Here is a 43,040-nt window from a genome sequence, read left to right as displayed (position 1 = left end):
GGTAAGCGTAGCCTGAATCTGAGCCCCTTGGGGCGATTACGTAAAAACCACCAGCTAAGCTGGTGGATATTTATTTTCATAATCGTCTTGAATGTTTATTTAATGAGGATTATCGGCCATCGTATCCCAAACGATATGAGGATCTTCATTAATGGCAGGAGTATCCTGATAAAGATTACTTACATCAAAATGATAATTGCTCATATCCAATGGTTGGCTGGCACCATCATATGCATTTACTACAGCATGAACTTCATTCTTGGCAAACAGATATACATCACTTTTGCCATACTCGCTAGAAAGGCTGGCGGTATATTGATTATCATATACGCCATTATCACTAGATATGGAAGAAATGGTCCATGGTTTCAAATCTTCTAATTCATTTGATACAAAGCTGGTAATTTGTGAAGTCGGCATATTGGTGATGACATAGTTTGGCGCAATATCTAACAGCTTATTAATATAAGTAATAGCGCTTGGTGAAATCAGTTTATTGATGATGGCTTTGATGATACGCTGCTGGGCGCGTTCACGGCCGGCATTGTCATAGCCTTCTGTCTTACGGTGCCGGGAATAAGCCAGTGCCTGTTTACCATTTAAATGCTGTTTACCTTTCTTCAGACAGATCAAATCTTCTTTCTTGAAACTGCGATTTTCATCCTGCTCACAGAAATTAATTTCGACATCCACATCAATGCCGCCAATCGTATCTACAATCTCAATCAGTGAATTGAAACTGACACGGGCATAATAATCAATCGGGATATTGAAAAACTGTTCAATGGTTTCCACACTTGCATCCACCCCATATAAACCGGTATGTGTCAGTTTATCATTTGCATTTTGTAATGCTGTATTCGGAATAAAACCATCTCTAGGCAACGAGACCATATCAATGTGATTGGCCTTGGGGTTGACGATTAAGATCAGATTCGTATCTGTACGTGTCTGTTGATCTGGAGAACCCATATTATCCAGACCGCTCAGATATATCGTAAAAGGCTGTTCTGTAATATCTTTTTCTTCCTTTTGACTGCTTTCCTTTGGTTTTTCAATCGTGTCAAGAATGGTGACTTGTTTTTCAAAATCTTTCATATTAGATTTTGACATACCATAATATACATCACTCATGACAATCGCCTGTACTTCATTTAGGCTAAGATCTGATAATAAGGTTGTATAATCCAGCTCTTCCTTTACCTGCATATTGGCGATAGAAGATCGTAACTGTTTTTGTGCATAGGCAGCATTTTTCTTATCTACTCCATTTTGAAAACCGATGGTTTTATTTGCCAAGTCTTTGATAGAGGAAATATTGCTGTTTTTAGCGGTTAAAATATGTAATTTGGTAATAGAACTTTGGGCATTTTGATTCATGCGATTGATGGTCATGCGTGATTTATTTAAGAAATACCCGCTGCCTCCGATGATGACACATAATACAATGATGAAGGCACGTTTAACCAGGATAAACCATTTTGGCATCTTGCGTAAACTGACAAGGAATAATCCGATAAAAATAAGGAAAATTACGACTGCACCCATGAATACCCAGGTATGTGGAAGAATACCAAAGCTAAAGGCAATGGTAAAAGAAATAATACTGATGATTAAGAAGATCAATAAAAAGAAAAGATCAATTGTTCTTGTATAATAACGCTTCGGTTTCTGCGCTTTTTTTGTCTGCTTCATGTAAACACCCCATTAAATAAAGTTATCTGTTTTATTATAATATAGTCGCAAAGAAAATACTATTTTGTTTTTCTGAATATTTTGTAATATTCCCATTCCTTCCATATGGCTGCCCCTGCTGCGATCATCATTTTTTATCTTAGAAAACAAGTGCCACCTTCATCATACAAGCAGCCAGAAAGAAACCTTGTCGAAGTATGACGACTATGCAAAGTACATTGCATCTAAGCGAGTTAAAGGTTTGTAAAGATTTGCGAAGAAATTCATTTTATATTAAGGAAATCATGAGGAAAGTATAGTATAATAAGCGGGAGGTGATTTTGTGTCGTTTTTAGAACATTTAAACAAACAGCAGGTAGAGGCGGTTCATACAGTAGATCAGCATCTGCGTATCATTGCAGGAGCTGGCAGTGGAAAGACGCGTGTCGTGACGACCAGAATCGCGTATCTGATAGAAGAGATGCAGGTGTATCCTAATAAAATATTAGCGATCACTTTTACGAATAAGGCAGCTAAAGAAATGAAGGAACGTGTAGAAGGAATGCTTGGCGAGGTGGCTAAGGCTGTCCAGATCTCAACGATTCATTCCTTTTGTGTACGTCTGTTAAGAGAGGATATCTTAGAAGTAGGCTATCCACGCAATTTTACGATTTTGGATAGTGATGATCAAAAAAGCATTTTACGGGATGCTTATAAACAAATGCAGATTGATGTGAAAAGCTACAGCTATAATTCTATGTTGGGCTATATCAGTGCCAATAAAACTAATTTTGTAGATCCTGTGATGGCAAAAGCGAATGCCGGACCATGGGCAGGGGAGCAGATCAAGGCTGATGTGTATGCTTATTATGAAAAACGTCTGAAAGAGATGTATGGGTTAGACTTTGATGATTTGTTAGTTTTTGCTTACCGTATCTTAAAGGATAAAGAAGAAGTACGGGCAAAATGGCAGCGTCGTTTTACGTATATCCATGTTGATGAGTTTCAGGATGTGGATAATTTACAGTATGCTATCATACGTCTGTTAGTAGGTGATCACAGCTATTTATGTGTGGTCGGTGATCCGGATCAAACCATTTATACTTGGCGTGGTGCGCAAGTGGATATCATCATGAATTTTGAACGTGATTTCCCTAACAGTAAGACAGTCATTTTGAATCAGAATTATCGTTCTACACAGCCGATATTGAACGGGGCGAATGCCTTGATCCGCAATAACCGCAATCGTATTGAGAAAGACTTATTTACGGAAGTGGAAGGGGATAATCCCATCATTCACTTTACGGCAATGGATGATGCCAATGAACCGGTTTGGGTTGCCAGCCGTATCATGGCTTTATCCCACAGCGGTGTTTGCTATCGGGATATAGCGGTATTGTATCGTTCTAACTATTTATCACGCGGACTGGAAAAAGCGTTGTTGGATTTTCGCATCCCTTATCGTATTTATGGGGGCATTCGTTTCTATGATCGTGCAGAAATCAAGGATGCGTTAAGCTATTTGCGTTTATTGGCACCAAAACAAGAGGATGATGAAAAGGAATTGTATAAAAACCTTTCCATCAAACGAATCATCAATATGCCCAAACGCGGTATTGGCGCAAAAACGATGGAGCTGATTGAGCAGCAGGCGGAACACGATAATACCAATATGTATGAAATAATCAAACAGTATGAAATCGGCAAAGGCAAGGCAAAGGCTAATATTCAGGCATTTGTGGCGTTGATTGAAGAATGCCGTCAGCTGGTGGATGAAATCAGCATTGATCAACTGTTGGAAAAGGTATTGGAAGATAGTGGCTATCTGGATATGCTGCGGGAAGATAAAGAAATTGAGCGATTGGAAAATATCAAGGAATTGATTAGCGATATCGCCGACTATGTGGAAAATAACCCGCAGGGATCCTTACAAGAATATTTACAGGAGATTTCTTTATATACCGATAAAGAGGCAGATAGCAGTGGTGATTTTGTACAGTTAATGACGATTCATGCGGCAAAGGGATTGGAATTTGATAATGTCTTTGTATACAGTTTGTGTGAAGGAATATTTCCAAATGACAAAAGTGTTATCGAGGGAGGTCAAGCAGCTTTAGAAGAAGAGCGCCGATTGGCCTATGTGGCCTTTACCCGCGCAAGAAAACAGCTGTTTTTATCAGACTCTTATGGGTATAGCTATGTCTTAGATAAGCTAAAGACAACCTCACGGTTTGTTAAGGAACTGCCGGAAGAATACTTAGAAGAAGTTGGCGCTAAGCCACGAAATCATTTTGCGAGTGATGTTGATACATTTACCGGAAATGCCTTTTTATCCTCTCAAGCACCGCAGTTTCATGAGGAACATCAGGATGATATGATCCAAACGTTCCCTAATGATGAAGAAACGTCGATGGGTGGGGCAAAGGCGAGTCAAAATGATAGAAAAAGTGAAATGAAACATAAGAAAAAGGGCAGAATACGTAAAGGAGATTTGGTGAATCACAGTGTCTTTGGTGATGGTGTGGTCATTAAACTGGAAGGTGAACTTGCGGCAATTGCCTTTGATAAGCGATTTGGCATTCGTAAGATCAATGTGAATCATCCATCTCTAAGCAAGAAATAGGAGGCTGACATATGGACGTGCAACAGCGTATATTAGCATTACGAAAACAATTAGATACTTATGCGTATGAATATTATGTATTGGATCAGCCCAGTGTGCCAGATGCGGAATACGATCAGGCATATCAGGAGCTGTTAAAGCTAGAGGATACTTACCCGCAATATCGAGATCCCAATTCAATTACCCAAAGAGTTGGCGGTGTGGTTTTAGATGCGTTTACCAAGGTAACACACAAACAGCAGATGTTGTCCTTAAGCAATGCTTTTAATTTGGAAGACTTGCAGGCTTTTGACGAACGTGTGCGCAGTATCGTGCCAAAGGTGAGCTATGTGGTAGAATTGAAAATGGATGGACTTGCCATTTCTTTACATTATCACGATGGCCGCTTTGTACAGGCGGTGACTCGCGGCGATGGCTTTGTGGGTGAAGATGTAACCAATAATGTTCGTACGATTGCTTCCATTCCAATGCACATTGAACGCATGGGCGATGTAGAGGTGCGTGGAGAAGTCTTCATGCCAAAGAAAAGCTTTGCGGAACTCAATGCGCAACGTGAAAAGAATGGCGAAGATGTTTTTGCGAATCCCCGCAATGCGGCAGCTGGCAGTATTCGTCAATTAGATAGTAAAATTGCGGCTAGTCGAAAACTGGATGCGTTCTTATATTATTATGAGGATGCTTTAGGCGCTGGGATACAGACACATGAAGAAGCGTTAGAAACAATGGAACAGCTGCATATCAAGGTGAATCCATTACGTCGAGTATGTAACAGCATGGATGAGGTATGGAGCTTTATTCAGGAAATGAGTGAGCAGCGTAATGATCTTCCATATGAAATTGATGGTATGGTCATCAAAGTGAATGAATTGACAGCCTGGGAACAATTAGGTACGACCGTGAAAGCCCCAAGGTATGCCGTTGCCTATAAATTTCCGGCTGAAGAAGTTGTTACTAAGCTGTTAGATATCGTCTTAACCGTTGGCAGGACCGGACGGATTACCCCCAATGCGGTGTTGGCACCGGTGCGTGTCGCCGGTACTAGTGTATCAGCAGCACAGCTGCACAATGAGGATATGATTAAGGAAAAAGATATCCGTATTCAGGATGATGTCGTTGTGCGCAAGGCCGGAGATATTATCCCAGAAGTTGTACGGCCATTGCTTGATCGGCGCAACGGAACACAGGCGCGTTATGTGTTTCCTAAGGAATGTCCGGTATGTGGCAGTGCGTTAGTGAGATTGAGTGATGAAGCAGCGCATTATTGTATCAATCAGGATTGCCCAGCCCGCGTTGTGGAAAGTATTATCCATTTTGCCAGTCGTGATGCCATGGATATTGATACCTTAGGCGATAAAAAAGTCGAATTCTTCCATAAGGAAGGGTTGTTAAATACGATCGAGGATATTTATCATTTAAAAGATCATAAAGAAACAATTTTACAGATGGAAGGCTTTAAGGAACGTTCTTATCAAAAACTTATTGATGCTATTGAAGCAAGCAAACAGAATCCTTTAGAGGATTTGGTCTATGGCTTAGGCATTCGTCAGGTTGGCAAAAAAGCAGCCAAAGTCTTGGCAAAACATTTCCTTACGATGGAGAAATTAATGGCCGCAAGTGAAGAAGAGCTGGTTGCTATCAAAGATATTGGCGATATTACAGCGCAAAGTATCGTGGCCTTCTTCCGAGAACCTAAGAATGTGGAATTGATTGATCATCTGCGTGGCTTTGGTTTACGTATGGATAGTGAGGAAGAAATCATTCAGGAAAGTATGTTCACTGGTAAGACCGTTGTCTTAACTGGAAGTTTGCAACAGATGACACGCAATGAAGCTAAGGAGCTTTTAGAATCCTTAGGTGCTAATGTGAGTGGCTCTGTATCAAAAAAGACAGATCTGGTCATTTATGGCGAAGCTGCCGGCAGTAAACTGACAAAGGCGCAAAGCTTAGGTGTTGCGACGATGGATGAAGCAACCTTTTTACAGGAGGTGAAGACATCATGAAACATAAAACAACAGGATTACTTGCCTTAGCGGCTATCCTAGTAGTAAGCGGCTGTAACAGTAGTTCCAATAAACCAAAAAAAGATACAACCAGTGAAGAGACCACAGTCATTCATGAAGGTGACTATGCGGCTTTACTGCCCTTTGAGGCAAGCAGTTCACGCATTAAACATGCCTATACGACCAATTTGAATGAAGCGATGATCATTGGGGTAGGAATGATGAACCTTTCCAAAGAACATTTTTCACCGGATGATTATGCTTATAAGGAAAGTCAGTTTTTGAGCTATGATGCCTTAGATGCGACAGGACTTGATCGTGTCGGTTTATTAGGCAGAACGAGTGAAAAGAATCCGAATGGTATGAATCCGGCAATCGGCACCGAAATTGATACCAATAACGGAAAGAAAAAAATTGGCAGTCAGGATGTCTTACTTATTGATATCTATGAGCTAGACTGGTATGATGGTAAGGATTTAGAAGGGTTATCTTTAGGTATTGTCCTCAATGATGAAATTGGTGACAGTGTCAATCCAGACATCGTAAGTGATGCGAAATTACGGGCGTATGGGGAAGAGGTCGGCCGTAAGGTTGTCAGCTACTTGCGTAAGACCCATCCGGAAATCGGCCAAAAGACACCAATCTATGTAACCTTGTTTAAGGAAAGCGGTGTGAATACGACCTTACCGGGAACCTTTATAGAAGAAGCCTATTTTGAATCCAAGACGATTGGTGAATACAGTAGGCTGAATGAAGCTTGGGCCTTATTCCCAAGCAGTGCCGCAACAAAGCTAGACAGTACCAATGCGACTTACTTTGATCGCCTGGTAAAAGAAATCAAAAATTTCTTCCCGGAAGATACTGCCGTGATTGGTACCGGACATTTCAAGGATAAGGAATTAGCATCCTTAACGATTGATATTTCCATGCATGCGAAGACATGGCCGGAAGCCAATGCGATGATGCAGAAGGTAAATTCATCGCTGTCAATTTTCTCTAGCACTAGCTTTGCGATTAAGGTGCGTTTAAAAAGCGATGATGTCTTAATTGGCGCAATGCAAAGAGAAAAAGGCAGCAGTAAGGTAACCGTTATACAATTAATGGAGTAGGAGGAACATATGGAAGCGTATAGTGCAGAATATTTTAAGAAACTGGCGCATGATATCATGTTTGATGTCAGCGATGATGAAGTCGTCGAGCTGCAGGCAGAGTTTAAAGAACTGCTGTCACAGATTGATGTACTAAATGAAATTGATACCGAAGGTGTGGAAGAGATGATCTATCCATTCGAAGCAGAAACAAAATTCCTGCGTGAAGATGTGGTTGCAAATGTAATCTCTCAGGAAGATGCTTTAAGCAATGCGAAAAGCGTAAAAGCAGGACATGTACATGTACCAAAGGTGGTGAAGTAAGATGGATTTTGAAAGAGCGAGAATCGAAGATGTAGAAACACGTGTAAAAAGCGCTGTTGAAAGAGCAAAAGAAAAACAAGAAGAGCTCAATGCTGTTGTAAGCTTTGTCGATGTGGATAGCCAGTTAACTGATTTAGCGAACAAAGATCCACATGCCCCTTTGTATGGCATGCCAATCGTATTAAAAGACAATGTGAATATGAAGGGTGTTAGAACAACTGCCAGCTCTCGTATACTGGATAACTATATTCCTGTATATGATGCACATATCAGTGAAAAACTGAAAGAAGCCGGTGCGATTGTCATCGCCAAATCTTCTATGGATGAGCTAGGCATGGGTGGAACGAATAAGAATGCCTATACCGGCAAGGTTAATAATCCTTGGGATACAATGCGTATTTCCGGAGGCAGTTCCGGAGGTAGTGCAGTATTGGTTGCTAGTGGAGTAGTCCCTTTTGCCATCGGTACCGATACCGGGGACAGTGTACGTAAACCAGCTGCTTATAATGGTATTATCGGTATGAAACCAACCTATGGCAGAATTTCTCGTTATGGTATCATTCCTTATGCGAGCAGTTTGGATCATGTGGGATATTTTACTACGGCTATTGAAGATGCTGCTGTGGCATTGGAAGTATTAGCAGGAAGAGATGATCGTGATATGACCAGCTCTTATGAACCGGTACCAAACTATGCAAGCGATATCAACAGTGATATCAAAGGCAAGAAGATTGCGATATTGGATAATGTACAAGAAGCCATTACCAATGCTGAAATCAAAGAAAACTTTGATGCGCTGATGAAAAAATTACAGGCGAGAGGAGCCATCGTTGAGCATGTACGCTTTGATGATAAGCTGATGCGTGCGATGCTGCCGGTCTATTACATCATTGCCAATGCCGAAGCTACAGCAAACCATTCCAATTTAGATGGTATCCGCTTTGGTATGCGTGAAGATGGGGCAAGTGTGGAAGAAGTCATGATCAATTCCCGTACCAAAGGCTTATGTCCTTATGTACGTAAACGTTTTGTCATCGGCAGCTACTCTTTGTTTGAAGAAAACCAGGAAAAAATCTTCCGTAAGGCACAAAAAGTACGCCGTTTGATCGTTGAAGAACTGAAAAAAGCATTAGCTGGTTATGATATCGTGATTGCCAGTGCATCCGGCATGATTGCGCCAAAAAGTGAAGACAGCCAAGATGAACACCTAAGCAAGGATGTCTTGGTTGCCGAAAACTATATGGTTATGGGGAATTTCTCCGGCTATCCAAGCATGAGCATGCCAACCGGCTTTGTGGAAGGGATGCCAATCGGTATCAATATGACCGCAAAGCCATTTGCTGAACAAACCTTATTTAATATCGGAAAAGCTATTGAAGAAGAAACCGGCTTAAAAGGAAATGATGTGGAGGTGGACGCATGAAATACGAAACAGTCATTGGAATTGAAATCCACTGTGAATTAAAAACGAAGACAAAAATGTTCTCCTCAGCACCTGTCGCTTTTGGAGAAGTTGCCAATACCTGTGTCAATGAAGTGGACTTAGGTCATCCCGGAACATTGCCATGTGTCAATAAGGAAGCCGTAAAGCTCGCAATTAAAGCAGCTACAGCCTTAAAATGTGAAATTGATCCACTCGTAAAATTTGACCGTAAGAATTACTATTATTCTGATTTGCCAAAAGGCTTTCAGATTACTCAGCAGTTTCATCCTATCGGAAAAGGTGGCTGCATTCATATCGAAACCAAGGATGGCGTAGAGAAAGATATTCGCATTAACCGCATCCACATGGAAGAAGATACCGCAAAACAATTTCACTCAGACGCCGGTACATTGATTGACTTTAACCGTGCCGGTACACCTTTGATTGAGATTGTCAGTGAACCGGATATCCGCAATGGAGCAGAAGCTGCCGCTTATGTGGAAAAGCTGAGAACATTATTGTTGTATTTAGGTGTTTCGGATGTAAAGATGGAAGAAGGCAGCATGCGTTGTGATGTCAATGTATCCATTCGTGAAGCAGGCAGTGATACCTTTGGCACAAAGACGGAGGTTAAGAACCTAAACTCTATTTCCAATGTGCAAAAAGCCATTGATGCGGAAGTAGAACGTCAGATTGCACTTGTCAGCAAGGGTGAAAAAGTTGTACAGGCTACACGTCGTTATGATGAAACGCAAAAGACGACGATTCTAATGCGTAAAAAAGAAGGCGATGTGGATTATAAATTCTTCCCTGAACCAAATATTCCACCAATTCGTTTAGATGCTGCATGGATCAAGGATATTCAGGAACATATGGAAGAATTACCAGATGAACGTAAAGCACGTTATATGAAAGAAAATGGTTTAAAGGAATACGATGCCAGTGTTCTGGTTGCCAATCGTGACTTAGGTGATTTCTTTGATGCCGTATGTGAACATACGAAAAACTTTAAGAAAGCAGCAAACTGGGTCATCGTAGAATTGCCGGCAGCTTTGAATAAGGACAATATCAAGTTTGCCAACAATCCATGTGAGCCAAAGCATTTAGCTGCTATGATTAATATGGTAGAAGCCGGAGAAATCAGTGGCAAACAGGCAAAAGTCGTATTTGAAGAAATCATGAAAGGCAAGGATCCTAAGACAGTCGTGGAAGAAAAAGGCATGAAGCAGATGAGCGATACCGGTGAACTGTTGGCAATGGTTACCAGTGTATTAGATGCCAATCCTCAATCCATTGAAGACTTTAAAAACGGAAAAGACAGAGCCGTTGGTTTCTTAGTCGGACAGGTCATGAAGGCTAGCAAAGGACAGGCAAATCCGGCTTTAACGAACAAACTTATTCAGGAAGAATTAAAGAAAAGATAGCTTTTTCCAATGAAATTTAGTACAATGAATATTGTCAGGAGTGATAATATGGCGAAAAAAGGCAAAAAACAGACGACTGATAAACAGACGACTGGAAAAGCAAAACATACGAAAAGCAGAATTCTTTATTGGATTGCCGCTGTGGTAATTCTGATACCGGTGTTGCTTTTAGGTTATATTTATTTAAGTGCCAAAGAGAGTGCCGGCACGCCAACGGTTGGAAGTCGTTTTGACAATTCCCTTGATCCGGCAATCACAGAAGAACAATTAACAAAGGTAAAGGATGCTTTAAAATTTGATGGTGCAGAAAATGTGGAAGTCAATTTAAAGAGTGCTACCTTGCGCATTACTATTGATTTAGATGATAAAGCAGGCAGTAGTAAGGTGAAAAGTGTCTTAAATGATGCCTATGATAAGGTTGTTAAAATATTACCGGTCAAGACATATTTCACTAATCAAAAAGATGTGAGAATGTATGACCTGGATATTCATGTGTACAATTTCATCCCGGAAGGTGATGACACAAGCGGATGGGTGTATAAGGAAAAGGTGAAAAACGCCTCTGCGAAGAAAGCAGTAACCGATACCTTAAGCAGTGCCCGTAATAAGAAACAGGCAAATAAACTGTTAGAAGAACAGAAAAAGGATAAATAACAGAAAAGGGCGTAATGCCCTTTTTTAAGGAGTATGGGTATGAAGAAGAACGAACATGTATTTGGTGTATGCAGCGGCTATACAAGTGATGGGCATGGGGTTGTGAAAATTGATGGCTTTCCACTGTTTGTCAAAGGTATGATGAATAAAGAAAGTGGCGAGCTTGTTGTTACGTTGGTAAAAAAGAGCTATGGATTTGCGCGTTTGTTGAAGCTGGATAAGGTGAATGAAGAGCGTGTAAGTCCAGCTTGTCCAATCGCAAAACAATGTGGCGGTTGTCAGCTGCAGCATATGTCTTATAAAGAACAACTGGCATTTAAGAAACAGAAGGTGCAGGATGTTATTGAGCGCATTGCGAAATTGAATGTGCAGGTGGAAGATGTCTTAGGTATGGCACAGCCGGATCATTATCGCAATAAGGGACAGATACCGGTAGGTGTTGTAAAAGGACAGATCGTAACAGGGTTTTATCGTATTAATTCCAATACGATCATTGATACGGATAGCTGTGGCATTCAAAGTGAAAAGATCAATGCGGTGTTACAGACGATGCGAAGTTTGTTTAAAAAGTATGGAAATGCCGGTGTATTCCGTCATTTGTTGATTAAACATGCCTTTGCGACAGGAGAAGTCATGGTTGTATGGATTGTGCGACAGAAGAAGTTTGCACATAGGGAAGAAATGGTGCAGGAGTTAGTAAAGAGAATGCCTGAGATTAAAAGTGTTGTGTTGAATCTGAATACACGTGAGGACAATGTGATTTTAGGGAAACAGGAAGAGGTACTGTATGGGGAGTCGTTTATTACGGATGAAATTAATGGATTGAAGTTTCATATTTCCGCGAAATCGTTTTATCAGGTGAATCCTGTGCAGACAAAGGTGCTGTATGGAAAAGCGTTGGAGTTTTGTAATTTAAAGGGGAATGAAACAGTCATTGATTTATATTGTGGTGTGGGGACTATTAGTATGTTTTTGGCGCAGAAAGCTGGAAAGGTCATCGGTATTGAAATCGTTGAGCAGGCGGTGCGTGATGCCAGAGAGAATGCGGCCTTGAATGGCTTGGATAATGTGGAATTTGTGTGCAGTGATGCAGCGGCGTATGCGAAGGAGATGAGCGAGCAAGGAGGAAGAGCGGATGTTGTGGTAGTGGATCCACCGAGAAAAGGGTGTGATCAGGTTACCTTGGATAGTATCGTGCAGATGGCGCCGGAGCGGTTGGTGTATGTGTCGTGTGATCCGGCAACGTTGGCAAGAGATTTACGGATTTTGGAGGGGAAAGGGTATCGTGTTGAGGTGGTGCAGCCGGTGGATATGTTTCCGGGGACGCATCATGTGGAGACGGTAGTTCTTTTGTCCCACAAAAAAGCCGACAGTTATATCCACATTGATGTGGAGTTTGGAGAGGGCGAGGGCAAGATTCCGGTAGATAGTATTGCTAAAAGAGCCGAAGCGTACAAGCCCAAAGAAAAAGTGACCTACAAAATGATTAAGGAGTACATAGAAGCGAAATACGGCTTCAAAGTACATACCGCATATATTGCGGAGGTAAAAAGGGATTTAGGCTTGCCGATGTATGATGCTCCTAATGCAGTAGAAGAACTGAAACAGCCGAAGAAACATCCGACACCAGAAAAGGTAGAAGCAATCAAAGATGCACTTCGTTATTTTGCAGTGATATAAAACTTTACTTACAATCGAATATTTCTTACATAGCCGTTTATTCATTTATTTGAGTAAGCGGCTTTTTTCATCCCTATTTTTCGAAATAGGGATATTTTTTGTAGAAGGAGGAGGTTTATTTGAACACACAAATCATCGCCATCGCCAACCAGAAAGGCGGTGTGGGCAAGACAACGACCTGCGCGAACTTAGGTGTGGGACTGGCACAGGCCGGAAAGAAAGTGCTGCTGATCGACGGAGACCCACAAGGAAGTCTGACAATCAGCTTGGGCAATCCCCAGCCGGACAAGCTGCCCTTTACGCTGTCGGACGCTATGGGGCGTATCTTGATGGACGAGCCACTTCGTCCCGGCGAGGGTATCCTGCACCACCCAGAGGGTGTAGATCTGATGCCTGCGGACATCCAGCTATCTGGTATGGAAGTATCCCTGGTAAATGCCATGAGCCGTGAGACTATCTTGCGGCAATATCTGGATACGCTGAAGGGACAATACTCCCATATCCTCATCGACTGCCAGCCCTCCCTAGGGATGCTCACAGTCAATGCGCTGGCCGCTGCAAACAGGATCATAATTCCCGTTCAGGCGGAGTATCTGCCCGCCAAAGGGCTGGAACAGTTGCTCTCCACGGTAAACAAGGTAAAGCGGCAGATCAACCCCAAGCTCCAGATAGACGGTATCCTGCTGACGATGGTGGACAGCCGAACCAACTTTGCCAAAGAGATCTCCGCGCTCCTGCGGGAGACCTATGGCAGCAAGATCAAAGTATTCGGCACAGAGATCCCCCATTCTGTCCGGGCAAAGGAAATCAGCGCCGAGGGAAAAAGCATTTTTGCCCATGATCCCGGCGGCAAGGTGGCAGAGGGCTACAAAAATCTGACGAAGGAGGTGTTGAAACTTGAAAAGCAGCGCGAAAAAAATAGAGCTGGCCTCGGTAGATGATCTGTTTTCCACCGAAGAAGGCCGCCAGGATGCAAAGCTGGAAAAGATTCAGGAAATTCCGTTGTCTGAACTGCATCCGTTCAAGAACCACCCATTCAAAGTCAAGGATGACGAAGCCATGATGGAGACCGCTGACAGTATTAAACAGTACGGCGTTCTGGTTCCAGCCATTGCCCGACCAGACCCGGAGGGCGGTTATGAGCTGGTAGCCGGACACAGGCGGCACAGAGCCAGTGAACTGGCAGACAAGGAGACTATGCCGGTCATTGTTCGGGATTTGGATGATGATGCCGCCACGATCATTATGGTTGACAGCAACTTGCAGCGAGAAAGCCTACTCCCAAGCGAAAGGGCATTTGCTTATAAAATGAAGCTGGATGCCATGAAAAGACAGGCTGGCAGACCGGGTAAAGAAAATTGTTCCCAAGTTGGGAACGATTTTGGGAAGAAGTCCAGCGAGGTTTTGGCAGAGCAAGTAGGTCAGAGTAAAAACCAGATTTTTCGCTATATCCGTCTGACAGAGCTGATTCCTGAATTGATGGATATGGTAGATGAAAAGAAGATTGCCCTGAACCCTGCCTATGAGCTGTCCTTTCTCAAAAAGGACGAACAGGTAGACCTGCTGGATGCCATGGACAGTGAGCAGGCTACCCCTTCCCTTTCCCAAGCCCAGCGGCTCAAGAAATACAGTCAGGAGGGGCATCTGACCCTCGATATGATGCGTGTCATCATGGGTGAGGAAAAGAAAAGTGATCTGGACCGAGTGACATTTACCTCTGACACTTTGCGGAAGTATTTCCCCAAAAGCTATACGCCCCAGCGGATGCAGGAAACCATCATCAAGCTGCTGGAGGCATGGCAGAAAAAGCGTCAGAGAGACCAGGAACGATGAAAGGAGCCGCCTATGAGGGATATTTCAGCCCGTGAGCTGAAAGGACACAACATTCTCGCCGTAGAGAGGTTTTGGGATAACACCCGCTGGATGATTGAGTTTTCCGTCCTGCGTCCCAGCACTCCTTACGGCAGCCCCGGAGATGAAATGCGGCTGTTTTTGACTGAGGACGGGTATCAGGCCGCCCTGCAAAGCCAGCAGCGCCGGGAGATCAAGATCAAGCGTTACGCTCGTGTGATTGAGGGACATATCCTCGATTTCAAACCGGGAAAACGCCGCCGCTCATAAACCCATACAACGAAAGGAAAGGAATGACTATGTGTACGGTAAAGGAAATTCAAGAAGCAATCCGGGAAGATTGCAAATCTCAGCATGACATGGATTCAACGGATATTGACCGCGTGATGCAAACACTTCCTTTCGCCCAGGAGGAGCCATTTACAGAGGCGCGTCCCCAAAAGCCGCTGTTTTGGTTCTATGCAAGAAAATTTGAAAAGCGTTGAACACCGCAATTCTTTGAAATGAGGATTGCGGTTTTTTTGTACCCAAAATTCGGAAGGAGTGAGGTCGATGGCCGTTTTTCGCATTGAACGGACCCGTGATTATACCGTGATGAGCAATCATCATTTACGAAATGCAAACCTGTCGTTAAAAGCTAAGGGGCTGCTTTCCATGATGTTGTCTTTGCCAGAGGACTGGAATTACACCACCCGTGGCCTTGCAAAGATCTGTAAGGAGGGCGTGGATGCCATCGGTGCTGCCCTGCGTGAACTGGAAGGAGCCGGATATATCGTGCGCCATCAGAGACGCGATAAAAGTGGGCGGATTACAGATACCGAGTATGTTATTTATGAACAGCCCCAGCCAGATATGTCCCATCCGGATACGGCTTCACCAGATACGGAAAACCCGGATATGGTAAAACCGGATACGGAAAAGCCCGCAGAATTAAATATAGAGAAATCAAATACAGAAAAAACAATTACTTATGGATCAAGTACCGATTCCATTCCCTTCCGGGAAACAGCGGCGGCAAGACCGCCGGAACGGAAAGGAAGGGATGCGATGTCTGTCACAGAGATAGAAAATTATCGGGAATTGATTCAGGAGAATATCGGGTATGAATACCTGTGTCAGCAGTATGAAACTTATCGGGAGGATTTGGATGAGATTGTGGAGCTAATCGTGGAAACGGTCTGTGCAAAGCGAAAGACCACCCGTATTGCAGGAAGTGATTTTCCGCATGAAATCGTTCGTTCCAGATTCTTGAAGCTGGATAACTCGCACATTGAGTTTGTCATGGACTGTTTACAGAAGAACACCACGGAAATTCGTAACATGAAGCAGTATCTTCTGACCGTTCTGTTCAATGCACCGACCACGATAAGCAATCATTACACCTCACAAGTAAATCACGATCTGTATGGCGGCTGGTAAATGGTCGCTTTTTTATTGCCCGGAACTGCCGGGAGAAAGGAGCAAGCATGATGTCTGAGGGAAAGACCATAGGGCAGCTGATGGAAGAAATGCGGGCAAAGGCAGGAGCGCAGAATTATCATGGTCATGGATATATGGACCTCCAGCGTTTTGCGGAGGACACCCGGCACATGATTATTTTTGATGTGCTGACGAACGATTCTCCTGTTGGCTGGAAAGGCGAACGAACCCGCCTGTTCCTGTCGGATACCGGTTATGAAAAAGCACTGGATAGTCAGGAAAAGGGGCAGATTAAGATTTTGAGCCGCCGCCAAACATACCGCCCGGAGATGTGATTTCCACCCGATCATCAAACATATCAATATGGATTTCGCTGCCAAGTACAATATAATCACGATGGATAAGCGCATTAACAAGAGCCTCTGTCACAGCTCGTTCAGCATAATCTGGCTTGTCTACACGATACTGTGCCTCTTTGACAAAACGGACTTTGGAATTATTGCGAATAAATTCACTGCCGCTTTTCAGTAGATAAATCAGATTCCCTTCGTATTCTTTATCGTCCAGTGCATCATCAAAGATAGAGCCTTTTTCCAAGCCATTCCACCGGGTACAGAACATACGGGAGTTATAAACTGTGTGCTGATCGGTCATGAGCTTTCCGGCATTGGTCAAGACCCCATTTTTGTCAGCCAAACCGAAGGAAACATAATCGGATGGCTCAAAGCGGAGGCCGGTTCGTTCCAGATAGGTTGCCTCCAGGAGTGTGAAGCTGTAATCCTTTTTCACAGCTTCTGTTGTTAAGGTGTCAAAGGACTGATTGGTTCCCTTTAAGATCAGTTCATTTACAATGTAATCCGGGGCAATTACGCTTTCATTTCCAACACGGATATATGCTTCCATCACTCCGTCTGCCTTGTAATAATATGGGGTGCTGCGGCCGGGAGAAACCTCCAGAGCTAATAGATTTTTACCATCTTCCTGTAATGGTTTTAAGATAAACTGAGGTAATGGTGTGATACGTTCTTTGATTAAGCGGCTGATCGCTTCAGCATCCTTTTGAACATCGGACAAGCCGATAGGCTCCCGGTCATCGGAGACTCCGAAAAACAGAGTGCCGCCGATTCCATTGGAAAAGGCACTGACACTTTTTAACCAGCTTTTTGGCTTTTTTGTTTCGAGAGCAACTTTGAAATCACATTCGGTTGCTTCAGCAATGAGCTGTTCTATCATAGAAATCCCTCCTTTGAGGTTGTAGAATATTCTTTTTTATTATACCCAGCGGAGAAAGTTATTGCAACGATAGAAGCAAAGAGTTCAGCGAAAACAAAAATATTTATGAGAGGAGGACCTTCTATTATGGCAACTACAAGAATCATGCCGCTTCATGTCGGCAAAGGCCGCACAGAGAGTCGGGCAATCAGTGACATCATCGACTATGTGGCCAATCCAAAGAAAACAGATAACGGCAGGCTCATTACCGGCTATGCGTGTGACAGCCGGACTGCGGATGCGGAGTTCCTTCTGGCAAAGCGGCAGTACATTGCCGCTACCGGACGGGTGCGCGGGGCGGACGATGTGATCGCTTACCATGTGCGCCAGTCATTCAAACCCGGTGAAATCACGCCGGAAGAAGCAAACCGGCTGGGCGTAGAATTTGCAAAGCGTTTTACTAAAGGCAATCATGCCTTTGTGGTCTGCACTCACATAGACAAGTCGCACATTCATAATCACATTATCTGGTCATCGGTCAGCTTAGAATATGACCGGAAGTTCCGAAACTTTTGGGGCAGCACCAAGGCGGTTCGTCGGCTAAGTGACACCATCTGTATTGAGAATGGACTGTCCATTGTAGAGAATCCGAAACTTCACGGAAAGAGCTATAACAAATGGCTGGGCGATCAGGCAAAGCCATCTCACCGAGAGCTGCTTCGTGTGGCGATTGACAACGCATTATCACAAAGTCCTGCTGACTTTGAAGAACTGCTGAAGCTGTTGCGAGAATATGGTTGTGAAGTCTCAAAGCGCGGAAAATCGTATCGACTGAAGCTCTCTGGTTGGGAGAAAGCCGCCCGCATGGACAGTCTGGGCGAAGGATATGGATTGGAAGATTTGCGGGCAGTTCTCTCCGGGAAGAAAGCACATACCCCGCGAAAGAAAACAGTCGCACAGGCAGAGCCGCCAAAGATCAATCTGCTGGTGGACATTCAGGCAAAATTGCAGGCTGGAAAAGGTGCTGGCTATGCTCGATGGGCCAAGGTTTTCAATCTGAAGCAAATGGCGCAGACCATGAATTACCTGTCAGAGCATAACCTGCTGGAGTATGCGGTTTTGGAAGAAAAGGCTGCGGCTGCCACGGCACATCACAATGATCTTTCGGCGCAGATCAAAGCGGCTGAAAAGCGCATGGCAGAGATCGCTGTTCTGCGTACTCACATCGTAAATTATGCCAAGACCCGTGAGGTCTATGTGGCATACCGCAAGGCGGGTTACTCTAAGAAATTCCGGGAGGAACATGAGGAAGAAATTCTGCTCCACCAGGCTGCTAAGAATGCCTTTGATGAGATGGGAGTCAAGAAACTTCCCAAGGTCAAAGAGTTGCAGACGGAGTACGCGAAATTGCTGGAAGAAAAGAAAAAGACCTATGCCGAGTACCGGCGTTCCCGTGAGGAAATGCGGGAGCTTTTAACGGCAAAGGCAAATGTAGATCGAGTGCTGAAAATGGAGGTAGAACAGGATGTTGAAAAAGAAAAAGACCACGGCCAGCGGTAAGCTGGTCCTGGTCAAAAGCGTTCGCAGAACGCGCAGCCACAGAATGAAATTCTGTGTTCAAAGGGGCTTGGGGGCGCTGCCCTCAACAAGCAAGCGGAGAGGAAAATCACGGAGGGATTTTCTTCTCTGCGGGCCTGTGTGTATTAACACAGGCATTGCTTGCCAGTTTTGTTCCCGCGTATGCTCCGCCCTAAATCTGCGTCTTGGGGGTTGACAATAAAAGAATTGGTGCTATAATGATAACTAAGTTAGCACGCGGGCGTACCAAGGAGGTGAAATATATGGCAGTTGGTACTTATGAGATTACCCACGAAAAGATTTTGGAAAGTGGCAGAGAGCAATTTCTGAAAAATGGGTATGAACGGACGAACCTGAGAGAGCTGTGCAAGGGAGCCGGTATTACCACAGGAGCATACTACCGGCACTTTGAAGATAAAGCGGCATTGTTCTCCGCATTGGTGGAACCTGCGGTTAATGGACTTCGGGAGCGATATGATGCTGCAGGAGAGCGATGCTTTGATTATATATCCGTTGACAACATGACTGATTTGTGGAATGTTTCGGTTGAAACAATGGTCGAGTTTATTGAATTTATTTTCAGCCACTTTGATTCGTTCAAACTTCTCCTGCATTGTGCGGACGGAACAAAATATGTTGACTTTACTGACTGGATGGTAGAAAAAGAAGTTCAGGACACGTTGAAAATGTACGATGTTCTTGAAGAAAAGGGAATTAAATATAAACGGCTTGGACTGAAAGAGCTGCATATGCTGAATCATGCTTATTACTCCTGTATCTTTGAAACAGTCCTGCATGACTACACGAAAGAAGAAGCAATTCAGACAACGCATACACTGGCAGAGTTTATTACAGCCGGTTGGCGGAAAGTGCATGGTCTTTGAATAAAAGGCCACACTTTTTTGCCTGATAGATAACTTAGTTTGCGATTTTTGTTAGCACACTTTGTTATCTTCTTATTGGCTACTATATTTTTTTAATATATGGTTAGCGAAATCTAACTTATCAAGGAGGAACCTATATGCAAAAACAAAATCCATTACTCCGTGTTTGGGAGCTTGGAAAATCGCAGCATTCAGGACTGATTTGTGCGGTTATCAGCGCATTTCTCGGTGTCTTAGGCGGGATGCTTCCATACTTTGCTGCGGCGCAGATGATTGTGAATCTGCTTGAAGGAAATAGGGATATGTCATTGTACTTCAAATGGCTGTGCATTGGGATGGTAGGCTATTTAGTGCGGACACTGCTTTATACCTTGGCGCTGTCCATATCACATAAGGCAACCTTTTCCGTTTTAAAAACTATCCGCCAAAAAATATTGGCAAAACTGCCGAAACTCCCTCTTGGAACAGTGACAGATATGTCCAGTGGGAAGATGAAACAGCTTATTGTGGATCAGGTGGACGGTATGGAAACAACACTGGCGCATTTGTTTCCGGAGCTGACGGCAAATATAGCAGGGCCGATACTGATTATTGTTTACCTGTTTATCCTTGACTGGCGCATGGCGCTCCTGTCGCTTGTTTCCATTCCGGCAGGCATGGTTTTCCTAATGACGGTCATGGGTTCTTACAGTAAGGACTATGAGGGAGCTGTCGGAACAACAAAGGAAATGAATGAAACGATTGTAGAATACATTAACGGCATTGAGGTAATTAAGGCATTTAACCAGGGAAAAAGTTCATATGCCAAATTTTCAGACAGAGTGAAAGCCAATGCGAAATATTACTATAACTGGATGAAAAAAAGCCAGTTTGGTATGTCGATGGCTTACTCGATTGTACCTGCTACATTGATTACGATTCTCCCCGTCGGTTTTGTTTTTTACCGTGGGGGAAGTTTGTCAGCGGAAGTATTTATTACAACCGTCATTTTGGCTTTAGGTATTACGGGGCCATTGATGGCTGCTATGAATTTTGTGGATACGCTTGCACAAGTGGGAACAACGGTGGAATCGGTGGATGAAGTTCTTCTTGCAGAGGAACAACAGCATGAAGAAAAAACCGTCACATTTGGAAAGATGGATATAGAGCTTTCCCATGTGTCTTTCGGGTATCACGGAGATAAAGAAATACTTCACGATGTGAGCCTTGCAATTCCGGCTGGAACCATGACGGCTCTGGTAGGTCCGTCCGGTTCAGGCAAGTCAACTATTGCAAAGCTGATAGCAGGTTTTTGGGATGTGCAAAGCGGAACAGTGACAATAGGCGGCGTGGATGAAAAGAAAATTCCTCTGAAGCAGTTGTATGATCAGGCGGCTTTTGTATCTCAGGATAATTTTCTGTTTGATGAAACTGTCCGTGAAAATATCCGCATGGGAAGAATGTCGGCCACAGATGCAGAGATAGAGGCTGCTTGCAGGGCGGCAGGCTGTGACGGGTTTATCCGTGAACTTGAAAAGGGTTATGACACAAAGGTAGGCAGCGGAGGGGCGCATCTTTCCGGCGGAGAACGTCAGCGGATTGCCATTGCAAGGGCGATGCTGAAAGATGCTCCGATAGTCATTCTGGATGAAGCCACGGCATACATAGACCCGGAAAATGAAGCGGTCATACAGGAAGCCATTGCAAAACTTGTAAAAGGAAAAACGGTAATTGTTATTGCACACAGGCTCTCAACCATTAAGGACGCAGATAAAATTGTGGTAGTTAAGGATGGCAGAATAATGGCGAGCGGCAGGCATGAGGAACTTAGAGAAAGCTGCCCGTTGTATGAATCCATGTGGCAGGCGCATATTGGAGCAAAGGACGGTGACGTGGCATGATTGGTACATTCAAAAAAATATGGGAGTTTTCCGGTGAGGAAAGAGGCAATATCAATAAATCCGTGGCGGTAAGTTTTCTGAACGCTGTTTTCCATATGTTTGAGATTGGTGCAATTTACTTTGTGGTAATGGCACTGACAAACGGAGATAAGGATATGAAAACTGTCTGGATTTCCCTTGCCTTTATGGTCGTCAGCATTATTGGAAATGCAGTTACCAGCCGTTTCTCAAAATTACAGCAGACACACGCCGGCTATTTCATGGCAGCTAACCGGAGGGTTTCTATTGGGAACCGCCTAAAAAGTGTGCCTATGGGATTTTTTAACGAGAACAGTTTGGGCGAGGTAACTGGAGTATGTACAACGGTACTTGGCAATATTGAAAATCTGGTTCCTATGACATTGGTAAATATTTTAGGCGGCGTTATAGGAACGGTTGTGTTTACTATAATGATTTTAATTTTTGACTGGAGGATCGGGCTGATTGCCGCAGCAGGAATCATCGTGTATCTGCTGGTTGTATCTTCTATGGAGAAAAAATCTGCTGTCATTGCGCCTAACTCGCAAAAATCTCAAACGGCTCTTGTTGAAACTGTTCTGGAATATGTGCAGGGAATGGGCGTTATCAAGTCTTTTAACCTGAGTGGGCGGGGCGATAAAAATCTTCAGGATGCGCTGGAATATAACCGGAAAAGCAATCTTGGTATGGAGCAGCTTATGACGCCTTACACGATTTTTCAGGAGCTTGTATTGCAGATTGCGGGTATCGGCATGATGCTGGCAGCGGTTGTGTTCTGGATAAATGGAACAATGACATTAGTTAATACTTTGATGGTGATTATTATGTCATTTCTGGTGTTTGGGCAGATCAAGCTGTTCGGAATGGGTATTTCCATGCTGCGTCTGGCAGACAGTAGCATCGAAAGAACATTACAGACAGAGGACATGGAGCAGATGGACGAAAGCGGCAAAGCACTTGCTGTGAAGAAACATGACATTGTATTTGATGATGTGCATTTCTCCTATGAAAGCAAAGAAATTCTTCATGGAATCAACTTGCAGATTCCAGACAAAACCACTACCGCAGTGATCGGTCCCTCTGGTTCCGGCAAAACAACGCTTTGTAACCTGATTGCCCGGTTTTGGGATGTAAATAGCGGCTCGGTTAAAATTGGCGGAAAAGATGTGAGGGATTACACGCTGGAATCCCTGATGGAGCAGATTAGCATGGTGTTCCAGAATGTCTATCTTTTTGCAGATACGATTGAAAATAACATTAAGTTTGGCAGACCGGAGGCTACCCATGCCGAAGTTGTTGCGGCAGCAAAAAGAGCCTGCTGTGATGATTTTATCGAGGCGCTTCCTGACGGTTACAATACGGTTATCGGTGAGGGCGGAGCTTCTCTTTCCGGAGGTGAAAAGCAAAGGCTCAGCATTGCAAGGGCTATGTTAAAAGATGCGCCTATCGTTATTTTAGATGAAGCAACTGCAAATGTAGACCCTGAGAACGAGGATCGCCTGCAGAAAGCCATTGAGGAACTGACAAAGGATAAAACAATCATTATGATTGCACACAGGCTGAAAACTGTGCGGAACGCAGACCAGATACTGGTGGTGGATAACGGAAAAATCGTGCAGCAGGGTAAACATGACGATTTGATTAAACAGCAGGGCATTTATGCTGATTTTGTACTTGGGCGCAAGGAGGCAATCGGCTGGAAGCTGAATGCCGGCAACTAAACAGGATTTGTACTGTTTTGCAGCAGTCAAATAGATAAACAACAAATTTTAAGGAGGGTTCTCTAAAATGGAAACAAATAAAAAGCTCAAAGCGAAAGACCTTATCAATGTCGGTATTTATACCGCTATCTACATCGTAATCTTTTTCGTTGTAGGTATGCTCAATGCAATTCCGGTGCTTTATCCGTTTTTGTATGTTTTGATTCCGTTAATTTCCGGTATTCCGTTCATGCTGTTTCTGACGAAAACTGAGAAATTTGGCATGGTTACGATTATGTCGGTAATCTGCGGCGTTTTCTGGTTCCTTATGGGCTATACATGGACGGCGGTTGTTGGCTATGTCGTATTTGGTATCATTGCGGATATTGTGCTAAAGGCAGGAAATTATAAGAGCTTCAAAGTGGATGTAATTGGCTATTGGCTGTTCTCCTGCGGCATGATCGGATGCCAGGCTCCAATGTGGGTAATGGCTGATACATATATGGCGCAGGTGGAAACTTCTATGGGAGAACAGTACGCAAGTGAATTAGCCCGTTATATGCCGTCCTGGATGGGGATTGCCGCAGTTGCTATCATCTTCGTAGGCTCTCTGTTAGGCGCATTGCTTGGGTATAAGATGCTGAAAAAACACTTTGAAAGAGCAGGCATTGTATAATGGAACGATATGAGGCTTATCAACCACCCGCCAAAAAAGGATTCTATCTTGATCCACGCACAAAAATTTTGTTTATGGCTTTCGTCACCACGTTGATGTTCTTCGTATATGAAAACCTTGCGATGGATGCTGTGGTGGCGATAATCCCGTTGACCTTGCTCCTGATAAACCGTCAGGTGCGGACAGCCCTCATTTATGGGGGACTGTTCGCCCTGGCAGTTGTGGCAAAGCTGACACAGGGGATGTATGTATTGCCATCTGTCCTTAACATGATTTCTGTTCTGCTGGTTGCAATGGTAATCCGCCTGTTCCCAATTTTTATGTTGGGCTATTACATTATTGAATCTACCTCTACTGATGAATTTGTGGCCGCTATGGAGAAATGGCACGTCCCGGAGGCGTTCATCATTCCCATTACCGTTGTGTTTCGGTTCATTCCTACGCTGGGTGAAGAATCGGCTGCGATCACGGACGCCATGCGGATGCGTGAAATCCAGTTTGGAACAAAGAAGTTCTGGCAGAATCCTACCGCACTTCTGGAATACCGGGTAATTCCGCTGATGATGTCGGTTGTTAAGATCGGTGATGAATTATCTGCGGCGGCTCTCACCAGAGGTTTGGGAGGCTTAAAGCACAGGACGAGTATTGCGGCCATCGGCTTTACTGCGTATGACCTGATTATTGCGTTGCTCTCGGTTGACCTGCTGGTCTGGTCGTTTTTGTAGGAGGTGACAAGTCTATGATTGAATTTCAAAATGTCACTTTTACTTATCACAGTACGGAGAGAGAAAGCGGCGTTTATAACCTGAATCTGACGATCCCTGATGGACAGGTTGTTTTACTCTGCGGGGAATCCGGCTGCGGCAAAACGACCCTTACCCGCTTAATCAATGGGCTGACGCCGGAATATTATGAAGGAAAGCTGAATGGGGTAGTTCTTGTAAACGGAAAGGATACGGTAAAGACCCCATTGTATGAGCTGTCTAAAACAGTTGGTTCCGTATTCCAGAATCCCCGTTCCCAGTTCTTCAATGTGGATACCACCGGAGAGATCGCCTTTGGCTGTGAAAATATCGGATTACCGAAAGAAGAAATATACCGGCGCATCGGACAGGTCACAGGCGAGTTAAAGATTCAAAAACTGCTTGACCGCAGCCTGTTCGCACTCTCTGGCGGTGAGAAGCAGAAAATAGCCTGTGCATCTGTCTCCGCTATGGAGCCGGACATCTTTGTGCTGGATGAACCGTCCTCCAACCTTGATGTTGCTACGATTGCTGATTTGAAACAGGTTGTTGCAAAATGGAAAGCGATGGGAAAGACGGTCATTGTTGCAGAACACCGGCTGTATTATCTGATGGACATAGCAGACCGGGTGATCTACTTAAAAAATGGGCGAATTGAGCAGGATATGTCTGCCGCCGCATTTGGGCGGCTCGGTGTGGAGCAGCTTCAATCAATGGGCCTTCGCTCCCTCCATCCGGCTAACTTCAGCAAGGTACCAGCGACATCTTTGGGCAGCGGCTCTATTGAAATCAGAAACTTCCTGTTTTCCTACGGAAAGATGGAGGCAATGAATATCCCGCAGCTATCCGTTCCGCAGGGAGCGATTGTGGGAATCCTTGGGGACAACGGCGCAGGCAAGACCACTTTTGCAAAGTGCCTGTGCGGATTGGAGAAATCGGCAAAAGGTACGTTGCAGATCGGGCAGGAAACGCTTGGTGCAAAACAGCGCATTAAAAAGTGCTACATGGTCATGCAGGACGTAAACCATCAACTTTTTACAGAAAGCGTGTCGGATGAAATTCTGTTGAGTATGCAGGGCGAGGACGAGCAGGTCGATAAGAAGCAGACGGAAGAAATCTTAAAGAGTCTGAATCTGTTGGAGTATCAAGAACTGCATCCCATGTCCCTGTCCGGCGGTCAAAAGCAGCGGGTAGCCATTGGAAGTGCGATTGCATCGGATAAAGAGATCCTGGTGTTTGACGAACCGACCAGCGGCCTGGACTATCATCATATGCTGGAGGTTGCCGACAATTTGCAGCGGCTTAGTGATATGGGAAAAACGCTGTTCATTATTACCCATGACCCGGAGTTGATCGCAAAATGCTGTAATTATTTCGTGTTCATTGAGCATGGCAAGACAGTATGGAGCGGCGGATGGACAGACGGGAATAAGAAGCGGATTGCAGACTTCTTTTCCTTTGCTGGATGAACTGTGATTTGTAATAACAGACCGATTTTTAACTGCCACAAAGTGTATTTAGGCGTCTTATAATGCTTTGCAATACATTTTGTGGCGGGAAAATCGGATCATTGTGAGTGCCTTTGTTATGAGAAGGCAAAATTTTTTAAGCGTAGGATAACTAAGTTCGCTTTTTTTGTTAGCACACATTGCCCGTTTCTATGATGTGGACAGCGGCGAGGTCACAGTAGGCGGTGAGGATGTGCGAAACATGACCTGTGACAGTTTGCTCCGCAATATCTCGATGGTCTTTCAAAAGGTCTATTTGTTCCACGATACCATTGAAAACAACATCCGTTTCGGCAATCCAAGTGCAACGCAGGAAGAAATTATAGAAGCTGCGAAAAAGGCTCGGTGCCACGACTTCATTATGGCTCTTCCCGATGGATATGAAACGGTGATCGGCGAGGGTGGCTCTACGCTGTCTGGCGGAGAAAAACAACGCATTTCTATTGCCCGCGCCATTTTGAAAAATGCCAACATTGTCATTCTTGATGAGGCAACAGCAAGTATTGACCCCGAAAATGAGCATCTGATCCAGCAGGCAATCAGTGAATTGACCATTGGAAAAACGGTTATCGTTATCGCCCACCGTCTGGCAACGATTGAACACGCTGACCAGATTTTAGTGGTGGATAAAGGTCAAGTTGTTCAAAAAGGAACACATCAGGAGCTTGTTCATCAGGAAGGACTTTATCGTCGTTTCATTACAATCCGTGAGCAGGCAGAGGGCTGGAGCATTGCCTGATAATTTGAGGGAGAAGCGCAATATGAAACTTCATGCGTCCGGGAAGGACTACCTGGAAACCATCCTTGTTTTCCAAAGAAACTCGGTATGGTGCGCCCCGTAGATGTGGCCCGGCACATGGAGATCTCAAAGCCCAGCGTGTGCCATGCAGTGGCTACCTTGCGGGACGGCGGCTTTCTTATGATGGACGAAGATCACTTTCTCCATCTGACCGATGTTGGCCGGGAAGTTGCCGAAAAAATCTACGAGCGTCACTGCTTCTTTACCGAGCAGCTTATCACCGCAGGCGTTGACCCCAAAACTGCGGAGGCCGATGCCTGTCGTATTGAACACATCATCAGCGATGAGAGTTTTGACCGGCTGAAAGAGGTAGCCGAACAAGAGCAAAACTAAAACCGAATAAGCCAAGCGATCCTGCCCCGCAAGACGGGGAAAGAAAAAAACCGTTGCAGGGCAGGCAGCTTTGTGCGCCCAAAATGGATTTTCCAGGTACTGCGGCGGTTTTGAGTAACATCAAGGCCGCCGTTCCTTATGCCCTCGACAAAGGAGTGACGACTACACGCTGACACGGCGGCTTTAGGAGGGAGCCGCCGTGAAGCAAAGACCGTTTCGACATAATTCGGCAGGAATTTACCTGTCAAAAAAAGCCTGACCGCCAATCGGCCCCCATCTGCTTATGAACAGGCACTATCGTGGCTGGTCCATAAGCGTCATAAGTCCTCTTTTAGCAGCGCCAGCCGCCGTTCTTCGGATGCTGGCGCTTTTGTTTGTCGTTTTTTCGGGAATTTCCCCGAAAGGTGTCGCTCACCGCCTTCATTTCGGTTCACCCGTCAACCCGTGAATCGAAATGGAGGTACATAATGCAGAAGATCAATCTTCGGGAACTGTATCCCGATGTGTATAAAACCGATGTCTTTGTAGACGTGGCCGAGGAAGTCGTGGCCGCGATCCGGGGCCAGGAGCAGGACGATGCCGCCTATGAACGCCGGAAGTTCCGGCACAAGGCTCACTACTCTCTGAACCGGGAGGATGGCATTGAAAACGATGCCCTCAACCGGCCACTCACCCCGGAGGGAGTCCTGGAGCAGAAGCAGCTGCGGGAGGAAGTGTATGCCGCGCTGATGCAGCTGACCGCCATCCAGGCCCGGCGTATCTACGCCCGGTTTTACCTGGGCATGACGGTGGCCGAGATCGCTCGGATCGAGGGTGCTGACCGCCGCCGCGTGTGGGAGAGCATCCGGCGCGGACTGAAGAAGCTGGCGCGGTTGCTGGATACGGCCCAATAACCTGACCGCCGCATAGCGGCAAAAAGAGAGCCGGTGGAGGTTTTTATTCCTCCACCGGCTTACTTATTCTCTAAATGTTCATCTGGGTCAACCCCAGCCGTCTGCACCATCTCTTTTAGCTCATCAGTCAACGCACGGGTCGAGTTTAACAGCACTTTTCTGGCAGCCGGAGGGCACGAAAGGTAAAGCTGCCGCATATCGTTGGCGGCTTGCTCATCTTCAGGCAGATCGAGATTCATCAGGGAATCTAAAGATAAATTCAAGACTTTGCAAAAAGCGCGCAGAACCTCAAAAGAAGGATTCTTCACCCCTCTTTCGCAGCCTTGAACGTGCTTTAGAGAAACGTGGCTCAGATCTGCGAGTTCCTGCTGCGTCAATCCTTTTTCCTTACGCGCTTTTTGTATCCTTCGTCCCAGCTCTTTTATCAGTTCCATAGGCACTATCGTCTCCTTTATCATATTTTATCGTGCCCATTTCCTTGCAGGAAGAACCTCATAAAAGGCGTTTTTGAGTACGATAGTACCTATTTTGTTGTGCTTGTAAGGAGATGGCGCTGTCCGCAGCTTCTATGAAGGGACAAGGCAAAATATTTTTTTTAAATAAATCGCAGTACAGACAGGACAAATCGCCTGTTTTTGTCATGGCTGTCAAGAAGGAGCTTTTCTTTCGCTGACCTTTGACAACTGAATACACGGCAGAACAGGTACATAACCCGCGCATGAGCGAGTGCAGGACGCCGCGAAGATGGAGCAGCCAGGAGGTGATGGACAAGCTGTTTCGGAGCGATCAACGTCCCTGCGACCCGGATGGTGGCACATCCGGCGCGATGAGGGCGCGGGGGCTTAAAGATACTTCCTCACGGCCCGCCAAAGACTTGGGGGGAACCCTGCGGCACACGATACGAACGATGCTGCGGAGTTATGACAGCCGCGCCAGCGGAGACCTGTTGTGTTCCCATCGTCAGGGGGCGTGGCAAATATGACGAGTAATCCGAACAGAATAACAGTAGCCGCACCAGGTTTTTTATCCGAAGATTTCTTTCAGACTGGTGCGGCTGTTTAAGTATTAAGATATTAAGGAGGCGAGAGTGATGTTTGAAAAATTCCATCGAGGTGACATATATTCGGCTGATTTAAGCCCTGGTATCGGCTCCGAACAAAGTGGCTCTCGTCCTGTACTCATTCTTCAAAACAACGTGGGAAATTGTTTCAGTCCTACGATTATTATTGCAGCAATTACCAGTGTAAGCAAAAAAGGCAGAAAGTTCCCCACGCATTACCACTTAAATGACAGATGCGGTTTGGTGAAACCATCTGTTGTTATGCTGGAACAGATCAGAACAATCGACAAGTCGAGGTTAAAAAACTATATTGGTCATCTAAACAAGGATGACATGGAAAACATAAACAAGACGCTCTTGTGCAGTCTGGGGATTACATAAAAGTGCCGAAAGGCCGTATCATTTTCAGGCTGTGCAAGTAGAGTTATAATTTCGTTAGGAATTGCGGAGGTGATTCTGAATGGAGAATATCCAGCATAAAAGCGCATTGATTCCTTCAGATGAAATCCGGTCAGAAGAACTTCTGGCGGAACAAAAATTTGAAGCGTTTATCACTTCGCTGGCACATATCATCGAGAAATATGGTATGAGAGTGCTGGGCGAGGTTGACGGAGCTGCGTGAGAATCGCAGCTTTACATAGGATATTTTCCAAAAGTAAATTTTGGAGGTATGAATTATGAACCGATATGGAAAACGCTGTGTTTTGTATCCGAGGGTCAGCACAGAGATGCAAGTGGACGGATACAGCCTGGAAGGTCAAAAAAATATGCTGACACGATTTGCGGATCGTGAGGAAATGATCATTGTTGATACTTATGAAGATGCCGGTAAATCCGGTAAATCCATTGAGGGACGGCCTGCCTTTCAAAAAATGCTCAGAGATATTGAGGATGGCTTGGACATTGACTATATTTTAGTGTATAAGCTGTCACGGTTTGGCCGTAATGCAGCAGATATACTTAACTCTTTGGAGTTGGTTCAATCTTATGGTGTAAATCTGATTTGCATAGAAGAAGGGATTGATTCCTCTCAGACAAGCGGAAAACTTTTGATTTCTGTACTATCTGCTGTGGCTGAGATTGAGCGTGAGAATATTATCGAGCAGACGATGAACGGACGGCGCGAAAAGGCACGGCAAGGTGGATGGAATGGTGGCTTTGCTCCCTACGGATATACACTGGAAGATAACAAGCTGATGATTGAAGAAACAGAGGCTGTGGCAATACGGAAGATTTTTGAATTATATACTTCATCGGAAATCGGTTTGGGTGGTATTGCGAATCAGTTGAACTTACAAGGTATACGGAAAATTCCGAGGCAGAATGGCACATTAGAGGATTGGACAGGACATTTTATTAAACTGATATTGGATAACCCGGTTTATTGCGGTAAAATTGCCTATGGACGGAGAACGAAGGAAAAAGTCAAAGGCACAAAAAACGATTACCAGATGAAAAGAAATGACGATTACATTCTGACAGAGGGACAGCATAAAGGAATCGTTAGTGAGGAGGTATGGGAAAAGGCTCATGCCAAGCGTCTTAGAACCGGAGTAAAGCAACCGTCAAAAATTGGGCGGGATCGAGTTCATTTGTTATCAGGTCTGCTGAAATGCCCGGTTTGTGGAAGTCCCATGTATACGAATAAACACGCATGGACAAATAAAGATGGCACTTACAAAGAAATTTACTATTATGTATGTAGTCGGAATAGGATGGTCAGGGGTAAGCATTGTGAATATAAGGCAATGCTGAAAAAGACCGATATTGAACCGATGGTCATTGAGGCAATTCGTGAGATCGTAAGGAATGAGGAATATGCCCAGGCCATTAAAAAACGGATTGGCGTTCAGATTGACACGAAAGCAGTGGATAAAGAACTGGAGGGCTATCAGGCAAAGCTGAAGGAAGTTGATCTGAATAAAACAAGATTGGAACGGGAAATTGACAGTCTCCCTGCTGATGCAAAATACCGGGAACGAAAGCTCCATGATATGACCTTGCGGTTAGATTCCCTATATGATGTCATTGTTGAGCTGGAGGAAAAAATCGAAGATGCCAGACTTCGGCGAGATGCAATTAAGCAACAGGCAATTACTCTTGAGAATATTTACAAAATCATGGTGAATTTCGACTGCGTTTATAATATAATAAATGACGAAGAAAAGAGAAATGTGGTCACAGCCTTGATTAAGGAAATTGAAATTTACAGGAATGACGAGTCTGAATATCCGCTAAAGCGGATTGGCCTGAATTTTCCGGTGTTCAAGGATGGCGGGGAAGTTACGGAACTTTTGTGGGACAAAGGGAATACCGTTGAGACGGTATGTCTGTTGTCCAAATTTCATACATAGCAGAATATAGGAGTGGAACTCATAATGAGTGAGATAAATTTGACAGCGGCGGAGAGTAAGGCGACTTATGAGGAAATTGAGGAGTATATTTGAGTGACATAACGTAAAGGTTTCATCATTGTATATAGCACAAATAAAACAAAAATATGGAATTCTTGAAAGAGATTGCTATAATAACTAAAGCACAAAGAATCAAAACCACCGCAATGCCCACTGGAAAATGATTGAGGAAGCTCTATGGTATTTTATGATGATTTAATAAGAATTATGAAATGGTTCTATTAGATAAAATAAATTGTTAAAGACAAAGGAGAAGAGATTATGCAACCTTATAGGGTTTGGGTGTTTTCAGATTTAATTGAAAAAAATAAAAGAGTGTTCAAAGTGCCGGTATATCAACGTAATTATGACTGGTCCAATATACAGTGTGAAAAACTTTATCAAGATATTATGAAGGCAAATGAAAGAGACCATAAACATTTCACGGGAACAGTTGTTTATATTGTTGGTCTTGATGGCAGCAACTTAAATGAAGCGTTGATTATAGACGGACAACAGCGCATTACGACTGTGTATATTCTTCTAAAGGCTCTTTACGATGCAGCAAAAGAGGTATCAGTTAGAATAGAAACCGAAATAAAAGAAGTAATGTTTAATAGAAATTGCGATGAAAAATACAAGATTAAATTAAAGCCTGTGAAATCAGATAATGAGCAGTTGTTATTATTGATTAAAGATAAAATCGATGAAATGGATAGAAACTCCAATATCTATAAAAATTATATTACTTTCAAAAACTTGATTGAAAATACATTGGCATCGGGTTCAGAGTTGAATGATATTCTTAATGGTATTAAAAAATTAGAAATGGTAGAAATTGTCCTAGATAAATATCAAGGAGATGAACCGCAGAAGATTTTTGAGTCTATCAATTCAACTGGATTGGAATTAAGCCTGGCAGATTTGATTAGAAATTATTTGCTTATGGACGATGAAAATCAAGATGAACTTTACGAGAATTATTGGTCTGAAATCGAAAAGAATGTAGGTTATCGAAATCTGGGCGATTTTGTTATAAATTTCTTGAATTCACAGATAAGTAAGTCTGTAAATAGTAATAATGCATACCGTTTATTTATAGAACATTGTGAAGAAAATAGCTTAAGCCATGAAGATATACTAAAAAAATTGAAGAGAACATCAAAATATTATGGAGCTTTTATAGGTGAAAATGATAATTACAATAAGGAAATCTCAAATTATCTGAGGGCTTTTTATACGATTAAGCAAACAACAATTATTCCCCTTTTGTTTAGGATTATGAATGATTATGAGGACAAGAATATTGACGAAGTAATTCTTTGTAAAGTGCTAGATTATTTACTTACATATCTTGTTAGAAAAACTGCTTGTGAAATCAATAAAAATTTGTCAAAGTTCATGAAGTCGATGTATGATAGAGTGATTGATGGGAATTATGATAATTACTATGAAAAATTCGTAATTTTTCTTAATGATGCAAAGTCAAATGATCGTATGCCAACAGATAAAGAATTTGAATATGCACTTATTAATAATCCGTTATACAAGAAACCGATTTGTAAATTTGTGCTTTCTGTAATTGAAAACTCCACTAAGGAGCATCTTGATGTTAGTAATCTAACAATAGAGCATATTTTGCCACAAAAAGAAAATTCTGCAGTATGGAAAAAAGAAGTTGGTGATAATTATAGTGTGGTATATGAGAAATACCTGCATACACTCGGGAATTTAACGATTACTGGGCATAACAGTGAACTGGGAACAAAGCCCTTTAATGACAAGAAAAAAATTATTCGTGAGAATTCAAAGGCAAATGTTTTGAATAAGGAAGTTTTATCGGCAACTAATTGGAATGAGGAAGCAATTTTAAACAGAGCAAAGACGCTTTCAAATATTTTGATGGATAAATTTAAATATATTGAAAAACACGCTGATGTTATTGAAACACATGAATTGAGCTTTGGAGTTAATAGTGGTATTAATTTTTCTAATACGAAACCAGAGGAATTTTCATTTGTTGGCGAATACGTTAAGGTGTTAAGTTGGACTGACTTACTTGTAAAATTCATTAATATTGCTTATGACTTAGACACAGAAACATTTAATGATTTAGCTAAAAAGGATTATTCAATCCCATATGCAGATAAAACATATATAAGTAATGATGAAAGAAAAATTCGCAAGGCTAGACAGATTGATAATAGTGGCATATTTTATGAGACCAATCTATCATCAAATAATATTATTTCATTTATTAAAGATTTACTTTTAAGAATGAAATTGGAAACAGATGATTTTAATTTTTCTCTTTCAGAGGCACCTTTTGATATTGATGATGAAAATACTTGGCTAGAAGGGTTAGTGCCAGTTGGAAAATTGTTTTATAATTTGATTGAGGCACTTATAAATAAATCAAAGATTACGGTGTCTGAAATGGAACAACTGAAAACAAAAGAATATACAAAATCACTATTTCACGCCACAGATTATCCGGCAGTTGCAAATCATAGAACAGACAATATGGGGAATTCCACTCATAAAAGATATAGGGCGAAAGCGCTACAGTTTCATGATACTGATATTTATATATCCACACAGTTCTTTGAGTCTGATAGGGATGCTGTGATTGAATGGTATAAAGGGCATTTAATTTAATTAAAAAGTGCAATGGGCATTGCACTTTTTAGAAACGAGGTGTATGTATGAATAGCCGAGAAAATATGGAACAGAAATCAAATATCATCATTTATACAACAGAAGATGGCTTAACAAAAATCGAAACGACTTTTGACGAAGATACCGTATGGTTATCCATTGACCAGATGGCTGAATTATTTCATAGAGACAAATCGACGATTTCAAGGCATATTAAAAATATCTTTTCTGAGGGGGAGTTGGTGAGAGAATCAGTTGTTGTAAATTTTGCAACAACTGCATCAGACGGAAAGACATATCAAGTTGATTATTATAATCTGGATGTTATTATTTCTGTGGGTTATCGTGTAAAATCTAAGCGTGGTACGCAGTTCAGAATTTGGGCACTCAACATATTGAAAGAATATATGCGAAAAGGTTTTGCATTAGATGATGAACGACTTAAAAATCTGGGTGGCGGTGGTTATTTTAAAGAACTACTTGAACGAATCAGAGACATCCGTGCATCCGAAAAAGTATTTTACAGGCAAATTCTGGAAATATATGCTACGAGTATTGATTATGACCCAAAAGCAGAAATATCTATTCTTTTCTTTAAAAAAGTACAGAATAAAATTCACTACGCCATTCATGGCCAGACGGCGGCTGAAGTTATTTATACAAGAGCGGATGCAGAAAAAGATTTTATGGGACTTACAACATTTGTAGGAAATCAACCAACCTTGAAGGAAGCTATTATTGCCAAAAATTATTTGAGTGAAAAAGAACTTCGGGCAATGGGACAGCTTGTGTCAGGATATTTGGATTTTGCAGAGCGCCAGGCGGAGCGTGAACAGAAAATGACCATGAAAGATTGGGCAGAACATTTGGATCGTATACTTACAATGAGTGGAGAACAGTTGTTACAGGGAAATGGTAGTATTTCTCATAAGCAAGCTATCGATAAGGCAACAGATGAATATAAGAAATATAAAGCAAAAACTTTCAGTGATGTAGAAGAAGATTATTTGAACTCTATAAAAATGTTGGAGAAAAAGACAGATAAGAAATAAAAAGATATGCGATTTGGCTTGGACAATGATATACATGTCGAAACTGTCTGTCTGCCTTCCATAGAAGTGAAATTGATAATGAGTGAGTTGGATTAAGTGATGCAACCTATGGAAAAATCAAGAGTAATGTATTGGAACAGGCTAGTTTGAAGGTTGGCAGCTTATATATTGCATAGTAAAAATATGGAAGTATTGAGTGAATGTAATCTAGCAAACCTAAAAGTGTTAGTTCAAAAACTAATTTGTCCTACTGGAAAAGGGAAGCAATAAAAAATGTATTAAATTTTTTAAGATGATTCAAAACTGTATGATAAAATTTTATATAGAGTATTTGCTTAAACACAAATGAAAAGCAAATGCTCTATTTTCTTGCTACCATAACATAATGAAATGGAATTTAAAATTCCTATTAGAGTAGGGATAGATATCGAGTATGATGCTGTTTTTATGCTGATTTGATCTGAACGAGTGCAGAAATCTGCAACTCACCATACCGTGCTTTGTAGTATACTTCAATCTTCAAGCACATGATAACAAAATAGATAAGAAATTCAAATAAGAAAGATTTCGCTAAGCACACTTATTCATACCTATGTGTGCCTTGAAGCGAAGCAGAAAGGAATGATTGGTTTTTATGAAATAATATAAAAATGCCGGTTTAATGTCGGTATATAATTTACTTTTGTCAGTATACTATATATAATATAACAATTTTTTAGCATCGAAATAATATGTAACTAATTTGGGAAAAAAACAAGATTAGACAATCGTGTTTTTCTCTAAACTAAATTTAAAAATATCACTATGAGGATGACACGAGATTTATCATTCAGAACCGAATGCTTAATAGAAATACTATAAAAAATTTGAGCGTTTGGAAAGAATTACATAATTCGGATTTTAACCGTGTATAATTCGAGGCGGATTAAATCGTTTTGTAATGACACCAAGGAAGTGAATTTCACCTATCAATACTATTGGTATTGTTTCCAAGCTGAATATTATAGGGAACATATGCTCATAGTGATATTGCAACGTCCTTTGTAACTTGGATTTTTTCTGAATTCCAGTCATATATTATGAAGAATTATTAGAGATTAAAGACGGATGAGAATAGTACCTTTTCAGATGCAGCCACACCCTGCATCTTTTCTTTTCGCATTTTCCTCCATCCATCCCTACCACTTTCATCACACAATCAATCCTATCTTTACTCCAAAAAACTTCCACATTATTCTTCCTGCTCCCTTTCCCACAACCTCAAAAAATACCGCATTATTATTTCCGCCCCTTTTTAAAATAAGGGAAAAATTACCGCATTAAAAAGCCCTATAGAAATAATCCCATCTCCTTTCTTACGATTATAATATAGACAGTTAAGAAAGGAGGACGTACAAATGAAAATAGTTGCTGTTGCTGCTTGTACATCCGGTATTGCTCATACGTATATTGCGAAAGAAAAACTGATTCGTGCTGCTGAAAGTCTGGGACACACGATTCACGTAGAAACTCAAGGGACTATTGGAACCGAAGATGAATTAACACCGGAAGAAATCGAAGCTGCCGATGTTGTCATCCTGGCAATTGACATTGCCATCACGGGAACAGAACGATTCGAGGGGAAACGAACTGTTAAGGTTCCAACCAATGTTTGCGTAAAAGCGCCAAAACAGTTACTTCAGAAAATCGAAGCTGAATTAAACAAATAAGGAAAGAGAGGAAAATTGAAATGAAAAAATTGGGAGCAGAATTGAAAAGACATGCCCTCACTGCCATCTCCTACATGCTGCCGCTGGTTGTAGCAAGTGGTCTATTGATTGCTATTGGTAATTTAATGGGTGGCGAAGTTGTTACAGATTTAAGTAAAATGACAATTCCAAGTGCTTTAACTTCACTTGGTGTTCTGGGAATGGGCTTATTGCCATCCTTTATCGCCGGTTACATCTCATACTCAATTGCTGATCGTCCAGGTATTGCCCCAGGTTTCTTAATGGGACAGATTGCATCCTTCTTAGGAGCTGGCTTCTTAGGTGGTATGGTCGGAGGTTACATCGTTGGTTACATCGCACTGTTCATCCGCAAGAACTTGAAAGTTCCTCACTGGGCAGAAGCTTTAATGCCTATGATGATCATTCCAACCTTATCTGCTATTCTTGGTGGATTGCTGATGTACTTCGTTATCGGTACACCAATCGTTTGGGCTACAGAAGCCTTAACAAACTTCATTACTGGTCTTGATAAGAGCGCAAAAGTTCTGTATGGCTTCATTATTGGTGCACTTGGCTGTATCGACTTCGGTGGACCTATCAGTAAAGTACCTAACCTAATCTGTGATGGTCTGTTACTGGAAGGAATCCAGGAACCAGAAGCAATTAAAGTATTAGCTGCTATGGTACCTCCACTAGGTATTACCTTATCCTTCGTATTCTCTAAATTCATGAAGAAAAACATCTATACTTCAACCGAAGTAGAAAACATCAAAGTTGCCTTCCCTATGGGTCTGTGCATGATTAGTGAAGGTGTTATTCCAATTGCTATGAACGACTTAATTCGTACGGTCATCTGTACAGCAACCGGTTGTGGTGTTTGTGGTGCTATCAGCTTTAGCTTAGGTGTTGCAAGTGCTGTACCATCTGGTGGTGTCTTCGTAATTCCGGCAATGTCAAATCCAATCGGTGCATTGTTTGCGCTATTGGCAGGTACTTGTGTAACAGCGATTCTGCTGGTATTGATCAAGAAACCAAGAACTGCTGCTGATGAAGTACAGGAAGAAGAAGTAGAAGAGGAAATGGATTTATCTGATATCAAGATTTCCTAAGATGACATGTTGAAAAAAACACGATTGGTGCTATCTAAGAAAAGGTGGTTAAACCTTGAAGGTGCAAGGGACGATATAAGGGGTTGTTCCTGCCTTCTCAAACAAACCTACGCTTAACCAGTACCAATCGTGACATTCAACAGAAAGGGGTTCTATGTACGTATCTATGAAAGGCATGTTACAACGTGCCAATGAAGGCAACTATGCCGTTATGGCCATCAATTGCTTTAATATTGAAACGGCGCGTGCCGTTATCAACGCAGCACAAGAGCTGCGTGCTCCAATCATCGTGAACATTGTGCAGGAGCATATGGTCAATCATTGTGACAGTGCATTGATTGCGCCAATCGTTAAGCTGTTAGCAAACCGTGCCAGTGTTGAAGTTGCCTTAAACTTCGATCATGGTGAAGATGTCGGGCTGTTAAAAAAAGCCCTGCAAGATGGTTACAGCAGTGTTATGGTCGATGCTTCACGTTATGATCTAGAAGGCAATATCCGCATGACGCGTGAAATCGTTGACTTCGCCAAACAGTTTGACGCCAGTGTAGAAGGGGAAATCGGCTGCATGGGCGCAAGTGCAGGGGATAACTTTACGAATGAGGATATGAAAACCAATCCGCAACAGGCATTGCGTTTTGCCCAGGAAACCGGAGTGGATGCCTTAGCCATCTCCTTTGGTTCATCACACGGCAATTATCCAAAAGGCTATGTGCCGGAATTTGACTTTGAACGTCTAAAAGAAATCAAAGCATTAACAAACATGCCATTGGTGCTGCATGGCGGCAGTGGCTCAGGGGATCAGAATATAGAAAATTGTGTTCAATATGGTATTAATAAAATCAACGTTGGCTGTGACTTCATGAATGCCAATGTCGCAAGTATCAAACAACAGTTAGCAAAAGACCCTGACATCAATTACTGGGTAATGATGCATCAGGTAGAAAAAGACAGTCAGGAAATCATTAAGCATTACATCAAACTATCAAAATCACAAGGGAAATCCCTATAAGGGAAAAGGAGCGTAAAACTTATGTTAATGAATATGAAAGACTTATTAAAAGTCGCACAGAAAAATCACTTTGCTGTACCTGCATTCAATATCGGTTCAGACCAGCTGTTAAAGGTTGTAATGAAGAAAGTGAAAGAATTAAAGAGTCCGGTTATCCTGGAAATGAGTCCAGATGAATTTAACTTCGTGGGAAATGCACAGATTCAGGCAATGATCTACGAAGCAGCACAGACAGATGTACCGGTATGTATCCACCTTGATCATGGAGATTCTTATGAAACTGCTGTACGTGCTATCCGTGCCGGCATGACTTCGGTTATGATCGATGCATCTAAGCTGCCTTATGAAGAAAATGTAGCGATTACAAAGAAGGTTGTAGAAACTGCACATATCGTAAATGTATCTGTAGAATCTGAATTGGGAACCATTGGTACTACTGGCAATTCCATTGAAGGTGGAACGGAAGGTGTTATCTATACCGTGCCTGAAGAAGCAAAACAGTTTATTGAAGATACGGGTATTGATACTTTCGCTGTAGCAATTGGTACCGCACATGGTATTTATCCAAAAGATATGAAACCAGAATTACGCATTGACATCTTAAAAGACATTACAAATCAGGTAGATGTACCATTGGTATTACATGGTGGATCTAGTAACAAGGATGAAGAAATTGCGGCTGCTGTAGCAAATGGTATTTGCAAGATCAATATTTCCAGCGATATCAAGGTTGCTTTCTATACACAGTGTCGTAAGACATTGGCAGAAAATCCAGGCTATCGCGAACCACTGGAAATCTATCCAGACGCAATGGAAGCTTGTGGAAAAGTAGTCGAAGAAAAAATTCGCTTGTTCAACTCCAACGACAAAGTGAAGTGCTATTACGAATAATCTGCTTTGGGGATGAAAGTCCCCTTTTTTTCTTAGTGAAAGATGTCTGTTTAAGTGCTGTGATGGATGTTGTGCGCTACTGGTGAGGTTTTTGTCAATTGCTAATATTGCATACTTTGGCTGAAGATAGATCCTTAGCTGGATGTTAATTGCTATGACTAAAAGCATACTTTGGCTGATGCAGGTGGCACATGCACAAGAAGGATATTGCTAGTACAGCTTTTAAAGGAATCCTTATAAACAGGCAGTACAACTTAAAAAATATGAAAGAAAGGATAGGTATAGGAAGGATGTTCTTATACTAGGTAAATTTATGAATTATGCAGTGGGTATTGATATCGGTGGTACAAATACCAGAGTAGCACTGATTAATGAAGCTTATGAAGTTTTACAACGCGAACAGTTTGCGACAGATCCCCTTCATCCTGCTATCACGTTTCAAAGAATAGCAGATACGATTGCCGCTTTTGGACATACGGTAAAAGGGATTGGCGTATCTTGTCCAGGGCCTTTGGATCTGGTACATGGGGTAGTCTTAACTCCGCCCAATCTTCCTGGCTGGCATCATCTTCCTCTTACCAAGGAGTTATCCACAGTGTGTCAAGTGCCGGTTATTTTAGAAAATGATGCAAATCTAGCATGTTTGGCAGAGGCTGCAATCGGGGCAGGAAAAGGATATTCGCATGTACAGTTTTTAACGATATCGACAGGTATCGGTACTGGTTTAGCTATTGATAAACAGCTTTTCCATGGTGCCCGGGGCTTTGCCCAAGAAATTGCGAATTGTATCTTTTGGAAAGATGGACCTTCACAGGGGGATTTAAAGAAAGGCAGCATTGAATCTATTTCCAGTGGTACTGCCATTACCAAACGTGCACAAGAAGCCGGTTTAACGGTTGCGCATGCCGGTGAAGTCAATGATTTGGCAAAACAGCGCAATGTGGCAGCAATGCAGATCATGGAGGATGCCAAGGAGTATTTGGCAAATTTAATGGCGACTTTCTATGCTGTTTTAGATCCGGATATCTTTGTCTTAAGTGGTAGTGTAGCATTAAAGATTGAGGGCTTTATTGAAGAGATGGAAGCACGTGTGAAAGAAAAAGTATATGATGCCTTAAAAGATAATGTGAAGGTGGTAAAAGCACAATTGGATGAAGATTGTGGATTGATTGGGGCCGCCTATCTTGTCTTTCATGCTTAAGGCATGCATCGTTTAAATAAAAAAAGCATACAAAAAAAGCTGGTTCGTAAGTGTATTACCGACTTCTTTTCCTTGGATGTCCAAATTTAGGGATTCACTTACTGTTTACAACCAGCTTTTCTATTTAGTTTTCTATGTAGGTAAAGATCAAATCGTTTTTCAATCTCCCAGAGGATCTGTTACCTGCAAAGCATTCTACTTTTTAATAACGTAGGCATCAAACAGCTTTTGGTTATAGGCGTCTGCTCCATCCATATTACTGGATTTAAACACGGGAGCATCTACCCCACGCTGTTTCAAATCTTCCACAAAGCATCCCATCAGCAATTGTGCCAGATAGCATCCGGTCAGCGTACTGATTGGCCCCATACGTGTTTCCTTATCAATATCCACTCCGGCATCGCCATAAGGAGCGACATTATCTAAGACAACATCAGCTAACTCAAACAGACGCTTGCCACTCTCATGACGGCTTTTGATCGTCTTTGAATGAGATAAGGAAGTAATCGCAATAATCTTAGCACCTTTTGCTTTTGCACGCATCATATACTCAATCACCAAAGGATTACGTCCGGAGTTGCTTGTGGCGATGATGACATCGCCATCTTCAATGTGATATAACACATCCAATACATCAGCGTAAGCCGCCGTACGTTCCACATGGGTACTCTTGGTAGGATGGGTTGCCAAAGTCATCTCAATCTCAACGATTGGATAAATTTTTGCATAACCGCCAGCTCTTGCGTACACATCCTGACCGATCATGTGGGAATGGCCTGTTCCAAAGGTATATAAGGTATGACCATTTTGGACAGCATCTGCCATCAGTTTTGCGCCTTTTTCAATAGCATCTTCATTGGTTTTTGTGGCATTTTCCATCGCCTTCATCACAACTTCGTGATAGGTTTTAAAAAACTCCATAATGCACCTTCTTTCTTTGCATTCAGTATACCATGAAAGAAGGAGTGAGGCGTAGCAAAATTATACAGATATACACAATCTTTCTAAAAAATATACATTATAGTGGATTTGTAAAAATAAATAGACGATAATACTCTTTATTTTGGTATCGTAGAGAATGTTTAATCAAAATATTTTATAATGTACATACTTAAGGAGTGGGAGTATGGCAAAAACAACGGAGATCAACCAAGCAATTGGTTATGCGATCAAAGAAGGGTTAGCACGGAAACATATGACACAATCAGAATTAGCGGGAATCGTAGGTTCTACACAACGTTCGATTTCGTCTTATGTGACTGGGAATACACAGCCGCCATTAGATATACTAACCCATATCTGTTTGACGTTGGAAATTAATATGAATCAGATTTTATTAATTCCGGAATTTCATAATCCACATCGTATTGTTAAGGAAAAGGATGAGCTGGAGTATATGGCCTTGTTGGATGGATTAAATGCTTGTGGGAAGAAGGATTTTATTCAGACAGCCAAACAGATTCGCAAACTAATTAAGTGACAGTGCCAACGGCGCTGTCAGACTGTCGACAAACTCAAATGAGTTAGTTGATGGTCTTTTTAATATATACAGAAAAGATGATAAGGAAAATGGT

Annotated in this window: 36 protein-coding genes and 3 pseudogenes; 35 read left to right on the top strand and 4 right to left on the bottom strand. The window is 42.6% G+C overall.

What is annotated here, in order from left to right:
* Nucleotides 1-99: 99 nt before the first annotated feature.
* Entirely contained in the window at nucleotides 100-1,695 is a 1,596-nt protein-coding gene (locus ACESSZ_RS10405; RefSeq protein ID WP_008689738.1) for an LCP family protein, read from the bottom strand.
* A gap of 322 nt (nucleotides 1,696-2,017) precedes the next feature.
* Between ACESSZ_RS10405 and ACESSZ_RS10400 the strand changes: the two genes are divergently transcribed.
* The 14 genes from ACESSZ_RS10400 (at nucleotide 2,018) to ACESSZ_RS10335 (ending at nucleotide 16,495) form a co-directional block, all read left to right on the top strand.
* The gene (locus ACESSZ_RS10400; protein ID WP_331866708.1) at nucleotides 2,018-4,297 is read left to right on the top strand and encodes an ATP-dependent helicase; all 2,280 of its coding nucleotides are present in this window, start codon (nucleotides 2,018-2,020) and stop codon (nucleotides 4,295-4,297) included.
* An 11-nt stretch (nucleotides 4,298-4,308) separates the two neighbouring features.
* Nucleotides 4,309-6,297: an NAD-dependent DNA ligase LigA gene (gene ligA / locus ACESSZ_RS10395; protein WP_331866709.1), complete on the top strand. Its 1,989-nt coding sequence runs from the start codon at nucleotides 4,309-4,311 to the stop codon at nucleotides 6,295-6,297.
* Nucleotides 6,294-7,406 (top strand): CamS family sex pheromone protein, encoded by a 1,113-nt coding sequence (locus ACESSZ_RS10390; protein ID WP_008689733.1) that lies wholly within the window; start codon nucleotides 6,294-6,296, stop codon nucleotides 7,404-7,406. Before ligA ends, ACESSZ_RS10390 begins: the two co-directional genes overlap by 4 nt.
* 9 nt (nucleotides 7,407-7,415) lie before the next feature.
* Complete coding sequence (gatC, locus tag ACESSZ_RS10385) at nucleotides 7,416-7,709, top strand: Asp-tRNA(Asn)/Glu-tRNA(Gln) amidotransferase subunit GatC (RefSeq protein ID WP_008689732.1); 294 nt, start codon at nucleotides 7,416-7,418, stop codon at nucleotides 7,707-7,709.
* Nucleotide 7,710: 1 nt separating this feature from the next.
* Nucleotides 7,711-9,132, top strand: a complete 1,422-nt coding sequence (locus ACESSZ_RS10380; protein WP_331866710.1) for an amidase family protein — start codon at nucleotides 7,711-7,713, stop codon at nucleotides 9,130-9,132.
* Nucleotides 9,129-10,556: an Asp-tRNA(Asn)/Glu-tRNA(Gln) amidotransferase subunit GatB gene (gene gatB / locus ACESSZ_RS10375; RefSeq protein WP_196029881.1), complete on the top strand. Its 1,428-nt coding sequence runs from the start codon at nucleotides 9,129-9,131 to the stop codon at nucleotides 10,554-10,556. Before ACESSZ_RS10380 ends, gatB begins: the two co-directional genes overlap by 4 nt.
* A 48-nt stretch (nucleotides 10,557-10,604) precedes the next feature.
* Nucleotides 10,605-11,210, top strand: a complete 606-nt coding sequence (locus ACESSZ_RS10370; RefSeq protein WP_008689729.1) for a hypothetical protein — start codon at nucleotides 10,605-10,607, stop codon at nucleotides 11,208-11,210.
* A gap of 39 nt (nucleotides 11,211-11,249) precedes the next feature.
* A complete protein-coding gene (gene rlmD / locus ACESSZ_RS10365) occupies nucleotides 11,250-12,890 on the top strand; it encodes a 23S rRNA (uracil(1939)-C(5))-methyltransferase RlmD (protein ID WP_499842791.1) in 1,641 nt (546 codons plus the stop codon).
* Nucleotides 12,891-13,009: 119 nt separating this feature from the next.
* The gene (locus tag ACESSZ_RS10360) at nucleotides 13,010-13,831 is read left to right on the top strand and encodes a ParA family protein (RefSeq protein WP_499842790.1); all 822 of its coding nucleotides are present in this window, start codon (nucleotides 13,010-13,012) and stop codon (nucleotides 13,829-13,831) included.
* Nucleotides 13,788-14,723, top strand: a complete 936-nt coding sequence (locus ACESSZ_RS10355) for a ParB/RepB/Spo0J family partition protein (RefSeq protein ID WP_499842789.1) — start codon at nucleotides 13,788-13,790, stop codon at nucleotides 14,721-14,723. The genes ACESSZ_RS10360 and ACESSZ_RS10355 overlap by 44 nt, the downstream gene beginning before the upstream one ends.
* Nucleotides 14,724-14,735: 12 nt before the next feature.
* Nucleotides 14,736-15,011, top strand: coding sequence for a DUF5720 family protein (locus tag ACESSZ_RS10350; protein WP_008982209.1), 276 nt, complete (start codon nucleotides 14,736-14,738; stop codon nucleotides 15,009-15,011).
* 29 nt (nucleotides 15,012-15,040) lie between these two features.
* A complete protein-coding gene (locus ACESSZ_RS10345) occupies nucleotides 15,041-15,226 on the top strand; it encodes a hypothetical protein (RefSeq protein ID WP_008982210.1) in 186 nt (61 codons plus the stop codon).
* Nucleotides 15,227-15,293: 67 nt separating this feature from the next.
* Nucleotides 15,294-16,160, top strand: a complete 867-nt coding sequence (locus ACESSZ_RS10340; protein ID WP_499842788.1) for a DUF6017 domain-containing protein — start codon at nucleotides 15,294-15,296, stop codon at nucleotides 16,158-16,160.
* Between the two features lie 50 nt (nucleotides 16,161-16,210).
* Nucleotides 16,211-16,495 (top strand): DUF5720 family protein, encoded by a 285-nt coding sequence (locus tag ACESSZ_RS10335; RefSeq protein ID WP_499842787.1) that lies wholly within the window; start codon nucleotides 16,211-16,213, stop codon nucleotides 16,493-16,495.
* Here ACESSZ_RS10335 and ACESSZ_RS10330 read toward each other — a convergent pair.
* Nucleotides 16,461-17,393: pseudogene (locus ACESSZ_RS10330) on the bottom strand (AlbA family DNA-binding domain-containing protein); the annotation flags it as partial. The gene ACESSZ_RS10335 and the pseudogene ACESSZ_RS10330 overlap by 35 nt on opposite strands.
* A gap of 126 nt (nucleotides 17,394-17,519) precedes the next feature.
* On the opposite strand from ACESSZ_RS10330, the gene ACESSZ_RS10325 reads away from it, so the two are divergent.
* From ACESSZ_RS10325 to ACESSZ_RS10280, 10 genes and pseudogenes are all read left to right on the top strand, one after another.
* Complete coding sequence (locus ACESSZ_RS10325) at nucleotides 17,520-18,932, top strand: relaxase/mobilization nuclease domain-containing protein (RefSeq protein WP_499842786.1); 1,413 nt, start codon at nucleotides 17,520-17,522, stop codon at nucleotides 18,930-18,932.
* A gap of 281 nt (nucleotides 18,933-19,213) precedes the next feature.
* On the top strand, nucleotides 19,214-19,834 hold the full coding sequence (locus ACESSZ_RS10320; protein WP_499708099.1) for a TetR/AcrR family transcriptional regulator: 621 nt from the start codon (nucleotides 19,214-19,216) through the stop codon (nucleotides 19,832-19,834).
* Between the two features lie 137 nt (nucleotides 19,835-19,971).
* Complete coding sequence (locus tag ACESSZ_RS10315) at nucleotides 19,972-21,714, top strand: ABC transporter ATP-binding protein (protein WP_499708100.1); 1,743 nt, start codon at nucleotides 19,972-19,974, stop codon at nucleotides 21,712-21,714.
* Complete coding sequence (locus tag ACESSZ_RS10310; protein WP_290904812.1) at nucleotides 21,711-23,453, top strand: ABC transporter ATP-binding protein; 1,743 nt, start codon at nucleotides 21,711-21,713, stop codon at nucleotides 23,451-23,453. Before ACESSZ_RS10315 ends, ACESSZ_RS10310 begins: the two co-directional genes overlap by 4 nt.
* A 67-nt stretch (nucleotides 23,454-23,520) precedes the next feature.
* Nucleotides 23,521-24,108, top strand: a complete 588-nt coding sequence (locus tag ACESSZ_RS10305; protein WP_499842785.1) for an MptD family putative ECF transporter S component — start codon at nucleotides 23,521-23,523, stop codon at nucleotides 24,106-24,108.
* The gene (locus tag ACESSZ_RS10300; RefSeq protein ID WP_379689562.1) at nucleotides 24,108-24,833 is read left to right on the top strand and encodes an energy-coupling factor transporter transmembrane component T; all 726 of its coding nucleotides are present in this window, start codon (nucleotides 24,108-24,110) and stop codon (nucleotides 24,831-24,833) included. Before ACESSZ_RS10305 ends, ACESSZ_RS10300 begins: the two co-directional genes overlap by 1 nt.
* A gap of 14 nt (nucleotides 24,834-24,847) precedes the next feature.
* Nucleotides 24,848-26,320, top strand: coding sequence for an ABC transporter ATP-binding protein (locus ACESSZ_RS10295; RefSeq protein ID WP_379689564.1), 1,473 nt, complete (start codon nucleotides 24,848-24,850; stop codon nucleotides 26,318-26,320).
* A gap of 178 nt (nucleotides 26,321-26,498) precedes the next feature.
* Nucleotides 26,499-27,098 (top strand): annotated as a pseudogene (locus tag ACESSZ_RS10290) (ABC transporter ATP-binding protein); the annotation flags it as partial.
* A gap of 22 nt (nucleotides 27,099-27,120) precedes the next feature.
* A pseudogene (locus ACESSZ_RS10285) lies at nucleotides 27,121-27,491 on the top strand (metal-dependent transcriptional regulator).
* Nucleotides 27,492-27,958: 467 nt separating this feature from the next.
* Nucleotides 27,959-28,384 carry an RNA polymerase sigma factor gene (locus tag ACESSZ_RS10280; RefSeq protein WP_379689565.1) on the top strand — a complete coding sequence of 142 codons (426 nt, stop codon included), beginning with the start codon at nucleotides 27,959-27,961 and terminating at the stop codon, nucleotides 28,382-28,384.
* Between the two features lie 59 nt (nucleotides 28,385-28,443).
* Here the strand turns inward: ACESSZ_RS10280 and ACESSZ_RS10275 are convergent, their stop codons facing one another.
* On the bottom strand, nucleotides 28,444-28,818 hold the full coding sequence (locus ACESSZ_RS10275; protein ID WP_004797313.1) for a helix-turn-helix domain-containing protein: 375 nt from the start codon (nucleotides 28,816-28,818) through the stop codon (nucleotides 28,444-28,446).
* A gap of 656 nt (nucleotides 28,819-29,474) precedes the next feature.
* On the opposite strand from ACESSZ_RS10275, the gene ACESSZ_RS10270 reads away from it, so the two are divergent.
* The 10 genes from ACESSZ_RS10270 (at nucleotide 29,475) to ACESSZ_RS10225 (ending at nucleotide 41,466) form a co-directional block, all read left to right on the top strand.
* A complete protein-coding gene (locus tag ACESSZ_RS10270) occupies nucleotides 29,475-29,825 on the top strand; it encodes a type II toxin-antitoxin system PemK/MazF family toxin (protein ID WP_069432433.1) in 351 nt (116 codons plus the stop codon).
* 79 nt (nucleotides 29,826-29,904) lie between these two features.
* Entirely contained in the window at nucleotides 29,905-30,066 is a 162-nt protein-coding gene (locus ACESSZ_RS10265; protein ID WP_171905590.1) for a hypothetical protein, read from the top strand.
* Nucleotides 30,067-30,121: 55 nt separating this feature from the next.
* On the top strand, nucleotides 30,122-31,798 hold the full coding sequence (locus tag ACESSZ_RS10260; protein ID WP_499842784.1) for a recombinase family protein: 1,677 nt from the start codon (nucleotides 30,122-30,124) through the stop codon (nucleotides 31,796-31,798).
* Nucleotides 31,799-32,119: 321 nt separating this feature from the next.
* Nucleotides 32,120-34,495, top strand: coding sequence for a DUF262 domain-containing protein (locus ACESSZ_RS10255; protein WP_270373412.1), 2,376 nt, complete (start codon nucleotides 32,120-32,122; stop codon nucleotides 34,493-34,495).
* Nucleotides 34,496-34,542: 47 nt separating this feature from the next.
* On the top strand, nucleotides 34,543-35,547 hold the full coding sequence (locus ACESSZ_RS10250; RefSeq protein ID WP_331866649.1) for a virulence RhuM family protein: 1,005 nt from the start codon (nucleotides 34,543-34,545) through the stop codon (nucleotides 35,545-35,547).
* 1,397 nt (nucleotides 35,548-36,944) lie between these two features.
* On the top strand, nucleotides 36,945-37,256 hold the full coding sequence (locus tag ACESSZ_RS10245) for a PTS fructose transporter subunit IIB (RefSeq protein WP_331866648.1): 312 nt from the start codon (nucleotides 36,945-36,947) through the stop codon (nucleotides 37,254-37,256).
* A gap of 20 nt (nucleotides 37,257-37,276) precedes the next feature.
* On the top strand, nucleotides 37,277-38,365 hold the full coding sequence (locus ACESSZ_RS10240) for a PTS fructose transporter subunit IIC (protein WP_008689627.1): 1,089 nt from the start codon (nucleotides 37,277-37,279) through the stop codon (nucleotides 38,363-38,365).
* Nucleotides 38,366-38,519: 154 nt separating this feature from the next.
* Nucleotides 38,520-39,374 (top strand): class II fructose-bisphosphate aldolase, encoded by an 855-nt coding sequence (locus tag ACESSZ_RS10235; protein ID WP_008689626.1) that lies wholly within the window; start codon nucleotides 38,520-38,522, stop codon nucleotides 39,372-39,374.
* A 21-nt stretch (nucleotides 39,375-39,395) separates the two neighbouring features.
* Nucleotides 39,396-40,265 carry a ketose-bisphosphate aldolase gene (locus ACESSZ_RS10230; protein WP_132224383.1) on the top strand — a complete coding sequence of 290 codons (870 nt, stop codon included), beginning with the start codon at nucleotides 39,396-39,398 and terminating at the stop codon, nucleotides 40,263-40,265.
* A 313-nt stretch (nucleotides 40,266-40,578) separates the two neighbouring features.
* A complete protein-coding gene (locus ACESSZ_RS10225) occupies nucleotides 40,579-41,466 on the top strand; it encodes an ROK family protein (RefSeq protein ID WP_331866647.1) in 888 nt (295 codons plus the stop codon).
* A 195-nt stretch (nucleotides 41,467-41,661) separates the two neighbouring features.
* Here ACESSZ_RS10225 and ACESSZ_RS10220 read toward each other — a convergent pair whose 3' ends face one another.
* Complete coding sequence (locus tag ACESSZ_RS10220; protein ID WP_008978791.1) at nucleotides 41,662-42,387, bottom strand: sugar isomerase domain-containing protein; 726 nt, start codon at nucleotides 42,385-42,387, stop codon at nucleotides 41,662-41,664.
* Nucleotides 42,388-42,592: 205 nt separating this feature from the next.
* Here ACESSZ_RS10220 and ACESSZ_RS10215 point away from each other — a divergent pair, with 205 nt between their 5' ends.
* On the top strand, nucleotides 42,593-42,946 hold the full coding sequence (locus tag ACESSZ_RS10215) for a helix-turn-helix domain-containing protein (protein WP_008689622.1): 354 nt from the start codon (nucleotides 42,593-42,595) through the stop codon (nucleotides 42,944-42,946).
* The last annotated feature ends 94 nt before the right edge of the window (nucleotides 42,947-43,040 follow it).

Origin of the sequence: Eubacterium sp. 3_1_31, from assembly GCF_964249515.1 — a bacterium.
Classification (GTDB): domain Bacteria; phylum Bacillota_I; class Bacilli_A; order Erysipelotrichales; family Erysipelotrichaceae; genus Longicatena; species Longicatena caecimuris.
This window is presented reverse-complemented; position numbering and strand designations above follow the sequence as displayed.

Bases quoted from the DNA above. Each gene is read 5' to 3' on its own strand.
- ACESSZ_RS10270 (WP_069432433.1), top strand. From the start codon at position 29,475: ATGTTTGAAAAATTCCATCGAGGTGACATATATTCGGCTGATTTAAGC.
- ACESSZ_RS10345 (WP_008982210.1), top strand. From the start codon at position 15,041: ATGTGTACGGTAAAGGAAATTCAAGAAGCAATCCGGGAAGATTGCAAA.
- rlmD (WP_499842791.1), top strand. From the start codon at position 11,250: ATGAAGAAGAACGAACATGTATTTGGTGTATGCAGCGGCTATACAAGT.
- ACESSZ_RS10310 (WP_290904812.1), top strand. From the start codon at position 21,711: ATGATTGGTACATTCAAAAAAATATGGGAGTTTTCCGGTGAGGAAAGA.
- ACESSZ_RS10305 (WP_499842785.1), top strand. From the start codon at position 23,521: ATGGAAACAAATAAAAAGCTCAAAGCGAAAGACCTTATCAATGTCGGT.
- ACESSZ_RS10245 (WP_331866648.1), top strand. From the start codon at position 36,945: ATGAAAATAGTTGCTGTTGCTGCTTGTACATCCGGTATTGCTCATACG.
- ACESSZ_RS10250 (WP_331866649.1), top strand. From the start codon at position 34,543: ATGAATAGCCGAGAAAATATGGAACAGAAATCAAATATCATCATTTAT.
- ACESSZ_RS10320 (WP_499708099.1), top strand. From the start codon at position 19,214: ATGGCAGTTGGTACTTATGAGATTACCCACGAAAAGATTTTGGAAAGT.
- ACESSZ_RS10370 (WP_008689729.1), top strand. From the start codon at position 10,605: ATGGCGAAAAAAGGCAAAAAACAGACGACTGATAAACAGACGACTGGA.
- ACESSZ_RS10275 (WP_004797313.1), bottom strand. From the start codon at position 28,818: ATGGAACTGATAAAAGAGCTGGGACGAAGGATACAAAAAGCGCGTAAG.
- ACESSZ_RS10335 (WP_499842787.1), top strand. From the start codon at position 16,211: ATGTCTGAGGGAAAGACCATAGGGCAGCTGATGGAAGAAATGCGGGCA.
- ligA (WP_331866709.1), top strand. From the start codon at position 4,309: ATGGACGTGCAACAGCGTATATTAGCATTACGAAAACAATTAGATACT.
- ACESSZ_RS10350 (WP_008982209.1), top strand. From the start codon at position 14,736: ATGAGGGATATTTCAGCCCGTGAGCTGAAAGGACACAACATTCTCGCC.
- ACESSZ_RS10280 (WP_379689565.1), top strand. From the start codon at position 27,959: ATGCAGAAGATCAATCTTCGGGAACTGTATCCCGATGTGTATAAAACC.
- ACESSZ_RS10230 (WP_132224383.1), top strand. From the start codon at position 39,396: ATGTTAATGAATATGAAAGACTTATTAAAAGTCGCACAGAAAAATCAC.
- gatC (WP_008689732.1), top strand. From the start codon at position 7,416: ATGGAAGCGTATAGTGCAGAATATTTTAAGAAACTGGCGCATGATATC.
- gatB (WP_196029881.1), top strand. From the start codon at position 9,129: ATGAAATACGAAACAGTCATTGGAATTGAAATCCACTGTGAATTAAAA.
- ACESSZ_RS10405 (WP_008689738.1), bottom strand. From the start codon at position 1,695: ATGAAGCAGACAAAAAAAGCGCAGAAACCGAAGCGTTATTATACAAGA.
- ACESSZ_RS10215 (WP_008689622.1), top strand. From the start codon at position 42,593: ATGGCAAAAACAACGGAGATCAACCAAGCAATTGGTTATGCGATCAAA.
- ACESSZ_RS10260 (WP_499842784.1), top strand. From the start codon at position 30,122: ATGAACCGATATGGAAAACGCTGTGTTTTGTATCCGAGGGTCAGCACA.
- ACESSZ_RS10235 (WP_008689626.1), top strand. From the start codon at position 38,520: ATGTACGTATCTATGAAAGGCATGTTACAACGTGCCAATGAAGGCAAC.
- ACESSZ_RS10225 (WP_331866647.1), top strand. From the start codon at position 40,579: ATGAATTATGCAGTGGGTATTGATATCGGTGGTACAAATACCAGAGTA.
- ACESSZ_RS10340 (WP_499842788.1), top strand. From the start codon at position 15,294: ATGGCCGTTTTTCGCATTGAACGGACCCGTGATTATACCGTGATGAGC.
- ACESSZ_RS10380 (WP_331866710.1), top strand. From the start codon at position 7,711: ATGGATTTTGAAAGAGCGAGAATCGAAGATGTAGAAACACGTGTAAAA.
- ACESSZ_RS10390 (WP_008689733.1), top strand. From the start codon at position 6,294: ATGAAACATAAAACAACAGGATTACTTGCCTTAGCGGCTATCCTAGTA.
- ACESSZ_RS10220 (WP_008978791.1), bottom strand. From the start codon at position 42,387: ATGGAGTTTTTTAAAACCTATCACGAAGTTGTGATGAAGGCGATGGAA.
- ACESSZ_RS10300 (WP_379689562.1), top strand. From the start codon at position 24,108: ATGGAACGATATGAGGCTTATCAACCACCCGCCAAAAAAGGATTCTAT.
- ACESSZ_RS10265 (WP_171905590.1), top strand. From the start codon at position 29,905: ATGGAGAATATCCAGCATAAAAGCGCATTGATTCCTTCAGATGAAATC.
- ACESSZ_RS10240 (WP_008689627.1), top strand. From the start codon at position 37,277: ATGAAAAAATTGGGAGCAGAATTGAAAAGACATGCCCTCACTGCCATC.
- ACESSZ_RS10315 (WP_499708100.1), top strand. From the start codon at position 19,972: ATGCAAAAACAAAATCCATTACTCCGTGTTTGGGAGCTTGGAAAATCG.
- ACESSZ_RS10325 (WP_499842786.1), top strand. From the start codon at position 17,520: ATGGCAACTACAAGAATCATGCCGCTTCATGTCGGCAAAGGCCGCACA.
- ACESSZ_RS10295 (WP_379689564.1), top strand. From the start codon at position 24,848: ATGATTGAATTTCAAAATGTCACTTTTACTTATCACAGTACGGAGAGA.
- ACESSZ_RS10255 (WP_270373412.1), top strand. From the start codon at position 32,120: ATGCAACCTTATAGGGTTTGGGTGTTTTCAGATTTAATTGAAAAAAAT.